Below are 57,671 nucleotides of genomic sequence, written 5' to 3'. Positions count from 1 at the left end.
TTTGGAGAAATATTCAGGATGCTGAGTTATACAGAGGATATCGGCTCTGCCGCAATCATGTCGAGAGCAACAGCCGGTGTCATTCAGCATACCGCTGTTTTCTCAACGCCAGGCTCAAGCGGTGCGGTTAAGCTGGCAATGAATAAGCTGATTATTCCCGAACTTGCACATGTGGTCAGAGAAATCAGAAAAGACAAGTAAATGAATAAATACTACGAAACTTCACCTGGAAATTTAGGTGAAGTTTTTTTGATAAAAGGCTTGAAAAAACGAAACGTACTTGTTAAAGTGTATACATACAAAATGCATTTTTATTAAAAATAATTTATTTTTATACAAAATAGAAACACAGTTGAGAGGGGATTTTTATCATGTCAGAACAGAAAAAAGTCGTATTAGCATACTCAGGGGGCCTTGATACTTCCGTCGCAATAAAATGGCTTCAGGAGCAAGGATATAATGTCATCGCCTGCTGTCTGGATGTCGGTGAAGGCAAAGATTTGGCCTTTGTTCAGCAGAAAGCGCTTGAAGTCGGCGCGACAAACTCCTACGTGATCGATGCAAAAGAGGAATTTGCACAGGACTACGCGCTTATCTCTTTGCAGGCCCACACGATGTATGAAGGAAAATACCCGCTTGTTTCAGCATTATCTCGGCCGCTAATTGCGAAAAAGCTGGTTGAGATTGCGGAACAAGAAGATGCACAGGCGATTGCTCACGGATGCACGGGGAAAGGAAATGACCAGGTTCGTTTCGAAGTCTCCATTAAATCATTAAACCCTGACCTTGAAGTCATCGCGCCGGTTCGCGAATGGCAGTGGTCACGTGAAGAAGAAATTGAATATGCGGCAAGCCGCGGCATTCCGATTCCGATCAATCTTGACAGCCCGTATTCTATCGACCAAAACCTCTGGGGACGCGCGAATGAGTGCGGCATTTTAGAAGATCCATGGGCGGCGCCGCCAGAAGGTGCATACGATTTAACAGCTCCGCTGGAAAAAACGCCGGACACGCCGGAAGTGATTGAAATTGCATTTGAGCAAGGTGTGCCTGTCTCCATTGACGGCGTATCTTACACGCTTTCTGAACTGATTTTGAAACTGAATGAAATGGCAGGCGCACACGGTGTCGGACGTATCGACCACGTGGAAAACCGCCTTGTCGGCATTAAATCCCGGGAAGTATATGAATGCCCTGGTGCGATCACACTGATCAAAGCGCATAAAGAATTAGAAGATTTGACCCTGGTGAAAGAGGTTGCACACTTTAAACCGATCATCGAGCAAAAAATGTCAGAAATCATTTACAACGGCTTATGGTTCTCGCCGTTAAAAGACGCGCTGCACGCTTTCCTAAAAGAAACGCAAAAGCATGTCACAGGCATCGTCCGCGTGAAGCTGTTTAAAGGCCATGCAATCGTAGAAGGGCGTAAATCAGAATATTCTCTATATGATGAAAAACTTGCAACATATACAAAAGACGATGCGTTTGATCACCATGCGGCAATTGGCTTTATTGAGCTTTGGGGACTTCCGACAAAAGTGAACAGCATCGTGAAAAAGAAGGAGCAGATTAAAGCATGAAGAAGCTTTGGGGAGGCCGGTTTCAAAAAACACCGGAAAAATGGGTCGACGAGTTCGGCGCATCCATATCATTTGACCAAAATTTAGTCACTGAAGACATAACAGGGTCTCTCGCACATGCTGCCATGCTGAAAAAATGCGGTATCCTGACAGCGGAAGAAGAGCTGAAAATCCGCGAGGGACTGAATACCCTTTTGCAAAAAGCAGAAGAGGGAGCATTGGAATTCTCAGTCGATTATGAAGATATTCATTTGAACATAGAGAAAATGCTGATTGACGAAATCGGCCCGCTCGGAGGCAAGCTGCATACCGGCAGAAGCCGGAATGACCAGGTGGCGACTGACATGCATTTATACTTGAAGAATCATGTCGGCCACATCATCGAGCTGATTGAGGCATTCCAAAGTGCGCTGATTGAAAAGGCGGAAGCGAACGTTGAAACGATTCTGCCGGGCTACACACATCTGCAGCGCGCCCAGCCGATTTCATTCGCTCACCATCTGCTTGCGTATTTCTGGATGCTAGAGCGCGACAAGGAGCGTTTTCAGGATTCAATGAAGCGGATTAACAAATCTCCGCTCGGCTGCGGGGCGCTCGCGGGAACAACCTTCCCAATCGACCGTGATTATTCAGCCGAACTGCTCGGCTTTGATTCTATTTATGAAAACAGCTTGGATGGCGTCAGTGACAGAGACTTCATTTTGGAGTTTTTAAGCAACAGCAGTATGCTGATGATGCACCTATCCCGTTTCTCTGAAGAAATCATTTTATGGTGCTCGCAGGAGTTTAAATTCATCGAGCTTGACGATACGTACGCAACAGGAAGCAGCATGATGCCGCAAAAGAAAAACCCTGATATGGCGGAGCTGATCCGTGGCAAAACAGGGCGCGTATACGGCGATATGATGGGGCTGTTTACAATCATGAAAGGACTTCCGCTTGCTTACAACAAAGATCTGCAGGAAGACAAAGAGGGCATGTTTGACACAGTGAAAACGGTGGAGGGCAGCCTGCAAATCTTCACAGGCATGATCCAAACAATGATTGTAAACAAAGACGTCATGAAGCAAGCGACAAAACAAGACTTTTCAAATGCGACGGAACTGGCCGATTATTTAGCCAAGAAAGGAATGCCGTTCAGAGAAGCGCATGAAGTGGTCGGAAAACTTGTGTACACCTGCATCGAAAGAGGAATCTATTTAAGCGATATGCCGTTTGGCGAGTTTCAGCAGGCGAGCACACTATTCGAAGAAGATATTTACACTGTGTTAGACCCTTACTACGCAGTTGAAAAAAGAATGAGCGCCGGGGGCACCGGATTCAAACAGGTGGAGCAAGCGCTTGAGAAAGCGAAAGCTTGCGTCGCAACAGGAGTTTGTTAAAATTTCCTTCATAAAATCCCGTCATTATAGCCAACCTACCTCTATAATGATGGGAGGCAGAATGATGAAAAAAGAAACGGAACGCTATATTTATGATGAACAAGAAAGCCAGGAGACAACAAGGCTCATTTCAGAAGCATATCAAAGCGGTTATGTCGATATGCCTGATCAGGAGTCTTCATCTTCTGCAGAATAAGCTGTCTATACAGGCAGCTTTTTTTGTATGCCAAAGTGTAAAAAGTGATATTGCAAGCCTTTTATAGTAAAGTAGAAGAAGAAACACTTTATTGAAAGCGGCGACGTTGCTTTGGGAGGTATTCATGTGCGACATGCTTTAATTACTGCCGGTTCGAAGGGTTTAGGCCGCAAAGTGACTGAAACGTTGCTTGCAAAGGGGTATTCAGTAACAGTCAATTACAGACAGGATGAGGAGGCAGTCAGCCGCCTGAAGGAAGCCTGTCCCGATTGTCTTGACCGGCTGCAATTTGTAAAAGGTGATGTCACCAAAAAAGAAGATCTGCTGCGTATTGCAGACACTGCCTTAAACCGCTTCGGAAGGATCGACTTTTTGATTAACAACGCGGGACCATACATATTTGAACGTAAAAAGTTAGCCGATTATACTGATGATGAATGGTACGGCATGCTGGAAGGAAATTTAAGCGCCGTTTTTCATTTATTCAAAGCGGTTATTCCTATTATGAGAAAACAGCAATTCGGACGCATCATTACGTACGGATTCCAAGGTGCGGCTCACGCGCCAGGCTGGCTTCATCGCTCGGCATTTGGCGCTGCGAAAGTGGGCTTGGCTTCTTTGACAAAGACAATCGCCATTGAAGAAGCCGAATTCGGCATAACCGCCAACATGGTTTGCCCGGGAGACATTGTAGGCGACATGAAAGAAGCATCGATAGAGGAAGCCAGAATGAGAATCGGCAAAGAAAAAACGCCGATAGGAAGGTCTGGAACAGGCGAGGATATCGCCCGGATTATCGCTTTCTTGTGTGAGGAGAACTCAGACCTTGTGACTGGGACTGTCATTGAAGCCACCGGAGGCCTCAACGTCATTAACAAGAATCAAACAACATAAGTTTTTCAGCTTTTGAAAAAGGGAAAATAAAAAAATCAAAATCACGTGACGAGGTGAAAGAAATGAAAGTGACATATCACGGACATTCTGTAATTACAGTGGAAACGAAGGACCATCATATTATATTTGATCCGTTTTTAACAGGGAATTCGTTAACGGATATCAAGCCGGAGGATGTAAAAGCGGATGTCATCTTATTAACGCACGGCCACAATGACCATGTCGGTGATACTGAACAAATCGCCAAGCAAAATAACGCGCTGGTCATAGCACCGAACGAGCTCGCTGTGTATTTGGGCTGGAAAGGCTTGAATGTTCATCCGATGCACATCGGGGGCTCCCGCCAGTTCGATTTTGGAAAAGTGAAGCTCACACAGGCCTTTCATGGATCAGCCATCACAGATGAAGAAAACAAAACGATCACTTACACAGGCATGCCAGCCGGTATTTTGCTGACTGTAGAAGGTAAAACGATTTTCCATGCGGGTGATACGGCTCTTTTCTCTGATATGAAACTCATTGGCGAGTTGAATCATATAGATCTTGCTTTTCTGCCGATTGGCGATAACTTTACGATGGGGCCTGAGGACGCCAAGCTTGCAGCTGAATGGCTGCGCGCAAAACAGGTCGTGCCGGTGCATTACAATACATTCCCGGTCATCGAACAAGACCCAGAAGCATTCGCTGACAGCCTTCCGGGCGGAGTCGGCAAAGTCATGGCGGTCGGTGAGACGATCGAGCTTTAAACGATGAAACCATCTCCTGATTTATCAGGAGATGGTTTTTTATTTTCCAGCCTCATTGCGTATAAATCCTTTGAAACCTTATAATAAAAACAAGAAGACTGTCCTTAGAGGTGAAAGGCTTGGCAACGAAGCATGAACAAATTTTAACGTATATCGATTCACTGCCTGTCGGCGAAAAAATTTCTGTGCGAAGAATTGCAAAGGAAATGAAAGTAAGCGAAGGAACCGCGTACAGAGCGATCAAGGAAGCAGAAAATAAAGGGTTTGTCAGCACGATTGAACGTGTGGGCACAATCAGAATTGAACAAAAGAAAAAAGAGAACATTGAAAAGCTTACATATGCAGAGGTTGTAAATGTTATAGACGGACAAGTGCTCGGAGGCCGGGCGGGGCTCCATAAGACATTGAATAAATTCGTCATCGGCGCGATGGAACTGGACGCGATGATGCGTTATACCGCAGCGGGGAATCTTTTGATTGTCGGAAACAGAATCAATGCACACAGGCAGGCGCTTGAAGCGGGCGCGGCCGTATTGGTGACTGGGGGCTTTAACACGGATGAAAGCATTGTACAGCTGGCAGATGAGCTTGAACTGCCGATTTTATCCACGAGCTATGACACCTTTACAGTCGCTGCGATGATTAACAGGGCAATTTATGACCAGCTGATCAAAAAAGAAATTGTTTTGGTGGAGGACATCCTAACACCCGCTGACCGCACGGTATATCTTTCGCCCAAGGATAAACTTGAAAAATGGTATGAGAAAAATTTTGAAACGGGCCACGGCCGCTTCCCGGTTGTCGACGATCAAATGAAAATCCACGGCATTCTGACATCAAAAGATATTGCCGGCCATGACCGAAATGCATCCATAGAAAAAGTCATGACCAAAAATCCCGTTACGGTGATTGGGAAAACATCTGTCGCCTCAGCGGCGCAAATGATGGTATGGGAAGGAATCGAAGTGCTTCCCGTCACTGACGGCCACCAAAAACTGATCGGGATGATCAGCCGCCAAGATGTGTTGAAAGCCCTTCAAATGATTCAAAAGCAGCCGCAGGTCGGGGAGAAGCTTGATGATATTGTTTCAAGAGGGTTTAAAGACGAGGGTGATGATAAAGAGGATCAAACGGTTTACGAGTATGAAGTCACGCCGCAAATGACAAATCAGCTTGGAACCATTTCATATGGTGTATTTACAACCATATTGACGCAGGCGGCAAACCGGTTTTTGCGCTCGAAAAAACGCGGCGAACTCGTAATCGAGAGCATCACCATTTTCTTTTTGAAGCCTGTGCAGATGGAATCGGTCATCGAAGTCAAACCGCGTATCCTGGAGGCCGGCAGAAAGTTCGGGAAAATGGAAGTGGAAGTGCACAGCCAAGGCCATATCGTGTCGAAAGCGATGCTGATGGTTCAGCTGATGGAAAGAAGCTAAGGGACGTTCAGGCGCCCCTTACGCGTGATCTCTTTCAGCTTCTTTGGCGTGAAGGGGATTGTAATGCCTGTAGGCTTTATAACCTGCCCAAGCGCTTCCTGCTCCTATGACGATAAAGATACCGCCGATTACTAACGTTAATACTGAATGGAATAATATCATTTGGTTGAGCCCGTAGAACAGGACTAGTGACCCTAAGGCCATGCTTGATTTTGCTGAATAGATTTCCTTTGCCAAAGATGGCTTTGCCCGTACGCCTTTTACTTTATAGTACACATAAAAGCAGGCTGAAAGCCCAATCAAAAAAACAAGAACCAGCATAAATGAAATCCTCCATCGTAAAAGTTTACAAACCCATTCTATACAAAAACGGGCTTGGTTTTGACGTTATTTTTCTTTTCCGTCGGCAGAGAATGTGATTTAATGAATAAAAACAATAAAGGAGAATCAAATGAAAACAGAACTAATCAGAACCATATCATTATATGACACGATTATCTTACATAGACATGTGCGTCCTGATCCAGATGCCTACGGATCACAGTGCGGGCTTACGGAAATCTTGCGTGAAACATATCCTGAAAAAAATATTTTTGCGGTTGGCACGCCTGAACCGTCCCTTTCCTTCTTATATTCCCTTGATGAGGTGGACAATGAAACATATGAAGGCGCACTTGTCATTGTCTGCGATACGGCAAATCAGGAAAGAATCGACGATCAGCGTTATCCTTCAGGCGCCAAACTGATGAAAATCGACCACCATCCGAACGAAGATCCATACGGTGACCTTCTTTGGGTCGATACAAGCGCCAGCTCAGTAAGTGAAATGATTTACGAGCTGTATTTAGAAGGAAAAGAGCACGGCTGGAAGCTGAATACGAAAGCGGCAGAGCTGATCTATGCCGGCATTGTCGGAGATACCGGACGCTTTTTATTTCCGAATACCACGGAAAAAACATTAAAATATGCAGGCGAGCTCATTCAGTATCCATTCTCTTCCTCAGAGTTGTTTAATCAATTGTATGAAACAAAACTGAATGTGGTGAAGCTTAACGGCTTTATCTTTCAAAATGTGTCTTTGTCCGAAAACGGCGCCGCTTCTGTTTTCATCAAAAAGGATACGCTTGAAAAATTCGGCACAACAGCTTCTGAAGCGTCGCAGCTTGTCGGGACGCTTGGCAATATCTCAGGTATCCGCGCTTGGGTGTTTTTCGTAGAAGAAGACGATCAAATCAGAGTCAGATTCCGTTCGAAGGGGCCTGTCATTAACGGACTTGCCCGCAAATATAACGGCGGAGGGCATCCGTTTGCTGCCGGCGCCTCTATTTACAGCTGGGATGAAGCCGATCGGATTTTAGCTGATCTGGAAACATTATGTAAAGAACACGAGTAGAGGGGAGACCCTCTCTCTTAGTGTTCATCTGTGACGGGGATGAACCAGCAGCCGAAATCAGTAAGGTCCTCGTAGACTTGGAGATTGTGAGATTGAAGTTCTTTTTTAATGAGGGAAGCGAGTGAGTTTGTTTCGGCATATGCAGAAAAACCTTGTCTGAGACGGGCTGCTTGATCTTTTGCTAACTGACGGTCACTGTAAACCTCCATTTCCCTTTCCTCCTTCCTTTCGCCATTAAGCCTCACATATAGTTTATAAAAAAGAATGGGAAAAAGCGACAGAAGTTTGGAGAATTTAAAAAAAATCCATAATTATGTGGCGAATGATATTTCAAGTTCTACTGTCAGCCTCGTATAAATAATCAATTCTCTGACGGTTGCCTCGTATTTTTTTTCATTGATCATATAGACTTTATTTTCAATTGTCCGTTTCAAAAGATCCTTTGTTTGATAGACGCTTTCTATGTCTTTGGTAATGACCTCTGAAATATCATCCTTTACATGCTCCTCGAATTTCGTTTTATCCGGCTGCGATATTTTATATTTATCCCCATTCAGCAACTTAACGCTGACGCTTTGAATCAGCAGTTTTCTTTTATTATCTTCATTCAGTTTATGGAGGTCTTCCTGATAGATCGAAATTTGATTGTTCAAGTCTTTTACATGCTCTTTTTGTTTTTCGATGAGGCTGACCTGCTCCTCTTGAAATGTTCCGTAAGTAAACAGGAAAAAGAACCAGCTGATTATGGCTCCGCACATCATTCCCGCGAAAAAGCGCTGCCATCCCGGTTTTTTGTAATGCTGTGGGACCCTCATGAAGAAAGATGCTCCTGGGTCAGCCATGATATAATGAGCCAGCCGCTTTGCGCGCCTCCCATGGCTGAAATAATCAAAAGAAGCTGCTTAAAGATATCTCTCGTATTGCCTTCGAGTATGCCGCGTTCAAAGCTGTATACCGCATCAAAGGTGCCTCCGATAGCTGCGACAAGCGCCCAAATTTTTAACCGGTTCGCAAGCTTTGTAATGGCTGTAAGCGGGGGTTCGCCCGCCAAATATGCTCCGAGCCCTCCGATGAGTGCGCCCCCGATCAGCACCCCTAACGCAATGAAGTAGCTATTGATAAAATTCACCATAAATCCTGCTTCCTGATCCATCTTTATCACCTCACCTTTTATATCATATTGAGCTTTCAGGACAAGTATGATGATGAGTCAAAAAAGAACATTTGTTTCTTTTGGAAACCGGCCTTATAATGAAGAAAGAAATGGATCGTAATGAGAAAGAGGTGATAGCATGTCTTTTGTTCACCTGCAAGTACATAGCGGGTACAGCCTGCTAAACAGCGCCGCGGCTGTGGAAGAGCTCGTCAGTGAAGCTGACAGGCTCGGATATGCGTCTTTGGCGCTGACAGATGATCATGTCATGTACGGAGCTATTCAATTTTATAAAGCTTGCAAGGCGAGAGGGATTAACCCGATAATCGGTTTGACGGCTTCTGTTTTTACAGATGACAGCGAGCTCGAAGCCTACCCGCTCGTCCTGCTTGCAAAATCAAATACAGGCTATCAAAACCTGCTGAAAATCAGCAGCGTTCTGCAATCTAAATCAAAAGGCGGGCTGAAGCCGAAATGGCTTCACAGTTATCGAGAAGGCATTATCGCAATAACGCCCGGCGAAAAAGGATATATTGAGACGCTTCTTGAAGGAGGCCTGTTCGAACAGGCCGCTCAAGCTTCGCTGGAGTTTCAGTCTATATTCGGAGAGGGAGCCTTTTATTTCTCCTATCAGCCTTTTAAAGGGAATCAAATCTTGTCTGAACAGATTCTAAAGCTGTCAGAAGAAACGGGTATCCCTGTTACGGCCACAGGCGACGTGCACTACATAAGGAAGGAAGATAAGGCTGCCTACCGTTGTCTGAAAGCGATTAAAGCGGGGGAAAAACTGACGGATGCACCTGCTGAAGTTCTGCCTGATCTCGATTTGAAACCAATTGAAGAAATGCAAAACATTTATCGAGAGCACCCAGAGGCATTGCAAGCTTCTGTGGAGATCGCGGAACAATGCCGAGTTGACGTCAGCCTGGGGCAGACCCGTCTGCCGTCTTTTCCCACCCCAGACGGAACGCCCGCTGATGATTATCTAACGGGTATCTGTATGGAGGGACTCCGCAGCCGTTTCGGCACGCCTGATGAACGATACCTTCGCCGACTTCAATATGAGCTTGATGTCATCAAGCGGATGAAGTTCAGCGATTACTTTCTGATCGTGTGGGATTTTATGAAGCACGCCCATGAAAAAGGGATTGTTACAGGGCCGGGACGGGGTTCTGCGGCTGGCTCTCTTGTGGCATATGTGCTGTATATCACAGATGTTGACCCGATTAAGCATCACCTTCTGTTTGAGAGATTTTTAAATCCCGAACGCATCAGCATGCCGGATATTGATATTGATTTTCCCGATACAAGAAGGGATGAAGTCATTCAATATGTTCAGCAGAAATACGGTGCGATGCACGTCGCACAGATTATCACCTTTGGAACACTTGCGGCAAAGGCGGCGCTTCGGGACGTCGGCAGAGTATTTGGCGTCAGCCCGAAGGAGGCAGATCAGCTTGCAAAACTTATTCCTTCAAGACCGGGCATGACGCTGGATGAAGCGAGACAGCAGTCACCGCAGCTGGATAAGCGGCTTCGGGAGTCAAGCCTGCTTCAGCAAGTCTATACAATTGCCCGAAAAATAGAAGGGCTGCCAAGGCATGCATCCACCCACGCAGCAGGCGTTGTCCTGAGTGAAGAACCGTTAACAGATGTTGTTCCGCTTCAGGAAGGGCATGAAGGGATCTATTTAACGCAATATGCGATGGATCATCTTGAAGACTTGGGCCTTTTAAAAATGGATTTCTTAGGCTTGAGGAATCTGACGCTGATTGAATCCATCACTTCAATGATTGAAAAAGAAGAAAACATCAAAATAGATCTTTCAAGTATTTCCTACAGTGATGACAAAACGTTCGCCTTGCTGTCCAAAGGGGATACGACAGGGATTTTCCAGCTCGAATCTGCAGGGATGAGAAGCGTCCTGAAGCGGCTAAAACCTTCAGGCCTCGAGGATATTGTGGCGGTCAATGCGCTGTACCGGCCCGGCCCGATGGAAAATATTCCGTTATTTATTGACCGTAAACACGGACGGGCGCCTGTCCATTATCCTCATGAGGATTTAAGGAGCATTTTGGAAGATACATATGGCGTTATAGTGTATCAGGAACAAATTATGATGATTGCTTCCCGCATGGCGGGGTTTTCTTTAGGCGAAGCAGACCTATTGAGAAGGGCTGTCAGCAAAAAGAAAAAAGAAATCTTAGACAGAGAGCGAAGCCATTTTGTTGAAGGGTGCTTAAAAAAGGAGTATTCTGTAGACACTGCAAATGAAGTCTACGATTTAATCGTCAAATTCGCAAACTATGGCTTTAACCGAAGCCATGCGGTGGCATACAGCATGATCGGGTGCCAGCTTGCGTATTTGAAAGCTCATTATCCGTTATATTTTATGTGCGGATTGCTGACAAGCGTCATTGGCAATGAGGATAAAATTTCTCAATATCTTTACGAAGCAAAGGGGAGCGGGATTCGTATCCTTCCTCCGTCAGTGAATAAAAGCAGTTTTCCGTTTACAGTTGAAGACGGATCTGTCAGGTACAGCCTCCGCGCCATAAAAAGTGTAGGCGTCTCAGCAGTCAAAGATATATATAAAGCAAGGAAAGAGAAACCATTTGAAGATCTTTTTGATTTCTGCTTTCGCGTGCCGTCAAAAAGCGTAAATCGCAAAGTGCTTGAAGCACTTATTTTTTCTGGTGCGATGGACGAATTTGGCCAAAACCGGGCCACGCTGCTCGCATCCATTGATGTTGCTTTGGAACATGCTGAGCTATTCGCCGCGGACGATGACCAAATGGGATTGTTTTTAGAGGAATCGTTTTCAATTAAGCCGAAGTATGTGGAAACGGAAGAGCTTCCGCTAGTGGATTTACTTGCATTTGAAAAGGAAACGCTCGGCATTTATTTTTCAAATCATCCGCTCTCCGCCTTCCGAAAACAGCTCGCTGCGCACGGAGCAGTCTCCATTCTGCAGGCTCAGCGGACAGTCAAAAGGCAGCTTTCGCTAGGCGTTTTGCTGTCGAAAATCAAAACGATTCGGACGAAAACAGGTCAAAACATGGCGTTTTTAACGCTCAGTGATGAAACCGGCGAGATGGAAGCCGTAGTCTTCCCTGAACAATTCAGACAGCTTTCACCCGTTTTAAGAGAAGGCGCTCTTTTGTTCACAGCGGGGAAATGCGAAGTAAGACAAGATAAGATCCAATTCATCATGTCCCGGGCAGAATTATTAGAAAATATGGATGCAGAAAAAGCGCCATCGGTTTATATAAAAATAGAAAGCAGTCAGCACAGCCAGGAGATCCTGGCGAAGATTAAGCGCATTTTGCTGGAGCATAAAGGGGAAACAGGCGTTTATCTCTATTATGAAAGGCAGAAACAGACGATTAAGCTTCCTGAGTCGTTTCATATCAATGCGGATCACCAGGTGTTATATCGCTTAAAAGGGCTGTTGGGTCAAAAAAACGTCGTTTTAAAACAGTGGTAACGAGTCACTTTTTGTTATACAATTGGAGCAATTATGTGATCCTGTTTAAATATTCAGATAGATTTTACTCCGCAGAATGCAGCAATCAACGCAGCAGCATACGAATCAAAAAATATCCATAAGGAGTGTTTAAGAGAATGTCATTAAGAGAAGAAGCATTACACCTGCATAAAGTCAACCAGGGGAAACTGGAGTCTAAATCAAAAGTAGAGGTCAGAAACGCGAAAGATTTAAGCCTCGCGTATTCTCCGGGTGTTGCAGAACCGTGTAAGGATATTCATGAAGACATTAACAAAGTATATGATTATACAATGAAGGGGAACATGGTAGCAGTTGTAACTGACGGTACAGCTGTGCTTGGCCTTGGAAACATCGGCCCTGAAGCCGCGCTTCCTGTTATGGAAGGAAAAGCCGTTCTATTCAAAAGCTTTGCGGGCGTAGATGCGTTTCCGATTGCTTTAAATACAAACGATGTTGATAAAATCGTAGAAACTGTTAAATTGCTTGAGCCGACATTTGGCGGCGTCAACCTTGAAGACATTGCAGCGCCAAACTGCTTTATCATTGAAGAGCGCCTCAAAAAAGAAACAAACATCCCTGTTTTCCATGATGATCAGCACGGTACAGCCATTGTAACGGTAGCAGGTCTTGTAAACGCGCTGAAACTGTCTGGAAAATCAATGTCATCCATTAAGGTTGTCGCAAACGGCGCGGGTGCGGCTGGCATAGCGATTATCAAGCTTCTTCACCATTACGGCGTTCGTGACATTGTGATGTGCGATTCTAAAGGGGCCATTTATGAAGGGCGCCCGAACGGCATGAACGATGTCAAAAACGAAGTGGCGAAATTCACGAACCAAGACCGCAAAGACGGTTCTCTGAAAGATGTCATCGTTGATGCTGACGTATTTATCGGTGTTTCTGTAGCGGGTGCGTTAACAAAAGAAATGGTTCAAAGCATGGCAAAAGATCCGATTATCTTTGCAATGGCAAATCCTAATCCGGAAATCATGCCGGAAGATGCGCGTGAAGCCGGCGCAAGCGTTATCGGAACAGGACGTTCTGACTTCCCGAACCAAGTAAACAATGTCCTTGCATTCCCTGGTATTTTCCGCGGAGCGCTTGACGTGCGTGCCACTCACATTAACGAAGAAATGAAAATCGCAGCGGTTGAAGCCATTGCTTCACTGGTTTCAGAAGATGAGCTTAGCGCAGACTATGTCATCCCTGCACCGTTTGATAAACGTGTTGCGCCTGCTGTTGCGAAGGCTGTGGCAAAAGCTGCGATGGAAACAGGTGTTGCAAGAATCACTGTTGACCCTGAGGAAGTCGCAGAAAAAACAAGAAAACTTACGATTATTGGCGAATAATTTTAATTCGTTCCAAAAATGGCAGCGCGTTGGCGGAGACCAGCGCGCTGTTCTCAAGTTAAACTGTCGGCTGAAATTTTTTTAGGGGGTTGGCCTTAAAAAATTTCAGCCGGGTTTAACATTATTTTTGAATACGCTGTCAACCTTGTCGTTTCAACACCTTATCTGATTTCATCCCAGCCTTTCCGAGCACGTCATCGAATAAAAAGTTGTCGAATTGAGGATGACAGCGTTTGACAAAAAAAGTACAATAGTTTCGGTAAAGTTATTAGCAAGTCTATCTGTTTGATGACATGCGGTGAAGAGAACCCTTCACAAAAGGGAGGTAATCATTTGTTAAAGGATATATTCACGAAAAAGAAAAAGTATGCTTCCGTACCATCTGATCAAGCGAAGCACGATGTTCCGGAAGGCATTATGACAAAATGTCCTAAGTGTAAAAAAATCATGCTCACTAAAGAGTTGGATAAAAATATGCGGGTATGCATGAACTGCGATTATCATTTCCCAATGAACGCAAAACAGCGTATCGAAAGCTTGATGGATGAACAATCCTTTGAGGAATTCAACCAGGGGATGCTGTCGGAAAATCCGCTTGGTTTCCCGGGATATCTGGAAAAGCTTGAAAAAGATCGCGAGAAAACATCCTTAAACGAGGCTGTTGTGACAGGTAAGGGCACCATCGGAGGACACCCGGCTGTTGTCGCCGTCATGGATTCTTCATTCAGAATGGGCAGCATGGGTTCAGTCGTCGGTGAAAAAATCACGCTTGCGATTGAAAAAGCAAAAGCTGATAAAGTTCCGTTTATTATTTTTACGGCTTCAGGCGGTGCTAGAATGCAGGAAGGCATATTAAGTTTGATGCAGATGGCTAAGACAAGCTCTGCGTTAAAACTGTTCAGTGATGAACAGGGCCTTATCATTTCAGTGATGACTCATCCGACTACTGGGGGCGTATCAGCAAGCTTTGCATCTCTTGGCGATTACAATTTCGCTGAGCCTGGCGCGCTGATCGGTTTTGCCGGAAGACGGATTATTGAACAGACAATAGGAGAAAAACTGCCTGAGGACTTTCAAACGGCTGAATTTTTATTAAAACATGGACAGCTTGATGCGGTTATTCATCGCGACGATATGAAAAAAACGTTAGAAAATCTGCTGGATATGCATCAAACAGGAGGTGACATTGAGTGGCTCCAAGATTAGAATTTGAAAAACCGGTGATCGAACTGCAAAACAAAATCACCGAACTAAAAAAATTCACCCAAGATTCCGATATGGATCTAAGTGCGGAAATTGAACGGCTGGAAGACCGTCTCGCTAAGCTTCAGGATGATATTTACAAAAATCTGAAACCATGGGACCGGGTCCAAATCGCACGTCTGGCTGACCGTCCGACAACGCTTGATTATATCGAACACCTGTTTACTGACTTTTTTGAATGTCATGGAGACAGAGCATACGGTGACGATGAAGCCATTGTCGGCGGGATTGCGAAGTTCCACGGCCTTCCTGTAACGGTAATCGGGCATCAGCGCGGGAAAGATACGAAGGAGAACCTTGTCCGCAATTTTGGGATGCCGCATCCTGAAGGCTACAGAAAAGCGCTGCGTCTGATGAAACAGGCTGACAAATTTAATAGACCGATTATCTGTTTTATTGATACGAAGGGGGCATACCCTGGACGAGCAGCGGAAGAAAGAGGACAAAGCGAAGCCATTGCCAAAAACCTATTTGAGATGGCCGGCCTCCGAGTACCTGTTATCTGCATCGTCATTGGTGAAGGCGGAAGCGGCGGAGCCCTTGGTCTGGGTGTAGGCAACCACTTGCATATGCTGGAAAACTCTACTTATTCTGTTATTTCTCCAGAAGGTGCCGCGGCACTTTTATGGAAGGACTCCAGTCTTGCTAAAAAAGCAGCAGAAACCATGAAAATCACTGCGCCGGATTTAAAAGAATTAGGTATTATAGATCATATGATTAAAGAAGTAAAAGGCGGAGCGCATCACGATGTAAAGCTGCAGGCAAGTTATATGGACGAAACCCTTAAACAATCGTTAAAAACTTTGTTGAAGCTGAGCGAAGAAGAATTAATTCAGCAGCGCTATGAAAAATATAAAGCGATTGGCAAAGTCTCGGTTGAAGATCAATATATCGGGGTAAACTAAATAAACGTGAAGCCTTTGGCTCACGTTTATTTTTTGTGACATTCCTTAAATTTTATTTAAAAACGATTTATTTAATTGTATAATAGGTAAGGTTTCATAGGGAGGATGGAGATCCCTTTTCATTGTTTTTAGGGCAATGATCATGTTATGTTTAATCATATATGTTGCTGAGGTGAATGGAGAATGAAACGTATAGGGGTATTAACGAGCGGCGGGGATTCCCCGGGAATGAACGCAGCAGTTCGCGCAGTAGTCAGAAAAGCGATTTATCATGACGTTGAAGTTTACGGTATTTACAACGGATACGCGGGATTAATCAGCGGAAAGATTGAAAAGCTTGAACTCGGATCAGTAGGCGATATTATACATCGCGGAGGCACAAAGCTTTATACGGCAAGATGTCCAGAATTCAAAACAGTTGAAGGCCGTGAAAAAGGTATAGAAAACTTGAAGAAGCTTGGTATTGAAGGCCTTGTTGTTATCGGCGGAGACGGTTCCTATATGGGTGCGAAAAAATTAACGGAACACGGGTTTCCATGTGTAGGTGTACCGGGTACAATTGATAATGACATTCCGGGCACGGATTTTACCATCGGTTTCGATACAGCTTTAAATACAGTAATTGACGCAATTGATAAGATTCGAGATACAGCGACTTCTCATGAACGTACATATGTGATTGAAGTAATGGGCCGTCATGCCGGCGATATCGCATTGTGGGCCGGTCTTGCAGGGGGCGCGGAATCGATCTTAATCCCTGAGGCAGACTATGACATGCACGAAATCATTGCCCGCTTAAAACGCGGCCACGAACGCGGCAAGAAGCACAGCATTATCATTGTTGCCGAAGGTGTAGGCAGCGGGGTTGAATTCGGGAAACGCATTGAAGAAGAAACAAATCTTGAAACTAGGGTATCTGTATTGGGCCATATCCAGCGCGGAGGTTCTCCGAGTGCTGCTGACCGTGTGTTGGCAAGCCGTCTCGGCGCATATGCAGTTGAACTGCTGCTTGAAGGAAAAGGCGGACGCTGTGTAGGTATACAAAACAATAAGCTTGTAGACCATGATATTATAGAAATATTGGAGACAAAACACACAGTTGAGCAAAACATGTATCAGCTTTCAAAAGAACTGTCTATCTAATGTGCAGCTGAAGGCTGAAGATTTCAGAAGGAAGTGAACCAAATGAGAAAAACGAAAATTGTTTGTACCATCGGTCCAGCAAGTGAAAGTATTGAAATGCTTACGAAATTAATGGAGTCAGGAATGAACGTGGCTCGATTAAACTTTTCTCACGGAGATTTTGAGGAGCACGGTGCAAGAATTAAAAATATCCGTGAAGCAAGCAAAAAACTTGGCAAGAACGTTGGAATTCTGCTTGATACAAAAGGTCCTGAGATCCGCACACATACAATGGAAAATGGCGGCATTGAGCTTGAAACAGGCAAAGAGCTTATCATTTCAATGGACGAGGTTGTAGGAACAACAGATAAAATTTCAGTGACATATGAAGGTTTAGTCGATGACGTTGCACAAGGTTCAACGATTCTGTTAGATGACGGCCTTATCGGTCTTGAGGTACTTGATGTAGATGCCGCTAAACGCGAAATCAAAACAAAAGTATTAAACAACGGAACACTGAAAAATAAAAAAGGTGTTAACGTACCGGGCGTAAGTGTCAATCTTCCGGGTATTACTGAGAAGGATGCGCGAGACATCATTTTCGGTATTGAGCAAGGAGTAGACTTCATCGCGCCATCTTTCATTCGACGTTCCACGGACGTGCTTGAAATCCGTGAGCTTCTTGAAGAGCACAACGCTCAGGATATTCAAATCATCCCTAAAATCGAAAACCAAGAGGGCGTTGACAACATCGATGCGATTCTCGAAGTGTCTGACGGCTTAATGGTTGCGCGCGGAGACTTAGGCGTGGAAATTCCAGCTGAAGAAGTGCCGCTTGTGCAAAAAGAACTGATCAAAAAATGCAACGCGTTGGGCAAACCTGTTATCACAGCGACACAAATGCTTGACAGCATGCAGCGCAACCCGCGTCCGACTCGTGCGGAAGCAAGTGACGTTGCAAACGCGATCTTCGACGGCACAGATGCGATCATGCTTTCTGGTGAAACAGCTGCCGGAAGCTATCCGGTTGAAGCCGTTCAAACCATGCATAACATCGCGTCCCGTTCTGAAGAAGCTTTGAATTATAAAGAAATTCTCTCAAAACGCAGAGACCAAGTAGGCATGACAATTACAGACGCAATTGGACAATCTGTCGCGCATACGGCGATTAACCTGAGCGCTGCTGCGATCGTAACGCCGACAGAAAGCGGCCATACAGCACGCATGATTGCAAAATACCGTCCGCAGGCACCGATTGTTGCGGTTACTGTAAATGACTCTATTTCCAGAAAGCTTGCCCTCGTATCTGGCGTATTCGCGGAAAGCGGCCAAAATGCAAGCTCAACAGATGAGATGCTTGAGGATGCTGTCCAAAAATCATTGAACAGCGGAATTGTAAAACACGGTGACCTTATCGTCATTACGGCAGGTTCTGTCGGTGAGTCTGGCACTACGAACTTAATGAAAGTTTATACTGTCGGCGATATCATCGCTAAAGGCCAAGGCATTGGACGCAAATCAGCTTACGGTACGGTTGTCGTTGCCCAAAATGCAAAAGAAGCTGAGCAAAAAATGACTGACGGTGCGGTACTTGTTACCAAAAGCACTGACCGTGATATGATTGCATCTCTTGAAAAAGCGTCTGCTCTTATTACAGAAGAAGGCGGCTTGACAAGCCATGCTGCGGTAGTCGGATTGAGCCTCGGCATTCCGGTTATCGTTGGTCTTGAAAATGCGACATCTATTTTGACAGAAGGACAGGATATTACCGTTGACGCTTCCAGAGGCGCAGTCTACCAAGGCCGTGCGAGCGTTCTTTAATCACAGGTGAAAACGGAAGGGGAATCCCTTCCTTTTCTCTTTATCTTGCCTTATGTTGAACAGAGGCGTGTTACACGTGTGGGGGGCTTGGATATGAGATTTTTATTTTTGCTTTTTATTGTGTTTCCGGCAATAGAAATCGGCATATTCCTCTTTTCAGGCAAGCTGATTGGCATTTTGCCGACAGTTCTTTTAATGATTCTGACAGGCATTATCGGAGCAGCAGCTGCAAAAAAACAAGGAACCGAAGTGTATTATAAGGTTCAGCGTGATCTTCAATATGGCAAAATGCCGGGAGAAGCGATTGCTGACGGCCTATGCATTTTCATTGGCGGCCTATTGTTGATGCTTCCGGGCTTTTTATCAGATTTGGCCGGCGCCTGTCTTCTTATCCCGTTTACCCGCGGCTGGTGTAAGCCGATTCTGTTCAAATGGCTGAGAGGAATGTCAAAGAATAAGCGGATCATCATCAAATAAAAACGGCAGCCATGTAACATGGGCTGCTGTTTTATTTTTGCTGAACGGTGATATAGGACCATACTTCCTTTAATGCGCCTGTCGTAATGAAAGCTTGGATAATGACGAGAACAGCCGGCCCGGCAATCAGTCCTAAAAACCCGAATAATTTAAAGCCGGCAAACAGGGCGATGAGCGTTGCCAGCGGATCGATCCCGATAGATTTACTGAGTATTTTAGGTTCTGTCAGCTGCCGCTGAACAAGAACGACGAGATACAGTATGCCGATTCCGATCGCTTGAGGCAGCTGGCCTGTAATCGATAAATACAAAATCCACGGCACAAATACGGAGCCCGCACCCAAGTAAGGGAGAAGATCAACAAGCCCGATTAAAAAAGCGATTGTTGCGGCATGTTCAACCTGTAAGAGAGAAAGGCCGATAAACACAATCACCATCGTGATGAAAACGAGGACGGCTTGTGCTTTGATAAAACCAGTCATTGCTTTTTTTAATTCGCTGCTGATCGCTTTACTGTTAGCTGTCACACGATCCGGCAGAAGCAAAACAAGCATGGCTTTCAGCTTATGCCAATCCTTTGTCATAAAAAATGTTGCCAGAAGAGAAAAAATCAGAACCGCCGCCGTATTGGGAAGAAGCGCGAAAAACCTCGGGATCATTTCTAGAATGTGGGACAGCAGCAGCCCGGCATTTTTAGCGGCTGAATCACCGAGTGTCTGGATGTGGGTGACGATGGAAGCTTGCTGGTTCGTTTCCAATTCTTGAAACAAAAGAGTTAACTCGTTATAGAGCGGCTGAATATGAGTTGTAAACAATTTTTCGCAATAGGAAATAAACGTGCTGATATGCGGAGGCAGCGTTTTTGCTAGATAGGCTGTACCCGTTACGATTTCGGCTACCAGAATGGTGAGAACGCCGAAGGCTGCGAGCAGAAAAAAAGCAAGCACGCCCAGAACATTTATCGTTCGGGGGAATCCTGTCACTTTGTCCAAATAATCGACAACAGGATGAATCACTGATGAAAGAATAAGGGCGATCAGGAACGGATAAGTTAACGGAAACGAATAATAGGCCGCAGCTATCGACCCTGCGGTAATTGATATGACAAAGAGGGTTCTGAAAAAAATAGTAATATAAGATTGATTCACGAAAACGCTCCTCCTCTCGTCAGCATGTCCTATTTTTTATATGTATTCACGCTGCGGCTGAATATGAATACATTCACCTTAAAGGAGGGATGGCATGTGTTTACACAAGCGAATTTATTTTTAATTTTACTCTTGGCCATCGCACTTATCGCAAAAAACCAATCATTGCTTTTTGCTGTATCCGTCCTTTTGATCATCAAAATCGTTGGACTTGATCAGAAATTATTTCCGACTATCCAGTCAAAAGGCATTAACTGGGGTGTGACCATTATTACCATCGCCGTTCTTGTCCCGATTGCCACGGGAGAAATCGGATTTAAGCAGCTTGGAGAGGCAATGCGGTCTTCCTACGCATGGATCGCCTTGGGAGCGGGAATCGCAGTGGCGCTGATTGCCAAAAACGGCCTGACTCTGCTGGAAAATGACCCGCATATTACAACTGCCCTTGTGATCGGGACCATTCTCGCAGTCGCGCTTTTTGGCGGAGTAGCAGTGGGCCCGCTGATCGGAGCGGGGATTGCTTATTTAGCCATGCAGATCGTAAAACTGTTCACTTCATGAAAAAAGCGGCCTTAAAGCCGCTTTTTTTTTGTATGCAAAAACCCGCAAATAAAGGCGTTTTTTCGGGGAAATCACAGAATGAAAAAAAAAATTATAGGTAAACATTTAACAAATGTCTGATTATTGTTTATAATGAGAATAGGCTTAAACTTAAATAAGCTTATAAGAATTTGTTATGTTCTTTCATAAGCAAAGGGTTTTAGTACTAGCAGCCAGTAAAATGTAAGCATTTTCTTTTTGGGGGAGAGAAATACTTGCATCGTGCTTTTTAAGTAAGCCTCATGTTTTTACAACACTCTTAAAGGGGAAATTTATTGAAAAGGAGATGTTATATATGACAGCGACACGCGGTCTTGAAGGGGTTGTAGCAACAACATCATCTGTTAGTTCTATTATTGACGATACCCTTACATATGTGGGGTATGATATCGATGATTTGACAGAGAATGCAAGTTTTGAAGAAATCATCTACTTGCTTTGGCATCTAAGGCTGCCAAACAAAAAAGAGCTTGAAGAGTTAAAGCAGCAGCTTGCTAAGGAAGCTGCCGTTCCGCAAGAAATTATTGAGCACTTCAAATCTTATTCCCTCGAAAATGTTCATCCCATGGCTGCTCTTAGGACAGCAATTTCATTATTAGGCCTGCTTGACAGCGAGGCTGATACCATGAACCCGGAAGCCAACTACAGAAAGGCGATCCGCCTTCAGGCAAAGGTGCCTGGCCTGGTTGCAGCGTTTTCCAGAATTCGCAAGGGTCTTGAGCCTGTAGAACCGAGAGAAGATTACGGTATTGCGGAGAATTTTCTTTACACATTAAACGGTGAAGAGCCTTCACCAATTGAGGTTGAAGCCTTCAACAAAGCATTGATTTTACATGCTGACCACGAGCTGAACGCGTCAACGTTCACAGCGAGGGTCTGCGTCGCGACACTTTCCGATATCTATTCAGGCATTACTGCAGCAATCGGTGCGCTTAAAGGGCCTCTGCACGGCGGGGCGAATGAAGGCGTTATGAAAATGCTGACAGAAATCGGTGAAGTGGAAAACGCTGAGCCGTACATCCGCGCTAAACTTGAAAAGAAAGAAAAAATCATGGGATTCGGCCACCGTGTGTATAAGCATGGTGATCCGCGCGCGAAGCATCTGAAAGAAATGAGCAAGCGCCTGACCAACCTGACAGGCGAAAGCAAATGGTATGAGATGTCGATTCGTATAGAAGACATCGTCACATCAGAGAAAAAGCTTCCGCCTAACGTTGATTTCTATTCGGCTTCTGTATATCACAGCCTCGGTATTGACCATGATTTGTTTACACCGATTTTTGCTGTAAGCAGAATGTCCGGCTGGCTCGCTCATATTCTTGAGCAGTATGACAACAACCGTCTGATCCGCCCGCGGGCAGATTACACAGGCCCTGACAAACAAAAATTCGTTCCAATTGAAGAAAGAGCCTAAAGAACCATTGGAGGCTGGCTTGCGTCAATGAGGTTAGCCTCTTGTTCAGAACATCAAATTTGAGTTACACTTTAAATTGAATGTTGAGAAAAATCATTTTGTTTTCTATATAAGAAAAATAAAATGTTTTCTAAATATGAATTACATACTGGGAGGTTTTTATTGTGGCACAAGGTGAAAAAATTACAGTCTCTAACGGAGTATTAAACGTACCAAACAACCCGATTATCCCGTTTATCGAAGGAGACGGAACCGGTCCTGATATTTGGAACGCGGCTTCGAAGGTTTTGGAAGCAGCAGTAGAAAAAGCATACAAAGGCGAAAAGAAAATTACGTGGAAAGAAGTTTATGCCGGAGAAAAGGCTTATAATAAAACAGGTGAGTGGCTCCCTGCTGAAACATTAGATGTGATCCGCGAATATTTTATCGCGATTAAAGGCCCGTTAACGACACCTGTCGGCGGCGGTATCCGTTCTCTGAACGTAGCGCTCAGACAAGAGCTTGACCTATTCGTCTGCCTAAGACCTGTAAGATACTTTACTGGAGTGCCGTCACCGGTAAAACGCCCTGAAGATACTGATATGGTCATCTTCCGTGAAAATACAGAAGATATTTACGCAGGCATCGAGTATGCAAAAGGCTCAGAAGAAGTACAAAAGCTTATCAGCTTCCTTCAAAATGAGTTAAACGTCAACAAAATCCGTTTCCCTGAGACATCAGGTATTGGCATTAAGCCTGTTTCCGAGGAAGGAACAAGCCGTTTAGTCAGAGCTGCCATTGATTATGCAATCGAGCATGGCCGCAAATCCGTAACGCTTGTTCATAAAGGAAACATCATGAAGTTCACTGAAGGCGCCTTCAAAAACTGGGGCTATGAACTTGCTGAAAAAGAGTACGGAGATAAAGTCTTCACATGGGCTCAATATGACCGCATTGCTGAAGAACAAGGAAAAGACGCTGCCAACAAAGCGCAAAGCGAAGCGGAAGCAGCAGGAAAAATCATTATCAAAGACAGCATTGCTGACATTTTCCTTCAGCAGATCTTAACGCGTCCAAACGAGTTTGATGTCGTTGCGACAATGAACTTGAACGGAGATTACATTTCTGATGCCCTTGCTGCGCAAGTCGGCGGAATCGGCATTGCTCCTGGAGCGAACATCAACTATGAAACAGGACATGCGATTTTCGAGGCGACGCACGGAACGGCTCCTAAATATGCAGGCCTTGATAAAGTAAATCCATCTTCAGTTATTCTTTCAGGCGTTCTGCTTCTTGAGCATTTAGGATGGAACGAAGCGGCTGATTTGGTTATCAAATCTATGGAAAAAACAATCGCTTCTAAAGTCGTAACTTACGATTTTGCCAGATTAATGGATGGCGCGACTGAAGTGAAATGTTCAGAGTTCGGAGAAGAACTGATCAAAAACATGGACTAAGCAAGGAAAAAGCCTAAAACTAGCCATAAAGGAGAAGAGAGACATGGGAAATACTCGTAAAAAAGTTTCTGTTATCGGAGCAGGTTTTACCGGAGCTACAACTGCATTTTTAATCGCTCAAAAAGAGCTGGCAGACGTTGTTCTTGTTGACATTCCGCAATTGGAGAACCCGACAAAGGGAAAAGCCCTTGATATGCTTGAAGCAAGCCCGGTTCAAGGCTTTGACGCAAAAATTACGGGAACATCCAATTACGAGGATACAGCTGGCTCTGACATTGTTGTCATTACAGCCGGTATCGCAAGAAAACCTGGTATGAGCAGGGATGATCTGGTCTCTACAAACGAAAAGATTATGAGAAGCGTTACACGGGAAATCGTGAAATATTCTCCTGACTCTATTATTGTGGTGCTGACAAATCCTGTTGATGCAATGACATACGCGGTGTACAAAGAATCCGGCTTCCCTAAAGAGCGTGTAATCGGCCAGTCCGGTGTGCTTGATACGGCGAGATTCAGAACATTTGTGGCAGAGGAATTAAACCTGTCAGTGAAAGATGTGACTGGTTTCGTACTCGGCGGACACGGTGACGATATGGTGCCGCTTGTGCGTTATTCTTATGCCGGCGGTATCCCGCTAGAAACTCTCATTCCGAAAGAACGGATTGACGCAATTGTGGAGCGCACTAGAAAAGGCGGAGGCGAAATCGTGAATCTTCTTGGAAACGGAAGCGCGTATTATGCGCCTGCGGCTTCTCTGACAGAAATGGTCGAAGCGATCTTGAAAGATCAACGCCGCGTCCTTCCTACAATTGCTTATCTTGAAGGGGAATACGGCTATGAAGGCATCTACCTTGGCGTTCCTACAATTGTAGGCGGCAACGGACTTGAACAAATCATTGAACTTGAACTGACAGACTATGAAAGAGCGCAGCTGAATAAATCAGTTGAATCTGTCAAAAATGTCATGAAAGTATTATCCTAATAAAAAGAGAGAAAGGCTTGCTTGATACAGCCTTTCTCTTTTTACTATATATGAAAGCGTTACCATCATCGTTTGTATTTCTTTTAAAAATGGTGTAAAAGGCGAATTGTCGGAATGTCCTGCTTTCGCTAAAATAAAATCATGAAACATGTTAAGATGACATAAAATAGAGAAATAGGATGTCGGGGAATTATAATACTGGAGGCACAGCATGAACAAGAAAATTTTAGTTGTGGATGATGAAGAATCTATTGTTACTCTTTTACAGTACAATTTGGAACGGTCAGGCTATGATGTTATTACCGCCTCGGATGGGGAAGAAGCACTCAAAAAAGCGGAAACAGAGAAACCTGATTTGATTGTGCTTGATGTGATGCTTCCAAAATTGGACGGAATCGAAGTATGCAAGCAGCTGAGACAGCAAAAACTGATGTTTCCCATTTTAATGCTGACAGCGAAGGATGAGGAATTCGACAAAGTATTAGGGCTTGAGCTTGGTGCTGACGATTATATGACCAAGCCGTTCAGTCCAAGGGAAGTAAATGCGAGAGTCAAAGCGATTTTAAGGCGTTCGGAAATGGCTGCGCCCTCTAGTGAAATGAAGAACGATGACATGGAAGGCCAGATCGTAATTGGCGATCTGAAAATCCTGCCTGATCATTATGAAGCGTACTTTAAAGAAAATCAGCTTGAACTGACACCGAAAGAATTCGAACTGCTGCTTTATTTAGGCAGACATAAAGGCAGAGTTCTGACAAGAGATCTGCTGCTGAGCGCAGTCTGGAATTATGATTTTGCCGGAGATACGAGAATAGTTGATGTGCATATCAGCCATCTTCGCGACAAAATTGAATATAATACCAAAAAACCGATCTATATTAAAACGATTAGGGGATTGGGGTATAAACTGGAGGAGCCAAAAATGAATGAATAAAAACCGTGTGCGCCTTTTTTCAGTATTCGTTGTCTGTTTGATTCTGGTGTTTTGTGTCCTCGGGCTGTTTTTACAGCAGCTCTTTGAAACATCTGGTCAAAGGAAAGCAGAGGAACACATTGAAAAAGAAGCAAAATACATGGCTTCGCTACTTGATGCCGGCAATCTAAATGATCGAGCAAATGAGAAAATCATTAAAGATGCAGGCGAGGCGCTTGATGTGAGTGCAGCCGTTATTGATACAGACGGCAAGGTGCTGTATGGGTCAAACGGGAGAGCGGCAGATTCCCAAAAGGTGCAGGCGCTTGTTTCTGGCCATGAGGGGATTCTTTCAACAGCAAATAACAAGCTTTATTACGGACTTTCACTTAGAAGCGAAGGTGAAAAAACAGGATATGTGCTGCTTTCCGCCTCTGAAAAAAGCGACGGCTTGAAAGGCGAATTGTGGGGGATGCTGACGGCCAGTCTTTGTACCGCATTTATCGTCATTGTTTATTTTTATTCCAGCATGACCTCACGTTATAAAAAGTCAATAGAAGCAGCGACAAATGTAGCCACAGAACTTTCCAAGGGTAACTATGATGCACGGACGTACGGCGGCTATATCAGGCGCTCTGATAAGCTTGGACGTGCGATGAACAGCCTTGCCATTGATCTGATGGAAATGACCCGAACGCAGGAAATGCAGCGGGATCGGCTGCTGACAGTCATTGAAAACATTGGCTCCGGACTGATTATGATCGACGGAAGAGGCTTTATTAATCTTGTAAACAGGTCTTACGCCAAGCAGTTTCATATCAATCCGAATCAGATGCTGCGCCGTCTTTATCACGATGCATTTGAACATGAAGAAGTGATCCAGCTAGTCGAAGATATTTTTATGACGGAGACAAAGAAATGCAAGCTGTTAAGACTTCCGATCAAAATAGAACGGCGTTATTTTGAAGTGGACGGCGTTCCGATTATGGGGCCGGACGATGAATGGAAAGGAATTGTGCTCGTTTTCCATGACATGACAGAAACGAAGAAATTAGAGCAGATGAGGAAGGATTTTGTGGCCAATGTTTCTCATGAGCTGAAAACGCCGATTACGTCCATAAAAGGGTTTACGGAGACGTTATTGGATGGGGCGATGGAGGACAAAGAGGCGCTTTCTGAATTTCTCTCTATTATTCTTAAGGAAAGCGAAAGACTTCAGTCTTTGGTTCAGGATTTGCTCGATCTCTCAAAAATCGAGCAGCAAAATTTCACGCTCAGTATCGATACGTTTGAGCCGGCCAAAATGCTTGGTGAGATTGAAACGCTTCTGAAGCATAAGGCGGATGAGAAAGGCATCTCCCTGCAACTGAATATTCCGAAAGACCCTCAATATGTGTCAGGTGATCCGTACAGGCTGAAACAGGTATTTCTTAATCTCGTAAACAATGCGTTAACCTACACGCCTGAGGGAGGCTCAGTGGCTATCAATGTAAAGCCCAGAGAAAAAGACATTCAGATTGAGGTCGCCGATTCCGGAATCGGAATTCAAAAAGAAGAAATTCCGCGCATTTTTGAACGCTTTTACCGCGTAGATAAAGACAGAAGCAGGAATTCGGGGGGGACCGGGCTGGGCCTTGCGATTGTGAAGCATTTAATAGAGGCTCATGAAGGGAAAATTGATGTCACAAGCGAGCCTGGACGGGGAACTGTCTTTACCGTGACGCTGAAACGGGCCGCTGAAAAGTCCGCCTAATGTTTACAAAGGTTTAACAATATCTTCATGCACTGTTAAACCTATGCTGGTAGGATGTAGTAGAACCCCTTCATCCAAGGAGCCAATTTTGACGGCGGGAACCTATTTGTGTTCCCGTCCTTTTTTGTGTCTTCTCTTATAGTTCACGTATTTTCCTTTCAAATTGAACTTTGTTAAAATAAGAGGAGCTAATGACTATGTAAGAGATGAATGGAAGCGTGAGGCTTCTTAGGAGGAAATTGAATGACGGAACGAAAGAAATTAGTGCTTGTAGACGGAAACAGTCTGGCTTACCGGGCGTTTTTTGCATTGCCGCTGTTAAGCAATGACAAAGGTGTTCATACAAATGCTGTATACGGCTTTGCGATGATTTTGATGAAAATGCTTGAGGATGAAAAACCGACGCATATGCTGGTTGCGTTCGATGCCGGGAAAACAACATTTCGTCACGGCACATTTAAAGAATATAAAGGCGGCAGACAGAAAACCCCGCCTGAGCTTTCCGAACAAATGCCTTTTATCCGCGAGCTGCTTGATGCCTACCAGATCAGCCGCTATGAACTGGAACAATACGAAGCGGATGATATTATCGGTACACTGGCCAAATCGGCTGAAAAAGACGGATTTGAAGTAAAGGTTTTTTCAGGAGATAAGGATTTAACCCAGCTGGCAACGGACAACACGACAGTTGCCATTACGAGAAAGGGAATTACTGATGTTGAATTTTACACACCGGAGCATGTCAAAGAGAAATACGGGCTTACGCCTGAACAAATCATTGACATGAAGGGTCTGATGGGCGATTCCTCAGATAATATCCCGGGTGTGCCCGGCGTCGGAGAAAAGACTGCGATTAAGCTTTTAAAACAATTTGATTCCGTTGAAAAGCTGCTGGAGTCCATTGACGAGGTGAGCGGAAAGAAATTGAAGGAAAAGCTTGAGGAATTTAAGGATCAGGCATTGATGAGCAAGGAGCTTGCGACGATTATGACGGATGCTCCGATTGAGGTATCTGTTTCCGGCCTGGAATATCAAGGCTTTAACCGTGAACAGGTCATTGCCATCTTTAAAGATCTTGGCTTCAACACGCTTCTTGAACGGCTTGGGGAAGACAGTGCAGAAGCGGAGCAGGATCAGTCGTTAGAAGACATTAATGTCGAAATCGTTACAGACGTAACCAGCGGCATATTGGTTTCTCCATCTGCATTTGTCGTTGAACAGATTGGCGATAATTATCATGAAGAGCCGATTCTCGGATTTTCGATCGTAAATGAAACGGGAGCTTATTTCATTCCGAAAGACATTGCCGTTGAGTCTGAGGTGTTTAAAGAATGGGTGGAAAATGACGAGCAGAAGAAATGGGTCTTCGACAGCAAGCGGGCTGTTGTTGCCTTGCGCTGGCAGGGCATTGAGCTAAAGGGTGCCGAGTTTGATACGCTCCTTGCGGCCTATATCATCAACCCGGGCAATTCATATGACGACGTTGCGAGTGTGGCCAAGGATTATGGCCTGCATATCGTTTCGAGCGATGAATCAGTTTACGGAAAAGGGGCAAAACGGGCAGTGCCGTCAGAAGACGTACTGTCTGAGCACCTTGGCCGAAAAGCGTTAGCGATTCAAAGCCTTCGGGAAAAGCTTGTTCAGGAGCTGGAAAACAATGATCAGCTTGAGCTGTTTGAAGAGCTTGAAATGCCTCTTGCGCTTATTCTCGGAGAAATGGAATCAACTGGCGTCAAGGTCGATGTTGACCGTTTAAAACGGATGGGTGAAGAACTGGGTGCAAAGCTGAAGGAATATGAAGAAAAAATCCATGAGATCGCGGGAGAGCCGTTTAACATCAATTCTCCGAAACAGCTCGGCGTCATCTTGTTTGAAAAAATTGGCCTTCCTGTCGTAAAGAAAACCAAAACAGGTTATTCTACGTCTGCCGATGTGCTTGAAAAGCTGGCTGACAAGCATGATATTGTCGACTATATTTTGCAGTACAGACAAATTGGCAAGCTCCAATCAACATATATCGAAGGGCTTTTAAAGGTGACTAGACCTGATTCGCATAAAGTGCACACGCGCTTTAATCAGGCCTTAACGCAAACTGGCCGTCTCAGCTCGACTGATCCGAATCTGCAAAACATTCCGATCAGGCTTGAGGAAGGACGGAAAATTCGCCAAGCTTTTGTGCCGTCTGAAAAAGACTGGCTCATTTTTGCAGCCGATTATTCACAAATCGAGCTGCGGGTGCTTGCCCATATTTCAAAGGATGAAAATCTGATCGAAGCTTTTACAAACGATATGGATATTCATACGAAAACGGCAATGGATGTGTTTCATGTTGCTGAGGATGAAGTGACATCTGCGATGAGACGCCAGGCGAAAGCGGTCAACTTTGGCATTGTTTACGGCATCAGCGATTACGGTCTGTCACAGAACCTCGGCATCACCAGGAAGGAAGCCGGTGCATTTATCGACCGCTATCTGGAAAGCTTCCAAGGCGTAAAAGCGTACATGGAAGATTCAGTTCAGGACGCGAAGCAAAAAGGGTACGTAACAACACTTATGCATCGACGCCGCTACATTCCTGAGCTGACGAGCCGAAACTTTAATATTCGCAGTTTTGCGGAGCGGACGGCCATGAATACACCGATTCAAGGAAGCGCCGCTGATATCATCAAAAAAGCTATGATTGACATGGCTGCCAAGCTGAAAGAAAAACAGCTGAAAGCAAGGCTGCTGCTTCAAGTACACGATGAATTGATATTTGAAGCGCCACAGGAGGAAATTGAAATTCTTGAAAAGCTTGTTCCTGAAGTAATGGAGCATGCGCTTGCATTAGATGTGCCGTTAAAGGTGGACTTTGCATCAGGCCCATCTTGGTACGATGCGAAATAAACAGAGATAGGAAGTGATGGATGTGCCGGAATTACCAGAGGTTGAGACGGTCCGGCGCACTCTGACCGGGCTTGTAAAGGGAAAAACAATCAAATCGGTAGAGATCAGATGGCCGAATATCATCAAACGGCCTGCCGAACCGGAGGAATTTGCGCGAAATCTAGCAGGAGAAACGATACAGTCTATCGGAAGACGGGGAAAGTTTTTGCTGTTTCATTTAGATCATTATGTCATGGTTTCCCACCTGCGAATGGAAGGGAAATACGGGCTTCATCAAGCGGAGGAGCCAGACGATAAACATGTGCATGTCATATTTACGATGACGGATGGAACCCAGCTCCGTTACAGAGATGTTCGGAAGTTTGGAACCATGCACTTATTTAAACCGGGAGAAGAGGCGGGCGAGCTCCCGCTTTCTCAGTTAGGTCCGGAGCCGGATGCAGAAGAATTTACGAGTGCATATTTAAAAGAACGGCTTGCCAAAACAAACCGCGCTGTCAAAACTGCCCTGCTGGATCAAAAAACGGTCGTCGGACTAGGGAACATTTATGTGGACGAGGCTCTTTTCAGAGCGGGTGTCCATCCCGAGACAAAAGCAAATCAATTATCAGATCAGACAATCAAAACCCTTCACGCTGAAATCAAAAATACCCTGCAGGAAGCGATTGATGCGGGCGGCAGCACAGTCCGCTCGTATATCAACTCCCAAGGGGAAATCGGAATGTTCCAGCTGCAGCATTTTGTCTACGGAAAAAAAGACAAGCCATGCAAAAATTGTGGTACGATGATTTCGAAAATCGTCGTCGGAGGAAGAGGCACGCATTTTTGCGCAAAGTGCCAGAAAAAATAGCAGCATAAAGCTTCATCGTCCAAGCTGTCGGTGCATATATCAGTAACTCTGTAATAGAGGATGCCATTTTTGAAACACGGATTTTTCACTTTCCCATATATATGATTGTGATGAATCCCGGGCATTTCACATCTGATACAAGAGCACCAACAGAAAGGAAGAAACGGATATGCAAATGGTTTCTATACTGCTGCTGGCGTTGGCTGTCAGCTTGGACAGTTTTTCAGTCGGATTTACGTACGGATTGAGAAAAATGAAAATACCGTTTAAAGCGATTTTGGTTATCGCCTGCTGTTCCGGTGCTGTCATGTTTATCTCCATGCTGATCGGAAGCTTTCTCACAAAGTTTTTTCCTGTATATGTGACGGAGAAGCTTGGCGGTTTGATATTGGTCGGAATTGGTGCGTGGGTTCTGTATCAATTTTTCAAACCGGCGAAAGACAAAGAATACCTATTGCATGAAAAAACACTGCTTAATTTAGAGGTTCGGTCATTAGGGATTGTGATTCATATTTTGAGAAAACCGATGAGTGCGGATATCGACAAATCGGGTGTGATCAATGGAATTGAGGCGGTCCTATTGGGATTTGCCTTATCGATTGATGCTTTTGGGGCAGGTATAGGCGCAGCCATTCTCGGTTTTTCACCGATTGTGATGAGCATCGCCGTGGCAATCATGAGCTCACTGTTTGTATCAATCGGAATCAATGCCGGCCATTTTTTGTCTAAGTGGAAATGGATCGATAAAATGGCGTTTTTGCCAGGGCTTCTGCTGATCACGATTGGGCTCTGGAAATTGTAAAAAGGAGTGGATCTCTTGACCTTAGTCATTGGTTTAACGGGAGGAATAGCTAGCGGCAAAAGCACGGTAGCCAATATGCTGATTGAAAAAGGAATAACAGTTATAGATGCAGATATCATTGCAAAACAAGCGGTAGAAAAAGGGATGCCGGCCTACCGGCAAATCATTGACGAATTCGGTGAAGACATCCTGCTCTCAAATGGCGATATAGATCGAAAAAAGCTTGGGGCGCTGGTATTTACAAATGATCAAAAGCGTCTCGCCTTAAATGCAATTGTTCATCCCGCAGTCAGGCAGGAAATGCTCAAGTGCCGTGATGAGGCCATTGCAAATCGGGAGGCATTTGTTGTATTGGATATCCCGCTTTTGTTCGAAAGCAAATTGGAATCATTGGTTGATAAAATTATTGTGGTCAGTGTGACAAAAGAGCTCCAACTGGAACGTCTGATGAAGCGCAATCAGCTGACGGAAGAAGAAGCAGTCAGCCGTATCCGCTCTCAAATGCCCCTAGAGGAAAAAAAGGCAAGAGCAGATCAAGTCATCGATAATAGCGGAACGCTCGAAGAGACCAAAAGGCAGCTTGATGACATCATCAACAGCTGGGCATAATACAAAAACACCGTTCAATATGAACGGTGTTTTTTGCCATTAAAAATCAAAGTTGTCCGGATCAGGGCCGACGCGCAAATCTTCATTCAGGGCATCGATTCGGTTCATGTCATCCTGTGTTAATTCAAAGTCAAAGACACTTGCATTTTCTTTAATGCGGTGTTCCTTCGTTGATTTTGGAATTGTGATGATGCCATGCTGCAGATCCCAGCGCAAAATAATTTGTGCGACAGATTTGTTATATGTTTGAGCGATGTCAGCCAATACAGGGTGATCCAGCAGCTGCCCCTGCATCAAAGGTGACCAAGCCTCCATCTGGATGTCCTGATTTTGGCAGTAACTTATCAATTCTTTTTGTGTGAGGCGCGGGTGAAATTCCACTTGGTTAATCATAGGCTTAATTTCAGCTGCCGTCATCAGATCTTCAAGATGGTGAATTTGGAAGTTGCTTACGCCGATTGCTTTGATACGGCCTTCTTTATACAATGTTTCAAGCGCTCTCCAAGCATCTTTATACTTTCCTTCTACAGGCCAGTGGATGAGGTATAGATCTAAATAATCCAGACCGAGTTTTGACAGGCTTGTTTCAAATGCGGCGAGTGTTTCCTCGTAGCCTAAATCAGCATTCCATACTTTCGATGTAATAAATAGATCCTCTCTTGAAATGCCTGCTTCTTCAATGCCCTGCCGAATCCCTTCTCCGACTCCAGCTTCATTTCCATAGATAGCTGCAGTATCAATACTGCGGTACCCGTGGGCAATGGCAGTTTTAACTGCGTTTACCAGTTCAGATCCTTCCTCCACTTGGAAGACGCCGAGGCCGAACCAAGGCATTTTTACCCCATTATGAAGTGTTGCTGTTGCTTGTAAATGTGTTGTCATGTTTATTTCCTCCTTTAAAATTGTCAGGCTTCCTGCCGATCCCGTTTTTCCATCAAGCGGCTCCAGCCTGTTAAAATAACTGCTCCGGCCACCATTAATCCGCCTATCCAAGCGGTATGAATCAATCCGATTGAATCGGTGATCACACCACCAAGGTATGAGCCAAGCGCGATCCCTGCATTAAAGGCAGCGATATTCATCGCGGATGCGACGTCAACTGCACTCGGGACAAAACGCTCAGCCAGCATGACGACATACACCTGAAGGCCGGGCACGTTCATAAAGGCCAGCAATCCCATACAGAGAATGGTGATGAGGCCTGCTGCTTGATATGAGGCCGTAAATGTCAGTACAAATAGAACGATTGCCTGTACGATAAACATATAGAATAAAGCGGCAATCGGATTTCGGTTAGACAGCTTTCCGCCAATCATATTTCCGATAGCGATAGCGATACCATATCCGAGCAGAATCACTGCAACAGTTCCGGCTTTGAAGCCTGTTACTTCCTGAAGCAGGGGAGACAGATATGTGAATACAACGAATGTTCCTCCGTACCCAAGAGCTGTAATGACAAATAAAAGCAATAACCGGCCGTTTGTCACAAGCTTCAATTGATCCCGCATCGTTGTTTTTGTCCCTTTTCGTAATTTGGACGGTACAAGAATGCCATTTGTAATAAAAGCAATGATTCCGACGGCGATAATGACCATAAAGGCAAAACGCCAGCCGAACTGCTGGCCGATAAACGTGCCGAAAGGAACTCCGGTTACAGTTGCCACAGTAAGGCCGGTAAACATAATCGAAATCGCGCTGGCCCTTTTATTCTCCGGGACAATATCCGCTGCGATTGTCGAACCGATTGACATAAATACACCGTGTGAAAATGCCGATATCACACGGGCTGCTAATAAAATCCCGATGCTTGAAGCGGTTGCCGCCATCGTATTACCGGCAATAAAAATAAACATGATCCAAAGCAATAGTGTCTTACGAGACATGCTTGAGGTCAATGAAGTTAAAATAGGTGCTCCAAATGTAACGCCGAGCGCATAAAGGGAAACGGTCAATCCTGCTGTTGTGACTGGAATATGCAGGTCATCAGCAATGAGCGGCAAAAGGCCGACACTGATAAATTCGGTTGTCCCTATCGCGAATGCACTTACGGCCAAAGCCAGGAGTGCAGGAATACTGCTTTTTTTGGCTGAAGTCATGATGTTCCTCCTTTGTATGTGTTGTATGATTGAAATTCTGCTGAGTAAGCTATATAAATAAAAAAGAGCAGATTCAAATCAGCCGGCAAATGTGATTATGAAACATATCGTTAGGAAAGAAAAGTACGTACTTTTAAGTGCTATAGTCACTTTTTGGTGCCTGTAAGGAGAATGGATTGTATGGAGAAGAAAAAATATAACATTTCTGTTGAAGCGACTCTCGAAGTGATTGGCGGGAAGTGGAAATGCGTGATTTTATGCCATCTGACGCACGGAAAAAAACGCACGAGTGAATTAAAGCGCCTGATGCCCAACATCACGCAAAAGATGCTGACCCAGCAGCTGCGTGAGCTGGAAGCGGACGGTGTCATTAACCGGATCGTTTATAATCAGGTTCCTCCAAAAGTGGAATACGAGCTCAGCGAATACGGGCGCAGCTTAGAAGGGATTTTAGATATGCTGTGTGCTTGGGGAGCGAATCATATTAACAGAGTGTACGGAGATACTTTTTCTGTGTTAGAAGAAAGTGTGCTCAATGATAAGTTGAAACAGGAATTATAAAGCATGAGGGCAGTCAGTGCAGAGCGCTGGCTGCTTTTTGCCTTTACGACTGATATTTTGTGCAAGAAAACATATGATGTATCATAAATTAGCGTTATAATCGTTGATTTTTATCAATATGTACTGGCGAATTTGTTTTAATGTGTTATACTAATTTTAGATAGTAACATATTAGGATGGCATAATTGATAAGGGGTGTCCAACATGAAGGTAAAAGTAGCGATCAACGGGTTTGGAAGAATCGGAAGAATGGTTTTCAGAAAAGCGATGTTAGACGATCAAATTCAAATAGTGGCCATTAACGCCAGCTATTCCGCAGAAACGCTGGCTCATTTAATAAAGTATGACACAATTCACGGCAGATACGATAAAGAGGTTGTGGCTGGTGAAGACAGCCTGATCGTAAATGGAAAGAAAGTGCTTTTGTTAAACAGCCGTGACCCAAAACAGCTGCCTTGGCGGGAATATGATATTGACATAGTCGTCGAAGCAACAGGGAAGTTTAATTCAAAAGATAAAGCGATGGGCCATATAGAAGCGGGCGCAAAAAAAGTCATTTTGACTGCCCCGGGAAAAAATGAAGACGTTACCATTGTGATGGGGGTAAATGAAGACCAATTCGACGCTGAGCGCCATGTGATTATTTCAAATGCGTCATGCACGACAAACTGTCTTGCGCCTGTTGTTAAAGTGCTGGATGAAGAGTTTGGCATTGAGAGCGGGCTGATGACTACAGTTCATGCGTATACGAATGACCAAAAAAATATTGATAACCCGCACAAAGATTTGCGCCGGGCGCGGGCTTGCGGTGAATCCATCATTCCGACAACAACAGGAGCGGCAAAGGCGCTTTCGCTTGTGCTGCCGCATCTGAAAGGAAAGCTTCACGGCCTCGCCTTGCGTGTCCCTGTTCCGAACGTCTCATTGGTTGATCTCGTAGTTGATCTGAAATCAGATGTTACGGCTGAAGACGTAAACGAGGCATTTAAACGCGCTGCCAAAACGTCGATGTACGGTGTACTTGATTATTCAGATGAACCGCTTGTATCGACTGATTATAATACAAATCCGCATTCAGCGGTCATTGACGGGCTTACAACAATGGTAATGGAAGACAGAAAAGTTAAGGTGCTGGCGTGGTATGACAACGAATGGGGCTACTCCTGCAGAGTTGTTGATTTGATCCGCCATGTAGCGGCACGAATGAAACATCCGTCTGCTGTATAAAATAAGGTCATGGACACATTTTAAAGAAAAAACCCTTAACAGCATATTTCTAAAAAAACGCACCTTGCAAATTAGACTTAAACACAGTATACTATTTTTCGTGAACTTCTTGCTTGAGACTGTTTCGGAATTACTTAAAGGGTTAGGACCTCTCCGGACTAACTTTCCCCCGTGGTAAATGGCCGACCCAGTTGTTGGAATTTCACTTTTTAATTCTTGTTAAGGGGGGTCCATGACTATGGAAACAATGGGGCGTCACGTTATCTCCGAGCTATGGGGATGCGATTTTGATAAGCTGAATGACATGGATTTTATTGAAAAAACGTTTGTAAATGCTGCTCTAAAATCAGGTGCTGAGGTGCGCGAGGTTGCATTTCACAAATTTGCACCGCAAGGCGTAAGCGGAGTTGTGATTATTTCTGAATCACACTTAACGATTCACAGTTTTCCTGAGCACGGATATGCGAGCATTGATGTTTATACTTGTGGAGACTTAGATCCTAATGTTGCTGCTGATTACATCGCAGAAGCATTACATGCTGATACAAGAGAAAACATTGAAATACCGAGAGGAATGGGGCCTGTGCAAATTAAACAGGCGCAAGCAAAAGTACTATAAAGTAAATGCGAACACAAAGGGAGCTGAAGCTAGAAGGCCATTATGCGCTTTTTAGCTTATGCTCCTTTTATTTTTTATAAAGAAACGAGAGTGTCAGCTTTTTCTTTTTTCATTTTTTTTGTAAAATAAGAAGGAGATTTTCACAAACCACCTAATGCTATAGAAACATATTGAACAACGGCTCTCCCGACAGATGCTGTCACATCTATTTTGATAAGGCGGAGGCTGCCGAAAATACATTGCAGGGAACGATATAGTTGGGAGCTGATTTTATTGAAATGTCCTTCATGCCAGCATAACGGAACGCGAGTCCTTGATTCACGGCCTGTGGATGACGGGAAATCGATTCGCCGAAGACGCGAGTGTGAATCCTGCCACTACCGGTTTACGACCTTTGAGAAAGTGGAGGAAACCCCGCTCATCGTTGTGAAAAAAGAAGGTGTGCGTGAGGAGTTCAGCAGAGAAAAAATGCTGCGCGGCCTCATAAAAGCATGCGAAAAAAGGCCTGTTTCACTCAAAACGCTTGAAGACATGTGCTTTGATATTGAAAAAGAACTTCGCAATCAAGGCTGCTCTGAGGTGAAGAGTGAGTTCGTTGGAGAAATGGTCATGGACCGGCTGGCTAAGATTGATGAAGTCGCATATGTGCGGTTCGCGTCCGTCTATCGGCAGTTTAAAGATATAAACGTCTTTATCGACGAATTAAAAGACTTAATAAAGAAAGAGCGTTAAAAGAGCTAAGAGGATTCTTCTAGCTCTTTTCTCATGTGCAAAATTGGCATTTGATAGATATAAGAAACGGTGTAAAATGAAAGGTAGAAACAAATTCGGAAGGTTTGAGAATGTATGGCTGACTATTGGAAAGATGTACTGCCTGTAGACCCGTATGTGGTGAAAAGCAGAGCGATGCTGCAGGATATTGACAGACAAATTATTACACAACTGTACCAGCCCTTAATCGGCCCTGTTGCATTCTCTCTTTATATGACATTGTGGGGAGAGCTTGAACAAAACCGTCTGTGGGGCGGAGAGTCCACACATAGACAGCTGATGGGGATGACACAGTCCAACTTAAAAACGATCCATCAGGAACAGGGGAAGCTCGAGGGCATCGGATTACTGAAAGTATATATGAAAGAATCCGAGCGGCAGGAGCGCCTCTTTATATATGAACTCCTTCCGCCGCTCAGGCCAAATGAATTTTTTGAAGACGGAATGCTGAATGTTTTTCTGTACAATAGGGTCGGAAAAACGAAATATCAGCAATTAAAACAATTTTTTACGCACCCGGCCATTTCAGAAGATGCGAAGGACATTACGCGGCCGTTTAATCACGCGTTTGAATCGCTGCAGCCGAGTGAATGGAAGCTCACATCTGATATGGAGGAAACGGTAAGACTTGCCGAGGGGAACGAGTATACTTCTGTCGGACAGGCTCCGTCCTACACCATAACGGAGGATGTGTTTGATTTTGATTTGTTTTTAGCGGGACTTTCTGAGACGATGATTCCGAGAAAAGCGATGACCCAGCAGGTGCGGGACACAATCAAAAAGCTTTCTTATCTGTACGGAATTGACCCATTGCAGATGCAAAATGTCGTGATGAGCGCAATTGATGAGCATGATGTCATTACGACGGAGGCATTAAGAAAAGCGGCCAGCGACTGGTATCAAATCGAAAGAAACGGACAGCTGCCCGATTTAGTGGAAAAAACACAGCCGGTGCATCTGCGTGAAGGCGAAAAACCGGCAGAAGAGGATTCTCTGGACGGGAAGCTGATCGCATTGCTGGAGACGATTTCTCCGAAGAAGCTTCTGCAGGACATTGCTGACGGAACAGAGCCGTCAAAAGCGGATCTGAAAATCATAGAAGAAATTATGTTCGAACAGAAACTCGAGCCAGGCGTCACAAATGTGTTAATTTATTATGTCATGCTGAAAACCGACATGAAGCTGTCGAAAAACTATATTCAAAAAATCGCGTCACATTGGGCACGAAAAAAGGTGAAAACGGTCAGGGAAGCGATGAAACTCGCGATAGAAGAGAACCGCCAATACCTTGAATGGGCTGAGGGAAAAACAAAGTCTTCGAAACGAAACCAAAAAGTGATTCGCGAAGAAAAGCTTCCTGACTGGATGAAAGAAAAAGAAACAGCGTCCGATTCAGAATTCGGACAGCAGAAGCTGCATCCGCAAGATTTGGAAGAACAGAAGAAAAAGATGATGGAAGAAATGCAAAAACTGAAAAAATACTCTGCCTATTAAAGACAGAGATGCGGGGTGAGGAATAGATGGAACCAATCGGCCGTTCCCTGCAGGGCGTAACCGGCAGGCCGGATTTTCAAAAACGTCTTGAACAAATGAAGGAAAAGGTCATGAAAGATCAAGATGTTCAAGCGTTTTTAAAGGAAAACGAAGAAGTGATTGACCAAAAAATGATCGAAAAGAGCTTAAATAAGCTTTATGAATATATCGAACAAAGCAAGAACTGCTCCTATTGCTCGGAAGACGAAAATTGCAACAATTTGTTGGAGGGCTACCATCCGAAGCTTGTTGTCAATGGGCGGTCTATTGATATCGAATATTATGAATGCCCAGTTAAACGGAAGCTCGACCAGCAGAAAAAACAAAAGTCTCTTATGAAAAGCATGTATATCCAGCAGGATCTTCTCGGTGCGACGTTCCAGCAGGTCGATATCAGTGACCCGAGCAGGCTCGCGATGTTCCAGCATGTTACAGATTTTCTGAAAAGCTATAACGAGACGGGAAAAGGCAAAGGACTATATTTATACGGGAAATTCGGGGTGGGAAAAACGTTTATGCTCGCTGCGATTGCCAATGAGCTGGCTGAAAAAGAATATTCATCCATGATTGTCTATGTGCCCGAATTTGTGAGAGAGCTTAAAAATTCGCTGCAAGACCAAACATTAGAAGAGAAGCTCAATATGGTAAAGACCACACCCGTATTGATGCTAGATGACATCGGAGCTGAATCAATGACAAGCTGGGTAAGGGATGAAGTCATTGGAACAGTGCTTCAACACAGAATGTCCCAGCAGCTGCCCACTTTCTTTTCTTCTAATTTCTCACCTGACGAGCTGAAGCATCATTTTACGTATTCGCAAAGGGGAGAAAAGGAAGAAGTAAAAGCGGCAAGATTAATGGAGCGGATATTATATTTGGCTGCTCCGATCCGCCTTGACGGAGAAAACCGCCGCCATCCGTAACTGCTGCGGTTCAAAGGGGAAGGAACTGAGGGTATGAAACGAAAAACCGCTTTTAAATGGCTGGCAGTGCTGGCAGGTGCAGGTTTAATCTTTTGGGGAAATAAAAGATATTTGAATGTATCGCCGAAAGAGATCAGGGTATGGGTATTGTCGTTCGGTGTTTTTGCACCGCTGATGTTTATTGGGATATCCATCGTCAGGCCGCTCGTTTTATTTCCAGTGTCTGTTATTTCAATAGCGGGCGGACTTGCGTTTGGTCCGCTTCTCGGCACGTTTTATACGTTAGTCGGTTCAATGTGTGCTTCAGCTGTTTCGTTTTTTGCGGCCGGTTTGTTTGCGGCGAAAAAGAACGGCTATTATGAAAAGCTTGAAGCCATCCAGAAGCAAATGGAGGATAACGGATTTTTCTATATCTTCCTTTTAAGAATCCTGCCGATCAATTTTGATTTCGTCAGCTATGCGGCAGGCCTTTCCAATGTCAAAGCGATGCCGTATTTTGCGGCGACGGCTGTGGGAATCATCCCTGGGACCATTGCGCTGAATGTTCTGGGAGCGAGCTTTTTGTCTGGTAATCTGCCAGCTTTCTTTCTTGTTCTCGCTCTGTATATCGTGTTTATTTCGCTGCCATTAATCTTCAGAAAGAAAATGCAAAACTTGTTCCAGGAATCAAATTAAGATTTGCCAGTGACCTTTACGTCTATTTTAAAAACATCCCCCATATACTTGTAACAGATGCCGTAAGGGGGGACAAACATGCTTGAAATAATCTTTGAAGATGACCATGATGCAGCCGCTTTTTTACATCTCATTCAGCATTCGGACGATCGGAACAATATCATTGTCCGTGAAGGCATACGAAAAATCGGGATTAAAAAAGCGAAGCCGGCTTTCTCTATTCAACGTTTTATGGAGCCGATTCTGGTCAAATTTTTTTTGGAATGCAAAGAAGACGAGCATATGCTGTCATTGATTGAGGAAACATATTGTTTCACTGACCAGGATGAACAGCAGCAAATTCTTCAGCTCGCACACAGTATTATTGAAGGTGAAGCAGACGATCTTCCGTTTGAGCCGCTGAAGCTTTCACGGAAACAATCTATTTTGGATGAACTCCAAACGATCTGTTTAGAGGAAGGCGTATTTTACATTCGCTCCTTTCAGACCTTCCGGCTTGGATCATACTATAAGCAGCTGAGAGACATTACAGAAGCAGCGATTGATGAATATAAGATGGAGCAGGAATATCAAAACTTTATTCAAACACTCAGAGACTATGTAAACGCCAAACAGCCGCGTATCAAAAAAGTGCATATTGTCCATGATGGTTCCTTTACATTATGGGAGCTGCGCTATGTGCCGGAACGGGAAAAAATGAAATACATAGACAGGCGGTTTGTCCGGGATCATCCTATGTATATTGATTCTCATTTGCTCGCGCCGCTGATTTCCATTGCGCCTGATGAAGTCGTGCTTTATACCGACCAGCCCGAGCACATGATGGCAAGGACCATTCAAAACGTGTTTCAAGAAAGAGTGGAAATGCTTCCGCTGCACGCTTTTTCAGATGCAGAAACAACGGTGAAGCACTCGGAAGGATAAGGGCCGGCAGCCTGTATATATAAGGCTGTCGGTTTGAAAAAAGGAAACGTGATCGTGTTGATTTTTTGGATTGAACAATTTATAATACATAGGAGATTAAGAAAGACACACGTATTGATAAGGACACGAAGGAATGATACCGGCTCAAAGAGAGGGAAGCCCCGGCTGCAAGCTTCCCAGCTAAGGACCATTCGCTTTACCGCCTTTGAACTTCAGCTGTGAACCCCTTGAAAAGGAACAGTAATGGCTGACGGGAACTCCCGTTACAGAGCTTAGAGCCGCAGGTGCCGTATTGGCTTTGCGGAAAAAAGGGTGGAACCACGATTCCGTTTATTCAACCTCGTCCCTTTCATAGGGGGCGGGGTTTTTTATATGCAAAAAAAGGAGTGACAAAGATGTCAGATATGGTAAAAATCACATTTCCTGATGGAGCAGTCAAGGAGTTTGCGAAAGGAACAACAACAGAAGATATCGCGGCATCCATCAGTCCGGGATTAAAGAAAAAGTCATTAGCCGGAAAACTGAACGGAAAAGAAATCGATTTGAGAACGCCGATCAATGAAGACGGTACAGTGGAAATCATTACAGAAGGCTCGGAAGAAGGTCTTCAAATTATGCGCCATAGTACGGCTCACTTGCTGGCTCAAGCGATTAAACGCATCTACAAGGATGTTAAATTCGGCGTCGGTCCGGTCATCGAAAACGGTTTTTACTACGATGTAGAAATGGACGAAGCGATTACACCGGAGGATCTGCCGAAAATCGAGAAAGAAATGAAAAAAATCGTCAATGCGAACCTTCCGATCGTTCGAAAAGAAGTCAGCCGTGAAGAAGCGAAAGCCCGTTTTGCGGAAATCGGTGATGACCTGAAGCTTGAACTATTGGATGCGATTCCTGAAGGAGAAACCGTTTCGATCTATGAGCAAGGCGAATTCTTTGACCTGTGTCGCGGCGTTCATGTTCCTTCAACTGGAAAAATCAAAGAATTTAAGCTGCTAAGCCTTGCTGGCGCATACTGGCGCGGTGACAGCAAAAACCAAATGCTTCAGCGCGTATATGGTACAGCTTTCTTCAAAAAGGCTGATCTTGAAGAGCATCTTCGTATGCTAGAAGAAGCGAAAGAACGCGACCACAGAAAGCTCGGCAAAGAATTAAAGCTGTTTGCGAACTCTCAAAAAGTCGGACAAGGCCTGCCGCTTTGGCTGCCAAAGGGCGCAACAATCCGCCGCGTCATCGAGCGCTACATTGTCGATAAAGAAATCAGCCTTGGCTATGAGCATGTGTATACACCTGTGCTCGGCAGCAAAGAGCTGTATGAAACATCAGGGCATTGGGACCATTATCAGGAAGGCATGTTCCCTCCGATGGAAATGGACAATGAAACACTTGTATTGCGTCCGATGAACTGCCCGCACCATATGATGATTTACAAACAAGACATTCACAGCTACCGCGAGCTTCCGATTCGGATTGCGGAGCTGGGAACGATGCACCGCTATGAAATGTCAGGTGCGCTGTCAGGGCTTCAACGCGTACGCGGAATGACGTTAAACGATGCACACATCTTTGTGCGCCCGGATCAAATTAAGGATGAGTTTATCCGTACAGTTCGTTTAATCCAGGATGTATATGAGGATTTCGGTTTAAGTGATTACACATTCCGTCTGTCTTACCGCGATCCGGAAGATACAGAGAAATATTTTGATGACGATGAAATGTGGAACAAAGCGCAATCCATGCTGAAAGAGGCAATGGACGAAATCGGCCATGACTATTACGAAGCAGAAGGTGAAGCGGCATTCTACGGCCCTAAACTTGATGTTCAAGTAAAAACTGCAATCGGCAAAGAAGAAACATTGTCTACGGTTCAGCTTGATTTCTTATTGCCGGAACGTTTCGATCTGACATACATCGGTGAAGACGGCAAGCAGCACCGTCCGGTTGTCATTCACAGAGGCGTCGTCTCAACAATGGAACGTTTTGTCGCCTTCTTAATCGAAGAACACAAAGGCGCACTGCCGACATGGCTTGCACCGGTTCAGTTCCAAGTCATCCCGGTTTCTCCGGCTGTGCATTTAGACTACGCGAAAAAGGTACAGGAACGCCTGCAGCGTGAAGGCCTGCGTGTTGAGGTCGACAGCCGCGATGAAAAAATCGGCTACAAAATCCGTGAAGCACAAATGCAAAAAATCCCGTACATGCTGGTGGTCGGTGACCAAGAAGCAGAAAACGGCGCGGTAAACGTGCGGAAATACGGTGAACAGAACTCTGAAACGATTTCTCTTGATGAGTTTGTCAAAAAGGCAGTAGCTGAAGCGAAAAAATAAAATAAAAAAGCATGATCTCATTGAAGAGATCATGCTTTTTTATTTCTCTAATATAGGAAACAAATCATGAAGGCTGCTGATGATGTAATCAGGCGATACGTCAGTTTCGTTTTTCTTATCCGTCCGGTTGATCCAAACGGTTTTGATTCCGGCTCTTGAAGCGCCTAAAATATCAGTATTCAAATTATCGCCGACCATGATGGCATCGTCTTTTTCAATATTCATCAGCTTAAGGCAATGTTCAAAAATGGAAACATCCGGCTTGCCCTTGCCGAATGCGCCCGAGATGACAATTTCATTGAAGTAAGGGGCGAGCTCAGGCACACCGGCAAGCTTCTCCTTTTGCAGACTCGGATCGCCATTAGTCAAAAGCAATAATTCATATTTGCCTTTTAATTGATCGAGTACAGCAAATGTTTCATCATATACAAACGGGCGTTTTCTGCGCTCTGCCGCAAAAAACTCTCCTAAGTATTCGCCATATGCAGGATCATCGATCCCAAGCGCTTTAAGTCCGTTTGTCCACGCATTTCTTCTGTACTCCGGCACAATCTTGTTCAGCTTTTGAAAGCCCTCGCTGATAGGCTCTGAGAAATTGGACCACAGCCCTTCAAACGGGTTAATGCCGATCATCACTGTATATGGATACGTCTCATATGACATGTACAATTCTCTCGCCGCTTCGCGAACAGCTGCTTCGAATTCCTCAGGGTCAAGGCCATATTTTTTCTCCGCCTGTAAGCAACTTTCTGCAAATGTTGTTCTGACGCTTTTTTCGTCCCAAAGTAGTGTATCATCTAAATCAAAAAATACGGCTTTCATGATCTTCTCCTCTGCTTCAGATTCAAATCTTTCTGCCAAAAGGCTCATGTTTTATTTTACAATAGATAAAAGCCTTGTGAAATATGTTTTCAGATGATTTTAAAAAAACAGTCAGCCGCAAAACGAAAACATGCTAGAATGAAAACGGAAAGAACAGGTGACATGAATGATTCATTTGATGATTATGATGCTTGAAAGGGTAGGGATTATTGTTATATTAGGGTTCATTCTCGCCCATACGAAACTTTTCAGACAAGCTCTTCAGAATCAGGACGGCTATAAAGGAAAAGCGGTTTTGATTTCTATTTTTTCTCTTTTCAGCATCATCAGTAATTATACAGGTATCGAAATTCAAAGAAATATGATCGTAAACAATGACTGGGTGCTTACGATAGATCCATCAGGCTCTATCGCGAATACCCGTATTCTGGGTGTGGAAATCGGAGGCCTTCTCGGAGGTCCGTTTGTAGGGACTGGAATTGGCATACTGGCAGGCCTGCATCGTCTTTCACTCGGTGGCAGCACGGCCTTAAGCTGTGCCGTGTCATCCATTTTAGCGGGTGTTCTTGCAGGCTTGATCGGCAGGTATTTTACGAAGCGATATCGAATGCCGACACCGCGTATCGCCGCTCTTGTGGGAATCGGCATGGAGTCTCTGCAAATGCTCATTATTTTGCTGATGGCAAAGCCGTTCAGTGACGCTTGGGAGCTTGTCAGCATGATCGGGATTCCGATGATCCTGATCAATGGTACAGGCAGTTTTATTTTTCTGTCGATTATTCAAGCAATCATTCGCAAGGAAGAGCAGGCGAGGGCTCTCGAAACGCATCGAGTGCTGACGATTGCTGATCAGACACTTCCATTTTTCCGCCAAGGATTAAATGAAAACTCCTGTAAAAGTGTAGCGGCTATTATCCATAAGCTGACTGGAACAGATGCGGTGTCTCTCACTGATAAAGAAAAGATCCTTGCGCATGTCGGCGCGGGCATGGATCACCATATCCCATCAAAAAGCCTGATCACCGGCCTGTCTAAAAAGGTAATTAAAACAGGGCATATCATGAAGGCGATTTCGAAGGAAGAGATTGAATGCACGCATGCTGAATGCCCTTTGCACGCCGCAATTGTCCTGCCGCTGACATCGAACGGCAACACAATCGGCACCTTAAAAATGTATTTTAAAAGCCCGGCAGGCCTTAGCCAGGTAGAGGAGGAGCTTGCTGAGGGGCTGGCCATGCTGTTTTCGACACAGCTTGAGCTTGGGGAAGCAGAGCTGCAAAGCAAGCTTCTCAAGGATGCTGAAATCAAGGCGCTTCAAGCACAGGTGAATCCGCATTTTTTATTTAATGCGATCAACACGATTTCTGCGCTCTGCCGCACAGATGTTGAAAAAACCCGCAAGCTCCTATTGCAGCTCAGTGTTTATTTTCGTTCAAACCTTCAAGGGGCGAGACAGCTGCTGATCCCGCTCTCAAAGGAGTTAAACCATCTTAACGCCTATTTGTCATTAGAACAGGCGCGTTTTCCCGGGAAATATAAAATTGAGCTCAATATCGACAGCAGACTGGAGCAGGTTGAAATCCCTCCGTTTGTTTTGCAGGTGCTAGTCGAGAACGCGCTTCGGCACGCGTTTCCGAAAAAACAAGACATGTGCAAGGTTACAGTCTGTGTCATATCTGATAATGCGTCCGTCTATATGAAGGTGACGGATAACGGACGCGGAATACCGGCGGACGTCCTGCAGGAACTGGGGAAGAAGCCATTTCCGTCTAAGGAGGGAACCGGGACAGCGCTTTATAACCTAAATCAGCGGCTGATCGGATTATTCGGACAGCAGGCTGCACTGCATATCAGCAGTGAGGTTCATAAAGGGACAGAGGTTTCCTTTCAAGTGCCAATGCAACAGATGAAAGAGGGAGAAGAACATGCTCAGGGTGTTAATAGTTGATGATGAGATGCTGGCAAGGGATGAACTGGCTTACTTGCTTAAGCGAACCAATGAGGAAATGGAAATCAATGAAGCGGAAAATATCGAATCCGCTTTTGACCAAATGATGGATCAAAAACCTGATTTGCTGTTTTTAGACGTTGATTTATCTGGAGAAAACGGTTTTGATATCGCAAAGCGATTGAAGAAAATGAAGCATCCTCCTGCTGTTGTGTTTGCGACAGCGTATGACCAGTATGCGCTCAAAGCGTTTGAGGTAGATGCTCTTGATTATTTAACCAAGCCTTTCGATGAGGAAAGAATTCAGCAAACGCTGAAAAAATATAAAAAAGTCAATCGGGATATTGTCGAAACAGATCAAAACAGCCATGCCGGGCAGCATAAGCTCGCGCTATCTGTGGGTGAATCGATTGTGATCGTGGATACGAAGGACATTATCTATGCTGGAACAGAGGATGGCCATGTTAATGTAAAAACCTTCGATCATTCTTATACGGTCAGCGAGACGCTTGTTGTGATAGAGAAAAAGCTTCCGGATTCTGATTTTATCCGCGTCCATCGGAGCTTCGTCGTCAATACCGAATATATTAAAGAAATTCAGCCATGGTTTAATTCTACGTATAATCTGATCATGAAAGACGGATCGAAAATACCGGTCAGCCGGACATATGCGAAAGAATTGAAAAAGCTGCTCCATATTTGATGGGCGGCTTTTTGCATTTCAGCCATTTGATTCTGCAACTCAGGCCCGCTATTCGGCATGTTACCTTGTAAGCGCTTCATAACAAGGGATTCTTATTTATAATGAGGGTACCAAAGAGAAAGAGGTGAAGAAAATGAGTGCTAAAAAAGTGTACGGGTTTTTAACACAAGCATTTATTTTTGCCGTCATTATGCTGGTTTCGAATATGATTGCCGCTATTGTCCCAATACCTATCCCCGCATCGGTTGTAGGGTTGGTCTTATTATTTCTCCTATTATGTTTGAAAGTCATTAAACTGGAACAAGTGGAAACGCTCGGAACGTCTTTAACCTCTCTGATCGGATTTTTATTTGTTCCGTCAGGTATATCTGTTATGAATTCGCTTGGTGTGATGCAGCAATACGGCCTGCAAATTGTTCTTGTCATTCTGCTCGCAACGATTATTTTGCTGGGGGCTACGGGATTGTTTTCTCAGCTGATTCTTTCGCTGGGCGGAAATCGCAAAACTGCAGCGGACATGAAAACAAAAACAGTGCAAAGCCCGCAGAACAATAACGAACTTGTTCACCATTAAGGAAACAGGAGGTTCATCACATGGAAAGCACAATGAGTCCTTATTTTGGGATTGTCGTATCACTTGCTGCATTCGGCATCGGCACCTTTTTATTTAAGAAAACAAAAGGCTTCTTCCTTTTCACTCCTTTGTTTGTTGCCATGGTGCTTGGGATCGCATTTTTAAAAATCGGCGGTTTTTCCTACGCAGACTATAATAACGGAGGAGAAATCATTAAGTTTTTCCTGGAACCGGCAACGATTGCTTTTGCCATTCCTTTGTACAAACAAAGAGATAAGCTTAAAAAATACTGGTGGCAAATCATGGCCTCCATTATTGCCGGGTCTATCTGCTCTGTCACGATTGTTTATTTGCTCGCAAAAGGCATTCATCTCGATTCGGTCGTAATGAAAAGCATGCTTCCGCAGGCGGCTACAACGGCAATTGCGCTTCCTTTATCAAAAGGCATCGGGGGCATCAGCGACATCACAGCCTTTGCGGTCATCTTTAACGCTGTCATCGTATACGCGCTCGGAGCATTGTTCTTGAAGGTGTTTAAAGTAAAGAATCCGATTTCTAAAGGATTGGCTCTCGGAACATCCGGACATGCACTTGGTGTAGCGGTCGGGATTGAGATGGGAGAAGTTGAAGCTGCGATGGCGAGTATTGCGGTTGTCGTAGTAGGAGTGGTAACGGTTCTGGTCATCCCAGTGTTCGTGCAGCTGATCGGAGGTTAAGCCAAGGCATTCAGCCCTGGCTTTTTTCGTTTATGGTGCGTGGATGAGCGGTTCAGAAACTTTACATTCTGGTTGAGGATGAAAGATTTTCTTTTTCTCTCTTGCGCTCATAGAAAACCCATGTTACAATGTAAAAGTTGTTCCGGATAAGTCGTCCTTGACTAAAGATCCGGTATTGTGTAGAATAGTTATTGAATTGAATATAAATCACAAGCAGAAGCACCCGCTTCTCACCTGATTGACACATGCATGTAGTTGGCAGGTTGACCGTACATTTTTATTGATACAGATGTTCGTAGTGTGGGTGTTTTATAATGCCCACACTTTTTGTTTGCCTGCAGAATGCAGTCAAAATGAGTTGTGAATCAATTCGAAGAAACTATGGAGGTGGCTCATTATTAGCAAAGATCAATTGGTTAATGAGGGTATCCGTGCACGTGAGGTCCGTTTAATCGGACAAAATGGCGACCAGCTTGGCATCAAGTCCCGTCAGGAAGCACTTGAAATCGCCGGCCGCGCAAATCTTGACCTTGTGTTAGTTGCAGCGAATGCAAAACCGCCTGTCTGCCGAATCATGGACTACGGTAAGTTCCGATTTGAGCAACAGAAAAAGGAAAAAGAAGCACGTAAGAATCAAAAAATCATTAACTTAAAAGAAGTTCGGTTAAGTCCGACAATCGATGAGCATGACTTTAACACGAAATTGCGCAATGCGATTAAATTCCTTGAAAAAGGCGATAAAGTGAAAGCTTCTATCCGCTTTAAAGGACGCGCAATCACTCATAAAGAAATCGGTCAGCGTGTGTTAGACCGTTTTTCTGAAGCATGTGCTGAGGTTGCGACTGTCGAAACAAAACCAAAAATGGACGGCCGCAGCATGTTCTTAATGCTCGCGCCGAAAAACGAAAAGCAATAAGGAGGAAATCCCATGCCAAAAATGAAAACTCACCGCGGATCTGCTAAACGTTTTAAAAAGACAGGTTCTGGGAAGTTAAAACGTTCTCACGCGTATACAAGTCACTTATTCGCTAACAAATCTCAAAAGCAAAAGCGTAAGCTTCGCAAGAGTGCTGTTGTAAGTGCAGGAGACTTCAAACGTATCAAACAAATGCTTGCTAACATCAAGTAATCGGATAAGGAACAATTAGGAGGGAAATTTAATGCCAAGAGTAAAAGGCGGAACTGTTGCGCGTAAGCGTCGTAAAAAGGTTCTTAAATTAGCAAAAGGTTATTTCGGTTCAAAACATACATTATACAAAGTAGCTAACCAGCAGGTCATGAAATCTGGAAACTATGCTTTCCGTGACCGTCGTCAGAAAAAACGTGATTTCCGTAAACTTTGGATCACTCGTATCAACGCAGCTGCTCGCATGAACGGCCTTTCTTACAGCCGTTTAATGCACGGTCTTAAGCTTTCTGGTATCGAAGTAAACCGTAAAATGCTTGCTGATCTTGCTGTAAACGATCTTACTGCATTCAATCAGCTTGCTGATGCTGCTAAAGCTCAATTAAACAAGTAATCATATAGAGCCGCTCTCCAGCAGAGCGGCTTTTTTATATAAAGGATGAGGCAACATGGTTATTGCAGTCTATTTGTTGTTGATGAATCTGTGCGGTTTTTGGGTGATGGGCGTTGACAAACGCAAAGCGCAGCAGCACAAATGGAGAATTTCTGAAGACCGGCTGTGGCTGATAGCCATCGTGTTTGGAGCGCTCGGTGTCTGGCTTGGCATGCAAACCTTCAGACATAAAACGAAACACGCTTCTTTTAAGTACGGAGTACCGCTCCTTCTGGTAATAGAAGCGATTCTCATTGGTATTTACTACAGTCCGTTTGATTTATAAAAAGCAGAAAAGCGTTTTAACGCTCTTCTGCTTTTTTTGCAAGTTTAATGGGCTGGTCCCAGTCAATTTTACAATTTGGATATCGTTCCAGCACTTTTTCTTCAATGTTCTCAAAATCTTTTGCAGAGAAATGCTTCAGCTTCTCAGGAGATTCTGTCCAGACAAAGATGGTGTGGATAAACAGCGGATGATCTTTGGAAGGAATATGCTTTTCTCCTTCAAAAAGCACGCCTTTATACGTCAGCTGAAAGTTCTTTCGGGTATTGTTCTGTTCATCGATAATATAAAAATGTTCTTTTGATTGGGCCAGCTTAAGCCTTCTCTTTGGATTCGCGACATATTTGACCACGGCATAAATACAATAAGCAAAAAGTGCAAGCAAAATAATCCTTAGAACCATGACAAACATTGTGTGAAGGCACCTCCCTTATTGTGATGATCTGATGTAATACGAAGAGCATAGAAAAAAGTTTCACTTTTTCTAAAAGAAAGTTCTAAAAACATATACCCGATTTTCAAGTGAAATAGTCGTATGGTTAGCGCCATGTTTTGTATAATAAGAATGCAGGACTGATGAAGGAGGGTTTGAAACATGGAAAAATTAGATAAAACATTGACCATGCTGAAAGATTTAACAGATGCAAAAGGCATACCGGGCAATGAAAGAGAAGTAAGGCAAGTGATGAAATCATACATAGAACCATTTGCTGATGAGGTGACAACAGATCGACTGGGCAGTTTAATTGCTAAAAAAACTGGTGCAGAAAATGGCCCGAAAATTATGATCGCCGGACATTTGGATGAAGTCGGCTTTATGGTGACACAAATCACAGATAAAGGCTTTATCCGTTTTCAAACCGTTGGCGGCTGGTGGGCTCAGGTTATGCTTGCCCAGCGCGTCACCATCGTCACAAAAAAAGGAGAAATCACAGGGGTTATCGGATCTAAGCCGCCTCATATTTTGTCTCCTGAAGCAAGAAAAAAATCAGTGGAAATAAAAGATATGTTTATTGATATCGGAGCTTCAAGCCGGGAAGAAGCCTTGGAGTGGGGCGTGCTCCCGGGAGATATGATTGTTCCGCATTTTGAATTTACGGTCATGAACAATGAAAAATTCCTGCTCGCAAAGGCTTGGGACAACCGCATCGGTTGTGCAATTGCAATTGATGTGTTAAGAAACTTACAAAACACTGATCATCCAAACATTGTGTATGGCGTCGGAACCGTGCAGGAGGAAGTCGGCCTGAGGGGAGCGAAAACGGCTGCGCACACCATTCAGCCTGATATTGCGTTTGGGGTTGATGTAGGAATCGCAGGAGACACGCCTGGCATTTCCGAGAAGGAAGCGCAAAGCAAAATGGGTAAAGGCCCGCAGATTATCGTTTACGATGCATCTATGGTTTCTCACAAAGGTTTGCGCGATGCAGTTGTTGCTACCGCGGAAGAAGCAGGCATTCCGTACCAGTTTGATTCGATTGCCGGCGGCGGAACTGATTCGGGAGCCATCCATTTGACGGCAAATGGCGTTCCTGCGCTGTCCATTACCATCGCAACGCGCTACATTCATACGCACGCAGCCATGCTCCATCGTGATGATTATGAAAACGCCGTTAAGTTAATTACAGAAGTCATTAAGAAGCTAGATCGTAAAACGGTTGATGAAATTACGTACCAATAAAGATACGGAGGAATCCGCCTGTTTAGGCGGATTCTATTTTTTTGTCTGTACAAATTACAGCGGAGTGACTACAATAAAGAGGATACCGAAAATGTCCTGTACATGAAGATCTACGATACGTAGCTCATTTGAAAGGAAGGGAGGGTAAACAATCTATTTTGTAAGCGCTTTCTAATATAAGGGAGGATGAACAAAATTGAAAACAAAAAAAACATGGAAACGTTTCTTTCACTTTTCGAGTGCCGCTCTGGCTGCAGGTTTGTTATTCACTTCGGCTGCTCCCGCAGAGGCCGCGTTTTGGGGTGCATCCAATGAGCTGCTTCATGACCCGACTATGATTAAAGAGGGGAGCTCATGGTATGCGCTCGGCACAGGGCTTACGGAAGAACGGGGACTGCGGGTGTTGAAGTCTTCAGACGCTAAAAATTGGACCGTACAAAAATCTATTTTTAGCACGCCGCTATCGTGGTGGTCCAATTATGTGCCGAATTACGAGCCAAACCAATGGGCGCCGGACATCCAATACTATAACGGAAAGTACTGGCTGTATTATTCTGTTTCTTCTTTTGGAAGCAATACATCTGCCATTGGCCTGGCATCTTCCACAAGCATCAGTTCGGGGAGTTGGAAGGACGAGGGCTTGGTGATTCGTTCGACAAGCTCAAATAATTATAACGCCATTGATCCGGAGCTGACATTCGACAAGGATGGCAACCCGTGGCTCGCGTTCGGCTCGTTTTGGACCGGCATTAAGCTGACCAAGCTTGATAAGAATACGATGAAGCCTACAGGCTCGCTCTATTCGATTGCAGCCAGACCAAATAATGGCGGTGCGCTGGAAGCCCCTACTCTTACGTATCAAAATGGTTACTACTATTTAATGGTTTCATTTGATAAATGCTGTGCCGGCGTAAACAGTACGTACAAAATTGCTTACGGAAGATCTAAAAACATTACAGGACCTTATCTTGATAAAAGCGGAAAAAGCATGCTCGAAGGCGGAGGCACCATTTTGGATTCGGGCAATGACCAGTGGAAAGGACCTGGAGGCCAGGATATTGTAAATGGAAACATTCTTGTTCGCCATGCCTATGATGCCAATAACAACGGCATTCCGAAGCTTCTTATCAATGATTTGAATTGGAGCTCGGGCTGGCCGTCCTATTGAATCAAAAAGCCGGGGGCAGAGCCCGGCTTTTTTTAAAAGAAAAGATTGACAGTGTAATAGTCAATTACTATAATGAAGTTGTTCGTACAAATTATTATTTATAGGTTTGTTTTCTATCATTAGTACGTATCTTTTTCTTGTGTTTGAAAGCGTTTTATTTTATGAGAAAGGGGCAGTTTACATGCTTCAGACAAAGGATTATGAATTCTGGTTTGTGACAGGAAGCCAGCACCTATACGGGGAAGAGACGCTGGAACTGGTGGATCAGCATGCGAAAAGCATTTGTGAGGGGCTCAGCGGGGTTTCTTCCAGATATAAAATGATTCATAAGCCCGTCGTCACTTCACCGGAAACGATTAGAGAGCTGTTAAGAGAAGCGGAGTACAGTGAGACGTGCGCTGGCATCATTACATGGATGCACACATTTTCCCCTGCAAAAATGTGGATAGAAGGCCTTTCCTCTTATCAAAAACCGCTTTTGCATTTGCATACCCAATATAATCGCGATATTCCGTGGGGTACGATTGACATGGATTTTATGAACAGCAACCAATCCGCGCATGGCGATCGAGAGTACGGTTACATCAACTCGCGAATGGGGCTTAGCCGAAAGGTCATTGCCGGCTATTGGGATGATGAAGAAGTGAAAAAAGAAATGTCCCAGTGGATGGATACGGCGGCTGCATTAAATGAAAGCAGACATATTAAGGTTGCCAGATTTGGAGATAACATGCGTCATGTCGCGGTAACCGACGGAGACAAGGTCGGAGCGCATATTCAATTTGGCTGGCAGGTTGACGGATATGGCATCGGAGATCTTGTTGAAGTGATGAATCGCATTACGGACGACGAGGTTGACACGCTTTATACGGAATATGACAGATTATATGTGATCAGCGAGGAAACAAAACGTGACGAAGCAAAGGTAGCGTCCATTAAAGAGCAGGCGAAAATTGAACTAGGCTTAACCGCTTTTCTTGAACAAGGCGGATACACAGCGTTTACGACATCGTTTGAAGTGCTGCACGGAATGAAACAGCTGCCGGGACTTGCCGTTCAGCGCCTGATGGAGAAAGGCTACGGTTTCGCCGGTGAAGGGGATTGGAAGACAGCGGCCCTTGTACGGATGATGAAAATCATGGCCAAAGGAAAAAGAACTTCCTTCATGGAAGATTACACGTACCATTTTGAACCGGGAAATGAAATGATTCTGGGCTCTCACATGCTTGAAGTGTGTCCGACTGTCGCTTTGGATCAGCCGAAAATCGAGGTTCACCCGCTTTCGATCGGCGGCAAGGAGGACCCTGCGCGTTTTGTATTTAACGGCATCAGCGGTTCGGCCATTCAAGCCAGCATTGTTGATATCGGCGGTCGTTTCCGCCTTGTGCTGAATGAAGTCAACGGCCAGGAAATTGAAAAAGACATGCCGAATCTGCCGGTGGCCCGAGTTCTCTGGAAGCCGGAGCCGTCATTGAAAACAGCAGCGGAGGCATGGATTTTAGCCGGCGGCGCACACCATACCTGCCTGTCTTATGAACTGACAGCGGAGCAAATGCTTGATTGGGCGGAAATGGCGGGGATCGAAAGTGTTCTCATTTCCCGTGATACGACAATTCATAAACTGAAACACGAGTTAAAATGGAACGAGGCGCTTTACCGGCTTCAAAAGTAGAGGGGGATGTCACATGGCTTACACTATAGGGGTTGATTTTGGAACTTTATCTGGAAGAGCAGTGCTGGTTCATGTCCAAACAGGGGAGGAACTTGCGTCTGCTGTAAAAGAATACAGGCATGCTGTCATTGATACCGTCCTGCCCAAAACGGGCCAAAAGCTGCCGCGCGACTGGGCGCTGCAGCACCCTGCTGATTACCTCGAAGTCTTGGAAACAACCATTCCGTCTTTACTTGAACAGACGGGCGTTGAACCAAAAGACATTATCGGGATTGGGATTGATTTCACGGCATGTACAATCCTTCCTATTGACAGCATTGGACAGCCGTTGTGCATGCTGCCTGAATATGAAGAGGAGCCGCACAGCTATGTGAAGCTCTGGAAGCATCATGCGGCACAAAAACATGCTGATCAGCTCAATCAAATCGCGGAAGAAGAAGGAGAGGCTTTTTTACAGCGGTACGGAGGAAAAATTTCTTCAGAATGGATGATTCCAAAGGTCATGCAAATAGCTGAGGAAGCGCCTCACATTTATGAAGCGGCTGACCAGATCATCGAGGCTGCGGACTGGATCGTGTACCAGCTGTGCGGCTCGCTCAAGCGAAGCAACTGTACTGCAGGGTATAAAGCGATGTGGAGTGAAAAAGCGGGATATCCGTCAGATGGTTTCTTTGAGAAATTAAACCCTTCAATGAAAACGATTACAAGAGATAAATTAGCAGGGCCGATTCATTCAGTAGGGGAAAAAGCCGGCGGCCTGACTGACAAAATGGCAAAGCTGACAGGGCTTCTTCCGGGAACGGCTGTTGCGGTTGCCAATGTGGATGCTCATGTTTCCGTGCCGGCGGTCGGCATCACAGAGCCAGGGAAAATGCTGATGATTATGGGAACCTCAACGTGCCATGTTCTTCTTGGTGAAGAGGTGCATATCGTTCCAGGGATGTGCGGCGTTGTGGACAACGGAATTCTCCCGGGCTATGCGGGATATGAAGCCGGACAGTCCTGTGTTGGCGATCATTTTGACTGGTTTGTGAAAACGTGTGTTCCGCAAGCGTATCAAGAGGAAGCAAAGGAAAAAAACATTGGCATTCATGAGCTGCTGAGTGAGAAAGCAAACCATCAAGCGCCGGGTGAAAGCGGCCTGCTTGCTTTAGATTGGTGGAATGGCAACCGTTCAACTCTTGTTGATGCAGATTTAACAGGGATGCTGCTTGGCATGACCCTGCTGACGAAGCCTGAAGAGATTTATAGAGCGTTAGTTGAAGCGACAGCCTACGGAACACGGATGATTATCGAAACGTTCAAAGAAAGCGGTGTTCCGATTGAGGAGCTGTACGCAGCCGGCGGAATTGCTGAGAAAAACCCGTTTGTCATGCAGATTTATGCGGATGTGACAAACATGGATATTAAAATCTCTGGGTCACCGCAAGCCCCAGCCTTAGGATCTGCCATTTTCGGCGCGCTAGCAGCAGGCAAAGAAAAAGGCGGATACGACGACATCAAAGATGCAGCGGCGAACATGGGAAAACTGAAAGATATATCTTATACGCCAAATGCCGAAAATGCCGCGGTCTATGAAAAATTGTACGCTGAATATAAAGAGCTGGTTCATTATTTCGGAAAAGAAAACCATGTCATGAAGCGTCTGAAAACCATCAAAAATCTTCAATTTTCATCTGCCGCCAAAAAGAATTGATAAAGGGTGATGGAGCATGCTTGAAACATTAAAAAAAGAAGTGCTGGCTGCCAACCTAAAGCTTCAAGAGCATCAGCTGGTAACCTTTACGTGGGGAAATGTCAGCGGCATTGACCGTGAAAAAGAAAGAATTGTCATCAAACCTAGCGGAGTCGAATACAGCGACCTGACAGCAGATGACTTGGTTGTTTTGAACCTTGAAGGAGAAGTCGTCGAAGGCTCGCTTAAGCCTTCTTCAGATACACCTACCCATGTTTATTTATATAAAGCCTTTCCGAATATCGGGGGAATAGTCCATACCCATTCTCAATGGGCGACAAGCTGGGCGCAATCAGGCAGAGATATTCCGCCTTTAGGCACGACTCATGCTGATTATTTTGACAGTGCGATTCCGTGTACTAGAGAAATGTACGATGAAGAAATCATTCATGAGTACGAATTGAATACAGGAAAAGTCATAGCGGAAACCTTTCAGCATCATAACTACGAACAGATTCCGGGTGTGCTCGTGAATAATCACGGACCGTTCTGCTGGGGCACGGATGCCTTAAATGCCATTCATAACGCAGT

The 57,671-nt window shown here is 44.7% G+C and carries 55 protein-coding genes, 1 pseudogene and 1 other annotated feature (2 of these 57 only partly in view); of the genes and pseudogenes, 47 read left to right on the top strand and 9 right to left on the bottom strand.

The window, feature by feature from the left end; translation table 11 throughout:
* From ACQXR1_RS12135 to ACQXR1_RS12105, 7 genes are all read left to right on the top strand, one after another.
* A protein-coding gene (locus tag ACQXR1_RS12135) for a MogA/MoaB family molybdenum cofactor biosynthesis protein (RefSeq protein ID WP_306289580.1) crosses the window boundary here: on the top strand, positions 1-201 show its 3' end. 312 nt of this gene lie to the left of the window's left edge; the window shows 201 of its 513 coding nt (coding positions 313-513); its start codon lies off the left edge, out of view; it ends in the stop codon at positions 199-201.
* Positions 202-371: 170 nt separating this feature from the next.
* Positions 372-1,583: an argininosuccinate synthase gene (locus ACQXR1_RS12130; RefSeq protein WP_014664976.1), complete on the top strand. Its 1,212-nt coding sequence runs from the start codon at positions 372-374 to the stop codon at positions 1,581-1,583.
* A complete protein-coding gene (argH, locus tag ACQXR1_RS12125) occupies positions 1,580-2,965 on the top strand; it encodes an argininosuccinate lyase (RefSeq protein WP_040082151.1) in 1,386 nt (461 codons plus the stop codon). Before ACQXR1_RS12130 ends, argH begins: the two co-directional genes overlap by 4 nt.
* A gap of 64 nt (positions 2,966-3,029) precedes the next feature.
* Positions 3,030-3,161: a hypothetical protein gene (locus tag ACQXR1_RS12120; protein WP_041521399.1), complete on the top strand. Its 132-nt coding sequence runs from the start codon at positions 3,030-3,032 to the stop codon at positions 3,159-3,161.
* A 126-nt stretch (positions 3,162-3,287) separates the two neighbouring features.
* The gene (locus ACQXR1_RS12115; RefSeq protein WP_014664973.1) at positions 3,288-4,055 is read left to right on the top strand and encodes an SDR family oxidoreductase; all 768 of its coding nucleotides are present in this window, start codon (positions 3,288-3,290) and stop codon (positions 4,053-4,055) included.
* A gap of 62 nt (positions 4,056-4,117) precedes the next feature.
* A complete protein-coding gene (locus ACQXR1_RS12110; RefSeq protein WP_069840118.1) occupies positions 4,118-4,801 on the top strand; it encodes a metal-dependent hydrolase in 684 nt (227 codons plus the stop codon).
* A gap of 119 nt (positions 4,802-4,920) precedes the next feature.
* A complete protein-coding gene (locus tag ACQXR1_RS12105) occupies positions 4,921-6,240 on the top strand; it encodes a CBS domain-containing protein (protein WP_040082153.1) in 1,320 nt (439 codons plus the stop codon).
* Between the two features lie 18 nt (positions 6,241-6,258).
* Here the strand turns inward: ACQXR1_RS12105 and ACQXR1_RS12100 are convergent, their stop codons facing one another.
* A complete protein-coding gene (locus tag ACQXR1_RS12100) occupies positions 6,259-6,561 on the bottom strand; it encodes a YtpI family protein (RefSeq protein WP_014664957.1) in 303 nt (100 codons plus the stop codon).
* 130 nt (positions 6,562-6,691) lie between these two features.
* Between ACQXR1_RS12100 and nrnA the strand changes: the two genes are divergently transcribed.
* Positions 6,692-7,633 carry a bifunctional oligoribonuclease/PAP phosphatase NrnA gene (nrnA, locus tag ACQXR1_RS12095; RefSeq protein ID WP_014664955.1) on the top strand — a complete coding sequence of 314 codons (942 nt, stop codon included), beginning with the start codon at positions 6,692-6,694 and terminating at the stop codon, positions 7,631-7,633.
* Between the two features lie 17 nt (positions 7,634-7,650).
* Here nrnA and ACQXR1_RS12090 read toward each other — a convergent pair whose 3' ends face one another.
* From ACQXR1_RS12090 to ytrH, 3 genes are all read right to left on the bottom strand, one after another.
* Positions 7,651-7,842 carry a hypothetical protein gene (locus ACQXR1_RS12090; RefSeq protein WP_003229407.1) on the bottom strand — a complete coding sequence of 64 codons (192 nt, stop codon included), beginning with the start codon at positions 7,840-7,842 and terminating at the stop codon, positions 7,651-7,653.
* A gap of 102 nt (positions 7,843-7,944) precedes the next feature.
* Positions 7,945-8,448, bottom strand: coding sequence for a sporulation membrane protein YtrI (ytrI, locus tag ACQXR1_RS12085; protein ID WP_142393713.1), 504 nt, complete (start codon positions 8,446-8,448; stop codon positions 7,945-7,947).
* Positions 8,445-8,786, bottom strand: a complete 342-nt coding sequence (ytrH, locus tag ACQXR1_RS12080; RefSeq protein ID WP_003229410.1) for a sporulation membrane protein YtrH — start codon at positions 8,784-8,786, stop codon at positions 8,445-8,447. Before ytrH ends, ytrI begins: the two co-directional genes overlap by 4 nt.
* Before the next feature lie 139 nt (positions 8,787-8,925).
* Between ytrH and dnaE the strand changes: the two genes are divergently transcribed.
* The 7 genes from dnaE (at position 8,926) to ACQXR1_RS12045 (ending at position 19,231) form a co-directional block, all read left to right on the top strand.
* Positions 8,926-12,273 (top strand): DNA polymerase III subunit alpha, encoded by a 3,348-nt coding sequence (gene dnaE, locus ACQXR1_RS12075; protein ID WP_430772240.1) that lies wholly within the window; start codon positions 8,926-8,928, stop codon positions 12,271-12,273.
* 137 nt (positions 12,274-12,410) lie between these two features.
* A complete protein-coding gene (maeB, locus tag ACQXR1_RS12070) occupies positions 12,411-13,643 on the top strand; it encodes an NADP-dependent malic enzyme (RefSeq protein ID WP_014664951.1) in 1,233 nt (410 codons plus the stop codon).
* 333 nt (positions 13,644-13,976) lie between these two features.
* Positions 13,977-14,849 carry an acetyl-CoA carboxylase, carboxyltransferase subunit beta gene (gene accD, locus ACQXR1_RS12065; RefSeq protein WP_040082155.1) on the top strand — a complete coding sequence of 291 codons (873 nt, stop codon included), beginning with the start codon at positions 13,977-13,979 and terminating at the stop codon, positions 14,847-14,849.
* Positions 14,834-15,811: an acetyl-CoA carboxylase carboxyl transferase subunit alpha gene (accA, locus tag ACQXR1_RS12060; RefSeq protein ID WP_014664949.1), complete on the top strand. Its 978-nt coding sequence runs from the start codon at positions 14,834-14,836 to the stop codon at positions 15,809-15,811. The genes accD and accA overlap by 16 nt, the downstream gene beginning before the upstream one ends.
* Before the next feature lie 183 nt (positions 15,812-15,994).
* Positions 15,995-16,954 carry a 6-phosphofructokinase gene (gene pfkA, locus ACQXR1_RS12055; protein ID WP_003237788.1) on the top strand — a complete coding sequence of 320 codons (960 nt, stop codon included), beginning with the start codon at positions 15,995-15,997 and terminating at the stop codon, positions 16,952-16,954.
* Positions 16,955-16,996: 42 nt separating this feature from the next.
* Positions 16,997-18,754 (top strand): pyruvate kinase, encoded by a 1,758-nt coding sequence (gene pyk, locus ACQXR1_RS12050; protein ID WP_014664947.1) that lies wholly within the window; start codon positions 16,997-16,999, stop codon positions 18,752-18,754.
* A gap of 93 nt (positions 18,755-18,847) precedes the next feature.
* The gene (locus ACQXR1_RS12045; protein WP_014664946.1) at positions 18,848-19,231 is read left to right on the top strand and encodes an FxsA family protein; all 384 of its coding nucleotides are present in this window, start codon (positions 18,848-18,850) and stop codon (positions 19,229-19,231) included.
* Between the two features lie 31 nt (positions 19,232-19,262).
* Here ACQXR1_RS12045 and ytvI read toward each other — a convergent pair whose 3' ends face one another.
* Complete coding sequence (gene ytvI, locus ACQXR1_RS12040; protein ID WP_069150050.1) at positions 19,263-20,378, bottom strand: sporulation integral membrane protein YtvI; 1,116 nt, start codon at positions 20,376-20,378, stop codon at positions 19,263-19,265.
* A 96-nt stretch (positions 20,379-20,474) separates the two neighbouring features.
* Here ytvI and ACQXR1_RS12035 point away from each other — a divergent pair, with 96 nt between their 5' ends.
* The 10 genes and pseudogenes from ACQXR1_RS12035 to coaE all read left to right on the top strand — a co-directional run bounded on the left by ACQXR1_RS12035 (position 20,475) and on the right by coaE (position 32,623).
* On the top strand, positions 20,475-20,939 hold the full coding sequence (locus tag ACQXR1_RS12035; protein WP_004398695.1) for a DUF441 domain-containing protein: 465 nt from the start codon (positions 20,475-20,477) through the stop codon (positions 20,937-20,939).
* A 334-nt stretch (positions 20,940-21,273) separates the two neighbouring features.
* Entirely contained in the window at positions 21,274-22,392 is a 1,119-nt protein-coding gene (gene citZ, locus ACQXR1_RS12030) for a citrate synthase (protein WP_004398810.1), read from the top strand.
* A 164-nt stretch (positions 22,393-22,556) separates the two neighbouring features.
* Positions 22,557-23,828 carry an NADP-dependent isocitrate dehydrogenase gene (gene icd, locus ACQXR1_RS12025; protein WP_003229433.1) on the top strand — a complete coding sequence of 424 codons (1,272 nt, stop codon included), beginning with the start codon at positions 22,557-22,559 and terminating at the stop codon, positions 23,826-23,828.
* Between the two features lie 43 nt (positions 23,829-23,871).
* Complete coding sequence (mdh, locus tag ACQXR1_RS12020) at positions 23,872-24,810, top strand: malate dehydrogenase (RefSeq protein ID WP_003237775.1); 939 nt, start codon at positions 23,872-23,874, stop codon at positions 24,808-24,810.
* A 211-nt stretch (positions 24,811-25,021) separates the two neighbouring features.
* Positions 25,022-25,744 (top strand): two-component system response regulator PhoP, encoded by a 723-nt coding sequence (phoP, locus tag ACQXR1_RS12015; RefSeq protein ID WP_014664941.1) that lies wholly within the window; start codon positions 25,022-25,024, stop codon positions 25,742-25,744.
* The gene (gene phoR / locus ACQXR1_RS12010; RefSeq protein WP_103030823.1) at positions 25,737-27,476 is read left to right on the top strand and encodes a sensory box histidine kinase PhoR; all 1,740 of its coding nucleotides are present in this window, start codon (positions 25,737-25,739) and stop codon (positions 27,474-27,476) included. The genes phoP and phoR overlap by 8 nt, the downstream gene beginning before the upstream one ends.
* A gap of 243 nt (positions 27,477-27,719) precedes the next feature.
* A complete protein-coding gene (gene polA / locus ACQXR1_RS12005; RefSeq protein WP_243572134.1) occupies positions 27,720-30,362 on the top strand; it encodes a DNA polymerase I in 2,643 nt (880 codons plus the stop codon).
* A gap of 22 nt (positions 30,363-30,384) precedes the next feature.
* Positions 30,385-31,212, top strand: a complete 828-nt coding sequence (gene mutM / locus ACQXR1_RS12000; protein WP_040082162.1) for a DNA-formamidopyrimidine glycosylase — start codon at positions 30,385-30,387, stop codon at positions 31,210-31,212.
* A 151-nt stretch (positions 31,213-31,363) separates the two neighbouring features.
* A pseudogene (gene ytaF, locus ACQXR1_RS11995) lies at positions 31,364-32,014 on the top strand (sporulation membrane protein YtaF); the annotation flags it as partial.
* A 15-nt stretch (positions 32,015-32,029) separates the two neighbouring features.
* Positions 32,030-32,623 (top strand): dephospho-CoA kinase, encoded by a 594-nt coding sequence (coaE, locus tag ACQXR1_RS11990; protein WP_430772239.1) that lies wholly within the window; start codon positions 32,030-32,032, stop codon positions 32,621-32,623.
* A 39-nt stretch (positions 32,624-32,662) separates the two neighbouring features.
* Here the strand turns inward: coaE and ytbE are convergent, their stop codons facing one another.
* Positions 32,663-33,505 (bottom strand): aldo/keto reductase YtbE, encoded by an 843-nt coding sequence (gene ytbE / locus ACQXR1_RS11985; RefSeq protein ID WP_304592452.1) that lies wholly within the window; start codon positions 33,503-33,505, stop codon positions 32,663-32,665.
* A gap of 23 nt (positions 33,506-33,528) precedes the next feature.
* Positions 33,529-34,719, bottom strand: coding sequence for an MFS transporter (locus ACQXR1_RS11980; RefSeq protein WP_430772238.1), 1,191 nt, complete (start codon positions 34,717-34,719; stop codon positions 33,529-33,531).
* Between the two features lie 180 nt (positions 34,720-34,899).
* Between ACQXR1_RS11980 and ACQXR1_RS11975 the strand changes: the two genes are divergently transcribed.
* From ACQXR1_RS11975 to thrS, 9 genes are all read left to right on the top strand, one after another.
* Positions 34,900-35,280, top strand: coding sequence for a winged helix-turn-helix transcriptional regulator (locus ACQXR1_RS11975; RefSeq protein ID WP_040082166.1), 381 nt, complete (start codon positions 34,900-34,902; stop codon positions 35,278-35,280).
* Between the two features lie 204 nt (positions 35,281-35,484).
* Positions 35,485-36,507 carry a glyceraldehyde-3-phosphate dehydrogenase gene (locus ACQXR1_RS11970; RefSeq protein ID WP_426496608.1) on the top strand — a complete coding sequence of 341 codons (1,023 nt, stop codon included), beginning with the start codon at positions 35,485-35,487 and terminating at the stop codon, positions 36,505-36,507.
* A 238-nt stretch (positions 36,508-36,745) separates the two neighbouring features.
* On the top strand, positions 36,746-37,126 hold the full coding sequence (speD, locus tag ACQXR1_RS11965) for an adenosylmethionine decarboxylase (protein ID WP_003223584.1): 381 nt from the start codon (positions 36,746-36,748) through the stop codon (positions 37,124-37,126).
* Between the two features lie 273 nt (positions 37,127-37,399).
* Positions 37,400-37,858, top strand: a complete 459-nt coding sequence (gene nrdR / locus ACQXR1_RS11960) for a transcriptional regulator NrdR (RefSeq protein ID WP_040082169.1) — start codon at positions 37,400-37,402, stop codon at positions 37,856-37,858.
* Positions 37,859-37,972: 114 nt separating this feature from the next.
* Positions 37,973-39,391, top strand: a complete 1,419-nt coding sequence (gene dnaB / locus ACQXR1_RS11955) for a replication initiation membrane attachment protein DnaB (RefSeq protein ID WP_430772237.1) — start codon at positions 37,973-37,975, stop codon at positions 39,389-39,391.
* 26 nt (positions 39,392-39,417) lie between these two features.
* Positions 39,418-40,353, top strand: coding sequence for a primosomal protein DnaI (gene dnaI, locus ACQXR1_RS11950; protein ID WP_014480531.1), 936 nt, complete (start codon positions 39,418-39,420; stop codon positions 40,351-40,353).
* Positions 40,354-40,386: 33 nt separating this feature from the next.
* Entirely contained in the window at positions 40,387-41,028 is a 642-nt protein-coding gene (locus ACQXR1_RS11945) for a TVP38/TMEM64 family protein (protein WP_014664930.1), read from the top strand.
* Between the two features lie 78 nt (positions 41,029-41,106).
* Positions 41,107-41,952, top strand: coding sequence for a putative sporulation protein YtxC (ytxC, locus tag ACQXR1_RS11940; RefSeq protein ID WP_430772236.1), 846 nt, complete (start codon positions 41,107-41,109; stop codon positions 41,950-41,952).
* A 395-nt stretch (positions 41,953-42,347) separates the two neighbouring features.
* Positions 42,348-44,279, top strand: a complete 1,932-nt coding sequence (thrS, locus tag ACQXR1_RS11935) for a threonine--tRNA ligase (protein ID WP_014480529.1) — start codon at positions 42,348-42,350, stop codon at positions 44,277-44,279.
* 39 nt (positions 44,280-44,318) lie between these two features.
* On the opposite strand, the gene ACQXR1_RS11930 is transcribed toward thrS, so the two are convergent.
* Positions 44,319-45,101: an HAD family hydrolase gene (locus ACQXR1_RS11930; protein WP_430772235.1), complete on the bottom strand. Its 783-nt coding sequence runs from the start codon at positions 45,099-45,101 to the stop codon at positions 44,319-44,321.
* Between the two features lie 166 nt (positions 45,102-45,267).
* Here ACQXR1_RS11930 and lytS point away from each other — a divergent pair, with 166 nt between their 5' ends.
* From lytS to ACQXR1_RS11890, 8 genes are all read left to right on the top strand, one after another.
* Positions 45,268-47,049, top strand: coding sequence for a two-component system sensor histidine kinase LytS (gene lytS, locus ACQXR1_RS11925; RefSeq protein ID WP_430772234.1), 1,782 nt, complete (start codon positions 45,268-45,270; stop codon positions 47,047-47,049).
* Positions 47,027-47,752 carry a two-component system response regulator LytT gene (lytT, locus tag ACQXR1_RS11920; RefSeq protein ID WP_014664926.1) on the top strand — a complete coding sequence of 242 codons (726 nt, stop codon included), beginning with the start codon at positions 47,027-47,029 and terminating at the stop codon, positions 47,750-47,752. The genes lytS and lytT overlap by 23 nt, the downstream gene beginning before the upstream one ends.
* A gap of 133 nt (positions 47,753-47,885) precedes the next feature.
* Positions 47,886-48,326, top strand: coding sequence for an antiholin-like murein hydrolase modulator LrgA (gene lrgA / locus ACQXR1_RS11915; RefSeq protein ID WP_069150039.1), 441 nt, complete (start codon positions 47,886-47,888; stop codon positions 48,324-48,326).
* A 20-nt stretch (positions 48,327-48,346) separates the two neighbouring features.
* A complete protein-coding gene (lrgB, locus tag ACQXR1_RS11910; RefSeq protein WP_430772233.1) occupies positions 48,347-49,042 on the top strand; it encodes an antiholin-like protein LrgB in 696 nt (231 codons plus the stop codon).
* A 205-nt stretch (positions 49,043-49,247) separates the two neighbouring features.
* Positions 49,248-49,378, top strand: a sequence feature (ribosomal protein L20 leader region).
* 58 nt (positions 49,379-49,436) lie between these two features.
* A complete protein-coding gene (gene infC, locus ACQXR1_RS11905) occupies positions 49,437-49,958 on the top strand; it encodes a translation initiation factor IF-3 (RefSeq protein WP_010886591.1) in 522 nt (173 codons plus the stop codon).
* A gap of 12 nt (positions 49,959-49,970) precedes the next feature.
* Entirely contained in the window at positions 49,971-50,171 is a 201-nt protein-coding gene (gene rpmI, locus ACQXR1_RS11900; protein WP_003222418.1) for a 50S ribosomal protein L35, read from the top strand.
* Between the two features lie 31 nt (positions 50,172-50,202).
* Positions 50,203-50,562, top strand: coding sequence for a 50S ribosomal protein L20 (gene rplT, locus ACQXR1_RS11895; protein WP_014114727.1), 360 nt, complete (start codon positions 50,203-50,205; stop codon positions 50,560-50,562).
* A 55-nt stretch (positions 50,563-50,617) separates the two neighbouring features.
* Entirely contained in the window at positions 50,618-50,887 is a 270-nt protein-coding gene (locus ACQXR1_RS11890) for a DUF1294 domain-containing protein (protein WP_069150038.1), read from the top strand.
* Between the two features lie 16 nt (positions 50,888-50,903).
* Here ACQXR1_RS11890 and ysdB read toward each other — a convergent pair whose 3' ends face one another.
* Positions 50,904-51,296 (bottom strand): sigma W pathway protein YsdB, encoded by a 393-nt coding sequence (ysdB, locus tag ACQXR1_RS11885; RefSeq protein ID WP_003229493.1) that lies wholly within the window; start codon positions 51,294-51,296, stop codon positions 50,904-50,906.
* A 183-nt stretch (positions 51,297-51,479) separates the two neighbouring features.
* Between ysdB and ACQXR1_RS11880 the strand changes: the two genes are divergently transcribed.
* The 5 genes from ACQXR1_RS11880 to araD all read left to right on the top strand — a co-directional run.
* A complete protein-coding gene (locus ACQXR1_RS11880; protein WP_014664922.1) occupies positions 51,480-52,565 on the top strand; it encodes a M42 family metallopeptidase in 1,086 nt (361 codons plus the stop codon).
* 196 nt (positions 52,566-52,761) lie between these two features.
* Entirely contained in the window at positions 52,762-53,733 is a 972-nt protein-coding gene (gene abnA, locus ACQXR1_RS11875) for an arabinan endo-1,5-alpha-L-arabinosidase AbnA (RefSeq protein WP_040082185.1), read from the top strand.
* Positions 53,734-53,914: 181 nt separating this feature from the next.
* The gene (araA, locus tag ACQXR1_RS11870; RefSeq protein WP_430772232.1) at positions 53,915-55,405 is read left to right on the top strand and encodes an L-arabinose isomerase; all 1,491 of its coding nucleotides are present in this window, start codon (positions 53,915-53,917) and stop codon (positions 55,403-55,405) included.
* A gap of 13 nt (positions 55,406-55,418) precedes the next feature.
* Complete coding sequence (gene araB, locus ACQXR1_RS11865; protein WP_430772231.1) at positions 55,419-57,101, top strand: ribulokinase; 1,683 nt, start codon at positions 55,419-55,421, stop codon at positions 57,099-57,101.
* Between the two features lie 16 nt (positions 57,102-57,117).
* Positions 57,118-57,671, top strand: partial view of an L-ribulose-5-phosphate 4-epimerase gene (araD, locus tag ACQXR1_RS11860; RefSeq protein WP_014664917.1) — the 5' portion only. 136 nt of this gene lie beyond the right edge of the window; only the first 554 of its 690 coding nucleotides appear in the window; its start codon is at positions 57,118-57,120; its stop codon lies beyond the right edge, outside the window.

It is taken from the genome of Bacillus sp. ATD (genome assembly GCF_050585765.1).
Classification (GTDB): Bacteria; Bacillota; Bacilli; order Bacillales; family Bacillaceae; genus Bacillus; species Bacillus stercoris.
The sequence above is the reverse complement of the archived record's forward strand: the minus strand, read 5'-3'. Positions and strand labels throughout refer to the sequence as shown.

Bases quoted from the DNA above. Each gene is read 5' to 3' on its own strand.
- ytrH (WP_003229410.1), bottom strand. From the start codon at position 8,786: ATGGATCAGGAAGCAGGATTTATGGTGAATTTTATCAATAGCTACTTC.
- lytS (WP_430772234.1), top strand. From the start codon at position 45,268: ATGATTCATTTGATGATTATGATGCTTGAAAGGGTAGGGATTATTGTT.
- mdh (WP_003237775.1), top strand. From the start codon at position 23,872: ATGGGAAATACTCGTAAAAAAGTTTCTGTTATCGGAGCAGGTTTTACC.
- araB (WP_430772231.1), top strand. From the start codon at position 55,419: ATGGCTTACACTATAGGGGTTGATTTTGGAACTTTATCTGGAAGAGCA.
- ytbE (WP_304592452.1), bottom strand. From the start codon at position 33,505: ATGACAACACATTTACAAGCAACAGCAACACTTCATAATGGGGTAAAA.
- phoR (WP_103030823.1), top strand. From the start codon at position 25,737: ATGAATAAAAACCGTGTGCGCCTTTTTTCAGTATTCGTTGTCTGTTTG.
- dnaI (WP_014480531.1), top strand. From the start codon at position 39,418: ATGGAACCAATCGGCCGTTCCCTGCAGGGCGTAACCGGCAGGCCGGAT.
- ACQXR1_RS11975 (WP_040082166.1), top strand. From the start codon at position 34,900: ATGGAGAAGAAAAAATATAACATTTCTGTTGAAGCGACTCTCGAAGTG.
- rpmI (WP_003222418.1), top strand. From the start codon at position 49,971: ATGCCAAAAATGAAAACTCACCGCGGATCTGCTAAACGTTTTAAAAAG.
- pfkA (WP_003237788.1), top strand. From the start codon at position 15,995: ATGAAACGTATAGGGGTATTAACGAGCGGCGGGGATTCCCCGGGAATG.
- rplT (WP_014114727.1), top strand. From the start codon at position 50,203: ATGCCAAGAGTAAAAGGCGGAACTGTTGCGCGTAAGCGTCGTAAAAAG.
- thrS (WP_014480529.1), top strand. From the start codon at position 42,348: ATGTCAGATATGGTAAAAATCACATTTCCTGATGGAGCAGTCAAGGAG.
- argH (WP_040082151.1), top strand. From the start codon at position 1,580: ATGAAGAAGCTTTGGGGAGGCCGGTTTCAAAAAACACCGGAAAAATGG.
- citZ (WP_004398810.1), top strand. From the start codon at position 21,274: ATGACAGCGACACGCGGTCTTGAAGGGGTTGTAGCAACAACATCATCT.
- pyk (WP_014664947.1), top strand. From the start codon at position 16,997: ATGAGAAAAACGAAAATTGTTTGTACCATCGGTCCAGCAAGTGAAAGT.
- lytT (WP_014664926.1), top strand. From the start codon at position 47,027: ATGCTCAGGGTGTTAATAGTTGATGATGAGATGCTGGCAAGGGATGAA.
- ACQXR1_RS11890 (WP_069150038.1), top strand. From the start codon at position 50,618: ATGGTTATTGCAGTCTATTTGTTGTTGATGAATCTGTGCGGTTTTTGG.
- dnaB (WP_430772237.1), top strand. From the start codon at position 37,973: ATGGCTGACTATTGGAAAGATGTACTGCCTGTAGACCCGTATGTGGTG.
- ACQXR1_RS12045 (WP_014664946.1), top strand. From the start codon at position 18,848: ATGAGATTTTTATTTTTGCTTTTTATTGTGTTTCCGGCAATAGAAATC.
- nrnA (WP_014664955.1), top strand. From the start codon at position 6,692: ATGAAAACAGAACTAATCAGAACCATATCATTATATGACACGATTATC.
- phoP (WP_014664941.1), top strand. From the start codon at position 25,022: ATGAACAAGAAAATTTTAGTTGTGGATGATGAAGAATCTATTGTTACT.
- ACQXR1_RS11945 (WP_014664930.1), top strand. From the start codon at position 40,387: ATGAAACGAAAAACCGCTTTTAAATGGCTGGCAGTGCTGGCAGGTGCA.
- ACQXR1_RS11930 (WP_430772235.1), bottom strand. From the start codon at position 45,101: ATGAAAGCCGTATTTTTTGATTTAGATGATACACTACTTTGGGACGAA.
- araA (WP_430772232.1), top strand. From the start codon at position 53,915: ATGCTTCAGACAAAGGATTATGAATTCTGGTTTGTGACAGGAAGCCAG.
- lrgA (WP_069150039.1), top strand. From the start codon at position 47,886: ATGAGTGCTAAAAAAGTGTACGGGTTTTTAACACAAGCATTTATTTTT.
- ACQXR1_RS11980 (WP_430772238.1), bottom strand. From the start codon at position 34,719: ATGACTTCAGCCAAAAAAAGCAGTATTCCTGCACTCCTGGCTTTGGCC.
- ACQXR1_RS12090 (WP_003229407.1), bottom strand. From the start codon at position 7,842: ATGGAGGTTTACAGTGACCGTCAGTTAGCAAAAGATCAAGCAGCCCGT.
- ACQXR1_RS12110 (WP_069840118.1), top strand. From the start codon at position 4,118: ATGAAAGTGACATATCACGGACATTCTGTAATTACAGTGGAAACGAAG.
- ACQXR1_RS12130 (WP_014664976.1), top strand. From the start codon at position 372: ATGTCAGAACAGAAAAAAGTCGTATTAGCATACTCAGGGGGCCTTGAT.
- ACQXR1_RS11880 (WP_014664922.1), top strand. From the start codon at position 51,480: ATGGAAAAATTAGATAAAACATTGACCATGCTGAAAGATTTAACAGAT.
- lrgB (WP_430772233.1), top strand. From the start codon at position 48,347: ATGGAAAGCACAATGAGTCCTTATTTTGGGATTGTCGTATCACTTGCT.
- maeB (WP_014664951.1), top strand. From the start codon at position 12,411: ATGTCATTAAGAGAAGAAGCATTACACCTGCATAAAGTCAACCAGGGG.
- ACQXR1_RS11970 (WP_426496608.1), top strand. From the start codon at position 35,485: ATGAAGGTAAAAGTAGCGATCAACGGGTTTGGAAGAATCGGAAGAATG.
- ytrI (WP_142393713.1), bottom strand. From the start codon at position 8,448: ATGAGGGTCCCACAGCATTACAAAAAACCGGGATGGCAGCGCTTTTTC.
- ACQXR1_RS12100 (WP_014664957.1), bottom strand. From the start codon at position 6,561: ATGCTGGTTCTTGTTTTTTTGATTGGGCTTTCAGCCTGCTTTTATGTG.
- polA (WP_243572134.1), top strand. From the start codon at position 27,720: ATGACGGAACGAAAGAAATTAGTGCTTGTAGACGGAAACAGTCTGGCT.
- ACQXR1_RS12120 (WP_041521399.1), top strand. From the start codon at position 3,030: ATGAAAAAAGAAACGGAACGCTATATTTATGATGAACAAGAAAGCCAG.
- ysdB (WP_003229493.1), bottom strand. From the start codon at position 51,296: ATGTTTGTCATGGTTCTAAGGATTATTTTGCTTGCACTTTTTGCTTAT.
- dnaE (WP_430772240.1), top strand. From the start codon at position 8,926: ATGTCTTTTGTTCACCTGCAAGTACATAGCGGGTACAGCCTGCTAAAC.
- ytxC (WP_430772236.1), top strand. From the start codon at position 41,107: ATGCTTGAAATAATCTTTGAAGATGACCATGATGCAGCCGCTTTTTTA.
- speD (WP_003223584.1), top strand. From the start codon at position 36,746: ATGGAAACAATGGGGCGTCACGTTATCTCCGAGCTATGGGGATGCGAT.